The following is a 57,671-nucleotide window of genomic DNA, read 5'->3' as shown; positions in this document are numbered from 1 at the left end:
GTAGCAAGTCCGGTGCGACCCTGACCATTGCCGGGCGGCATTTCCTCAAACATGCGCAGGTTCTGGTGCGAACGTGGACCCAGGCCAAGCTGGATGCCGGTCTGCCTGCTTCGATGGCAGCCGCCTTGGAAATCGGCGCAACACCAAGCCTTTGGGACGGCTATCTGATCAACGCCCTGCCCGAGTTGATGGCGGCACTCCCTGACGTCGCCATCCGGGCGACAGCGGCCTCGTCGGAAACACTCGCGCGCGAAATCGAGGAAGGCAGCCTGGATCTTGCCATCATGTACCGGCCGCGAAACGCGCCGGGCTTGACCGCGCTCCAGCTTTTCGAGGACGAGTTTGTTCTTGTCAGCAGCGGCCCGGAAGCCCTGCCCGCTGATCTGGGCAACGCTTATGTCCTGATAGACTGGGGCCCGGAGTTTCGCGCCGATCATATGCTGAACTTTCCGGAACTTGATGCGCCGCGCCTTCAGCTGGGCATTGGCACCCTCGGCCTGCAATATCTTCGGTCGGTTCCCTCGGCCGGATATTTCCCACGGCGTGTTGTCGAACCGGAACTTCGCAAAGGCTGGCTCAAGTTGATCGAAACGGCACCCAGATTCGCTTATGCCGCCTATGTCGTGTTCGATGAAAGCGAGGAAGAAGGATATCCGGGTCAGGCCGCGCGGCAGCTTTGCCAGACATCAAGTGCACGCGGCCAGACACCGAAGCTTTGACGACACGTATTCACGCCGTTGCCGCGACCAAGCTTTATGCTGCGTCGAACGCAGCCAGCCTCCGCGCATGGTAAGTTTTGACCACCCCCAGTGGGTGACGGCAACAAAAAGGGCCGCCCCAGCGGGACGGCCCTTCGAAAGTTCAGGAGGTCGGGTCGGTTAGATCAATCGACCAGCCGGAGCGAGCGCTCCGCCAAGGGCTGCCCTAACGGGCGATCCCCCCGGTTGTTCCGACACCTCTCTCCAATCTCTTTCTCGACACTGGATCACCTCCTTTTCTATCTGTTGCGGTTGAAAAGAAGCGTGCCACAAGTTGTGCCATTCTCAAAGCGTTTTTTTACACAGGCTGCGCAGTCAGCCGCGCAACGATCACCTTGAACGGAAATAGGGCGATCAGCGCCAGCGAAAGCTTCACCAACCAGTCCGCAAAAGCCAGCGTCACCCAAAGCGGAGCCACCGGGCCGGACAGCATGAAGGGTACCGGCTCCCACGCCCAGTTGATTGCGGCGTCAGCATTGGCACCGAAGAAGGCGACCGAGGCCGAAAAGGCGAGGGTGAAGAAGATCGTGGTATCCAGTGCAGACCCCACCAGCGTCGACACCAGCGGTGCACGCCACCAGCGACCTCCGCGCAGGGAATTGAACACGGTGACATCCGTCAGTTGCGCGATCAGGAAAGCCGTTCCCGAAGCAACGGCGATGCGCAGCGGTACGGCAGCATAGGTGAACCCGTCACCCTGCAACATGATCTGGCTGCCGATCAGCGAACAGATAACACCGGTGACAAATCCAGCAAACACGACCTTACGGGCCGGACCCACGCCATAGACGCGGTTCATGATGTCTGTAACCAGAAAGGCCAGCGGATAGGTGAAAGCACCCCATGTCAGCAGCCCGTCAAGGATCAGGAACTGGACCAGAATGTTCGACGCCACAACAATGGTGGCCATGGCAATAATGCCGGGAATGAAGTTACGTTGCATGTTTTGATGCCCGTTTTGACAAGGTAGCGGCGACTTGGCCAAGGGACCGTCCCAAGGCAAGCCGTGCCTTTAGACCTTTGCCTGCGCCCTGTCAATCGGGCAGCAGGTATTCCACAAGTTCGGTCCGCTGCAACGCCAGAAAGTTGTCATCCGAAATCATTGTGGCGCGCAACCGGCCCTGCCCGTCGCGCCAGACCGACAATCCCTCGAGGTTGTCATGCGCGCCCGTTCCGGTTTCGAACAGGGTTTCCTCGGCGCCTGGTTTCTCGTTCACCACGTCCCATCGCCGCAGTCGTGATCGGAAACCGACCAAGGATACCTTGCGTTCCAAAACGTAAAACCGCCCATCGGGACCGAAATCCGCGGCAACGGGTTTAAAACCGCCGCGCTGTGGCAGAACAAACGGGGTCGACCATGTGTCGCCATTCCAACGGTAAACCGGAATGTCCCCTTTTGCGGTTCGGTTCTTTTCCGGCAAAGTGTAAAGCCAGCCGCGCCCATCAATGGCCAGAGCTTCAAACGAACCATTGTCGGCGAGGTCCCGAAACGCATTCGGGCGTGGTAACACGCGCGCGCTGGAGCCTGGGGCGGCGTAAAACGCGACACGATGCACCCCTTCGAACGAGATGAAAATGCTGCCACCCGGCGTCACCGCGATGCCTTCGGAATCGCCGACGCCGCCTTTCATGACATGCCCATTGCTGGACAGAACCGGCCATTGACCAAGTACGTGAATATCCGCGATCCGGCCTTCGCGCCGCTCAATCCGCGCAGTCACGATCCGCGCCCGGTCGCTAAGCGCAATCATCTGGCGTCCGTCATCCGAGACGTGAAGCGCAGAAAACCCGCCAAACCAACTTGCTGGATAGTGCCACGCGAAACTGTTCAAGTGGGCAGCGGATTTCACATCCAGCGCAGCAGCCACCGGGGCAAGGATCAGCGCAGCACTCAGTTGGATTGCAAAACGGCGGAGCATTGTTGCGGTAAGTCGGCCAGAACGTATTCCCGGCGTTTCTTCGGCGGCGGTGCATTCGGATCGGGTGGCGGCGGGTTCAAAATGTTTTGCACCCATTGCCGGGCCTCGGCGCAGCCATCGCCTTTGGGGGGTGGGTCTTGATTCACGCAACCCTTTGACCCTCTGGGGCAGTTCAGGCGCACGTGGAAATGATAGTGATGCCCCCACCAGGGCCTGATTTTCCGCAGATAGGCTCGATTGCCTTTTTCGTCATCGCACATCTGAACCTTGGCCCCAGGAAACACGAAAATCCGGGCGACGCGTTTGTCTTTTGCCGCTTCGCGCAACAGCGCATGATGCTGCTTGGTCCAGTTTCCGTTGACGTAAGCGCCATTGGAACGACGAAGCGAGATAGACGAGATGTTTTCGCGCGACTTGCGGCTCAGGCGCATGTTTTCGCCCGGCAACATCCAGATATCGATGTCCAGCCCCAACTGATGGCTGCGATGGCCCGAGGTCATCGGCCCGCCGCGTGGTTGGCTGATATCCCCGATATACAGACCATTCCATCCCGGTTGACTGGCTGCAAACCTGCTGAGGTCCTGCACGTAGTCAATCGCCTGCGGATGCCCCCAGTTGCGATTGCGCGACAGGCGCATAGCCTGCCATGTAGGCCCCGTTTCAGGCAGTTGAACTGCCCCCGCAGCACATCCGCGCGAATAACTGCCGAATGCGGCCGGTTTTTGCCGTGAACTTTGTTTCTGCGCCCCGAACAACTGCTTAGCCAGCGGTTCTGCCGTCGCAGTGCCTGCAATAGCAAGCGCCGACAAAATCAACAAAAAACGTTTTAAAATCATCTGCTCTGATCCCCTTCCGGTCTCACCCAGCGCATCAGGAATAGCCCCAGAATAAACAACAGAACGATGGGTGACACCCCCAGACGAGCACTTCCTGTCACCGAGGTGGCGATCCCGATCAGAAGTGGCGCAGCAAAGGCGGTGGCGCGACCCGACAGACCGTAAAGGCCAAAGCTTTCGACGGGGGTTGCCGGGTCCGTATGCCGGACCATCATCGACCGGCTACAGGATTGCAGAATACCGCCCATGCCTCCGATCAGGATACCGCAACCAAAGAAAATCATATCCGGCAAGCCTGACCCTTCGGACATGGCGATACCGAATATCTGGGACCGGTCCATTGAAACGATGGTGATGCAGACAAGGATCAACACCCAGATCGCAACGATGATCACGGGCTTGGGGCCATATTTCTTGTCCAGCTTGCCGCCCACCCAGGAAAATGCCGCTGCGGCCAGAACACTAACAATGCCGAAAACACCGATCTTGATCAGGTCCCATTCCAACACCAGCCGGGCATAGACCCCGCCAAAACTATAAAGCCCGTTCAGCGCATCCCGATAGAACATGGATGAGCCCAGGTAACTGGCCAGACTGGTGCGATGGCGCAGGTTAGACACTGATTTTGCCAACAGTCGCAGCGCCTCGGCAACGCTGCCCTTTTTGTTTGTCGTTTCGTCGTCATGGACCCAAAGGAAGTAGGGCACCATGAACAAGATGAACCACCCGGCAGTAAACGGCCCAACAAAGCGCGTGCCCTGCTGTTGCGACGCATCCAGCCCAAACAAGGGGTCCATTCCGATCAGCGTTTTACCGTTGGCCTGCTCCACAAACAGCGCAAGCATGATCGCCAGCGAGATCAGGCCGCCGAAATAGCCAAAAGCAAAGCCCGAGCCGGAGATTTCGCCCACTTCGCTGTCATCGCCCAGATCGGGCAGTTGGGAATTGATGAAAATCAGGGCATATTCCGCACCGATGAAACCCAGACCGAAGGCAGACAGCATCAACCACATGTTCGAGCCATCGGGCATCGTGTACCAAAGCGCGCCGGAACCTACGGCGTACATCACTGAAAAGGCGAATATCCAGGGGATGCGCCGACCCGACACATCAGCCATCGCCCCCATCAGCGGTGCACCGAAGGCAATAATCAAACCGACTATGGTCATGCAGTTGGCCCAGACCACCTGTGCCTGTGCGTCTGCAGACCCTGCGTCCAGGCCGGATGCCAGATAGTACTCCGCAGCGACGCCCGCGAAATAAGGGCCGAACACGAACGTGACCAAAAGGGTGTGATAGGGCTGACTGGCCCAATCGAAGAACCACCAACCCCAGATACGCCTGCGCTTGGATATTTCTGCCATTTCTGCCCCTGTTTTCTTGTTGCGGTCATAAGACGGGGCTTTGGCGCAATTCGCAAGCGCAGAGTTCAGCCTACTTGCTCTTTGCTAAAAGGGTGCTTAGGTCTCGACCAACTAGAAAACGGAGTGCCCATGCTGTCGCTGATCCAAATCCTGCTGCTGATCCTGGACATTGTCTGGTTCATCATTCTGGCCCATGTGATCATGAGCTGGCTGATCAACTTTCAGGTGCTCAACCTGCACCAACAACTGGTTGCACAAATCTGGTACGGATTAAATCGGATATTAGAGCCTATTTACGGGCCGATCCGCCGCGTTCTACCCAATATGGGTGGGTTGGACTTGACCCCGCTGGTGGTGCTGATCGGCGTCTATGCTTTGCGGATCATCCTTATCAACAACGCGCCCTATTTCTACTGACCACTTGTTCACTGAATCTTAGTATGTGATTGTCCTGTCTTAAGAGCAGATAAACCTTAAAACAGGGCACCCCCGCATATGTTCGACGCCGCACCCTTGCTGCGAGATGTCTTTGGATTCGACGCCTTCCGCCCCGGGCAGGAAGAGATTGTCGACGCCGTGACGGCAGGTGAAAACGTGCTGGCGATCATGCCCACAGGTGGCGGGAAGTCTCTTTGCTTTCAACTCCCTGCACTGCTCCGCGATGGCGTGACGGTCGTTATATCTCCGCTCATTGCCCTGATGCGTGATCAGGTGCGGGGGCTGCAAGAGGCCGGGGTCGAGGCCGGGGCGCTGACATCCGGCAACACGCCCGAGGAAACCGAGGCCGTCTGGGACGCTCTGGAGGACGGGCGGCTAAAGCTGCTTTACATGGCACCCGAACGTCTGGCTGCCGGGTCTGCGCTTGGGATGCTCCGTCGGATCAACGTCAGCCTGATCGCCGTGGACGAAGCCCATTGTGTCAGTCAATGGGGGCATGACTTTCGCCCTGATTACCTGCGGATCGGAGAGTTGCGGCGCGCCCTGAAGGTTCCGCTGGCCGCGTTTACCGCCACGGCGGACGCCGAAACGCAGGATGAGATTGTCGAAAAACTGTTCGATGGCATTGAGCCACGCAAATTTCTGCGCGGATTTGACCGGCCTAACATTCATCTGGCTTTCGCCGCAAAGGACGGACCGCGCAAGCAGATCCTTGATTTCGCAGATGCGCGCAAAGGCCAGTCCGGTATCGTTTACTGCGGCACCAGAAATAAAACCGAGGTGATTGCTCAGGCCCTGCGCGCCGAGGGGCACTCGGCTTGCCACTATCACGGCGGGATGGACCCCGAAGATCGCCGCATTGTCGAAACCCGTTTCGCGCGCGAGGACGGGTTGATCGTGGTCGCAACCGTGGCTTTTGGCATGGGCATCGACAAACCCGATATCCGTTGGGTCGCCCATGCGGACCTGCCGAAATCAATCGAAGCCTATTATCAGGAAATCGGACGCGCCGGACGCGATGGCGGCCCGGCCGAAACGCTGACCCTGTTTGGCCCCGATGACATTCGCCTGCGGCGATCACAGATTGACGAGGGTTTGGCGCCGCCCGAGCGGCGCATGGCCGATCATGCGCGCCTGAACGCCTTGCTGGGTCTGGCCGAGGCATTGGAATGCCGCCGCCAGACATTGTTGGGTTACTTTGGAGAGGCCACAGGACCCTGCGGCAAATGCGATCTGTGCGACAGCCCGCCCGAAGTTTTCGACGGCACAACTCCGGTACGCATGGCCCTGTCCGCGATCATTAGGACCGAGGAGTGGTTCGGGACAGGCCATTTGATCGACATCCTTCTGGGAAACGAGACCGACAAAATCCGCGCCCGCCGCCATGAGGATTTGTCCACATTTGGCATCGGCAAAGATTGGACGCGCCCGCAATGGCAGGCCGTTTTCCGCCAGATGATGGGCCACGATCTGGTGCGCCCCGACCCCGAACGTCACGGCGCATTGCGCATGACCGAGGCGGCCAAACCAATTTTGAAAGGCGAGGCACAAATAAACCTGCGCAAGGATACGCTGCGCAATGCGGTACGTCGGCCTGCGGTCAAGGCTTTGGTATCCGAAGAAGACGCCCCGCTGCTGTCGGCGCTCAAGGCCAAACGCCGTGCCCTGTCCGAAGCTGCACGTGTTCCAGCCTATGTCATCTTTCCGGACCGCACGCTTATCGAGATGGCGGAAAAGCGCCCTGTAACGCTGGACGATATGGCCCGGATCGGCGGTGTTGGGGCCAAAAAGCTGGAACGCTATGGCGACACGTTCCTTGAAGTGATCGCAGGGGCGGTAAAAAGCGTTCATCCGGCGCGGCGAAAGCTGGCTGGCCGCAATCAGGGTGAGATTTACGACCGCTTGATGGAAGTTCAGTCCTTGCTGTCGCGCGGACCGGACGGGATCGACAAGCCCCTGACCTGCTCGGCCTCGCAATTGGCAAAGGTCGCGCAACTGCGCCCCGACGACCCCCGTGGGGTTGCGCAGGTGCTAGGTGATCGGCGTCACGAAAGGTTTGGCGCTGCTTTTCTGGACGTGCTGCGTGAGGCGGGCTAGATACCCCAAAAGCAGGCAAGAAAGAGGGCGGATATGCTGATCGTGATTTCCCCAGCCAAACGGCTGGACTGGGCCGAGCGGAGTGTAGGGGTAACGCAGCCCGACTTTCAGGATGATGCGATCCGGCTGTCCAAAACCGCCCGCAACCTGACACTGGGTGATCTGAAAAAGCTGATGGACCTGAGCGACGATCTGGCACGCCTGAACCGCGACCGGTATCGCGCTTTTTCGGATGCACCCGACGCCAAGGCCACACGCCCGGCTGCGCTTGCTTTTGCTGGCGACACATATCAAGGACTTGAAGCTGCATCGCTGGACGAAGACGAGCTGTCATGGGCGCAAGACCACTTGCGCATCCTTTCCGGCCTTTATGGTGTGTTGCGACCACTCGATGCGATACAGCCCTACCGGCTTGAGATGGCCAGCAAACTGAAAACCCGAAGAGGGAAGAACCTTTATGAATACTGGCGCGATCAGCTGAGTAAGGCACTGAATGCACAAGGTGCCGAGATTAACAGCAACATTCTGGTGAATTGTGCCAGTCAGGAGTATTTTGGTGCGGTGGATTTGAACGCGCTGAACCTGCGCGTCATCACACCGGTCTTCATGGAAGATAAGGGCGGCACCCCAAAGATTGTGAGCTTTTTTGCCAAAAAGGCGCGCGGTGCCATGGCGCGGTATATCATCCAACACCGCCTGACCGACCCTAAGGGGCTGCTGGATTTCGACAGTGGCGGCTATGAATACCGCCCTGATCTGTCGGAAGCGGATAAGCCCGTTTTCGTCAGACCTTATGCGGCCTGAAACCCAGATCACTTGAACTTGCATCCCGATGGCAAACGCCTGAAGTGTCAGCCCGATGAGGTCGGATTCGGGTTTTCGCCCCGCTCACGCCGGATTTTGACACCGGGCATGGTGTCTGCGACCGAGCAGACGCAATCGGGTTGGTGTTGCAGGATCATCTGGTGAATTCGGTTCTTGTGTAGCGGTTTGGTCAGGTAGTGGTCCAAGCCGGCTGACAGAATACCCTGATCATCCCCCGCCATGGCATGAGCCGTCAGGGCAACGATGGGAACGTGACGACCGGTTGCAACCTCAAGCCCGCGAATTTCCGCTGTTGCCTGTTTGCCGTCCATCTTCGGCATTGAAATATCCATGAAGATCAGATCTGGCTCGAACGCCTGATAGATCTCAACCGCTTCAATCCCATTCGAGGCAAAGCGAAGATCGATATTCAGATCCTTGACCATCTTCTTCAGGATCAATTGGTTGGTGCGGTTGTCTTCTGCGGCAAGAATCCTCATGCGTCGGGGGTGCGCAGATTCAGAATCTCGCTTTTTAGAGACTGTTTTACCCACATCCAAAGGGCCCCTTTCCAACGATGAGCCGTCGAGGGCCATCAACCTGCCATACAACTCGGACCGAGGGATGGGTTTCTGCAAGACACCGTCGATCAGGTCACGGGCAGGATGCGCGTGAATCAAACCGGGGCTTGCAGACATCACGACCACCGGAATGTCACCCCACCCGCGATCCCTGAGCGCGACCGCAAGATCCAGGCCATCCATATCCGGCAGATCGTGGTCACAAAGAACCAAATCAATCTGATCATTCATCTGTGACAGCGCCTCGGTCCCCGACGTGCAAACCGTCACCTCAGCCCCCAGTCGCCCAAGCTGTTTGGCAAGAATGGCCCGGTTCACGGCAAGATCTTCGACCAGTAGGACATGTTTCAAACAATCCGCCAGGTTCGGAAGCTCGGGTTGCGGGCCTTCTGCCGTGGGCAGTGTCACGCGAAAACCGAAACAGGATCCCTGATCCGGCTCACTTTCGACCCAGACCGTACCGCCCATCAAGGTGATCAGCCGCTTGGTGATGGCAAGACCAAGCCCGGTGCCTTCAAACTGGCGGTTACGCTCGTCTTCGACCTGATTGAACTCGCCAAATATGTGGTCGATTTTCTTGGCGTCGATGCCAATTCCAGTATCTTCAATGGCAATATGGATGTCGCAGATCTGCGCATCCGGGTTGGGCACCCCGGTCACCCGGACCAGCACATACCCTTGAGAAGTGAACTTGACGGCGTTGCCGACCAGATTGGTCAGAACCTGCCGTATCCGACCAGGATCGCCCACAAAAAGGGTTGGCAAGAACAAGTCGTAATCAACCAGCAATGTCAGCCCCTTATCGCGCACGCTGGGCTGTAGCAGCATCACAACCTCAAGAATGCAGCGTTCAAGATCAAACTGTTCGGGGTGCAGAGCCAGCTTGTCCGCCTCAATCTTGGAATAATCCAGAACGTCGTTGATGATGACCAGCAGCGCCTCACCCGAATTGCGAATCGTATTGACGTATAGCCGCTGCTCTTCGTCCAACGGTGTCTCGTCCAGTAACTCGGACATGCCAACGATGCCGTTCATCGGTGTACGGATTTCATGGCTCATGTTGGCCAGAAAGGCCGACTTGGCCCGGTTTGCTGCTTCGGCCCTCTCGCGCGCCGCCTTAAGCTCGATTTCATGCCGGACCGACGTTGTGATGTTGAGAGCAAGGCTCACCATATCACCACCGCTGCCACGCTGGTCGATCAGACGGATATAGTGACCGTTCCAAAGCTGCATAACGATTGGTGGCGGGTTGGCGCGGCTCCAGCGGGCCAGCATTCTGGCCTGCCAGTCTTCCGCGGATTCATCCCCGATATCGACAATACCTTCTGACGTCAGCAAATTCAGAATACGGGGGTATGATATCCCCGGCACGACTTCGTCCAGACCTTCAAAAACGCTCAGATACGCGGTGTTTGCACCGATCAGCCGGTTGTCACCGTCAAAAAAGGCAAATCCGTCCTGTATTGTCTGAATCGAGTGCCACAAGCGGCGTTCGGCAACCTCGATCTTGGCGTTGGCCACGCAGAGGTCGGATTTGACCTTTTCGTTTTCATCCCGAACGGTTTCAACCTCAGCCTGCGTTTCGCCAATTCGTTTGGTCAATGCCATGGCATGTTGACCCAGTTTGCGATTGGCTGCCGAAAGCTCGGCCTGCTTCAGGGCCAGCATTCGTTCAGCTGCCAAGCGCGCGCGCCGTTCCTGTGCCAATTTATATGCAAGACTCATTTGATTGATTCCAGAACGTTCTGCACCCAGCATCCCGACAGAGGATGAAAAACTGTTTAAGCCGTTGCACAACAGGCGCACGCCATGCAACGCTGTGTCCAAAGAGGAGGGCACCATGCGCCGCTTTGTTTTTATTTCAATAGCTTACGTCATTTCGCTTTTGGTCCTGCCCAGCGCCACCCAGGCGCAAGATGCAGTGCCTGAATTCCGTTACATCACGACGCGGGACGCAGATTTTTATGGCTCGGATCTGGACGCCCTTTTCGATACCGATCTGAAGTCCTGCATTCAGGCCTGTTCCGCCAATACGCTTTGCACCGCGTTCACCTACAACACCCGATCCAATGCCTGTTTTCCAAAAAGCGGTGTAAACCGGCAAGAGGCCTATCAGGGGGCTGTGTCTGCGCAGAAGGTGCTTACCCCAGATCAGATCCAAACATTGGCAAAAACGCGCGCAAGTGCGTTGAATGTACTTGGTACTGCCGACCTGAAGCAGGCCGCAGATCAGGCACGCGATCTGGGCTTTTTGCATATGGCACAGGGTAACGACCTGCAGGCTGTTCTGGGCGCGGCGCGCAGCGCGAGCAGCCCGCGGCAGGCGATGAATTGGACTGGTGTGGCCGTATCGCTCAGTGACGCGCCCGATCTATGGGTGGAATATGCGCGCCTGTTGTTGCAGACAAACTCTTCGGACTGGAGTGAAAGGCGCGATCTGCGCAACCGTGCGCTGAATGCCGCAACCAATGGCTATTTGCGCGCCGATACTCCCGGCACGCAGATTGCCGCCCTGATGACATTGGCCCGCGCCCTGGAAGAGGTCGAGCGCGGGCGCGATATGATCCCTGTGCTGCGGCTGGCAGAGCAAATCCAACCGCGCGAGGATGTACTGGCCGCGCTGAATGATGCCATCGGGAAATACGGGTTTCGCGTGGTCGACAGTTCTGTCGAAAGCGACGCCGTTGCACCGCGGATCTGCGTCGAGTTTTCAGAACCGCTGGTCAAGGCGGGGGTCGACTATGACCCGTTTGTCCAGCGCAACGATGACGGGTTGGTGGTACAGGCTGAGGGTAGGCAGCTTTGCGTTGACGGTGTCGCCCATGGTCAGCGCTATCGCCTGACGCTACGCGAAGGCCTGCCCTCCGCCTCGGGCGAAGCGCTGAACCGCAATGTTGAGCTTACCCATTATGTGAGAGACCGGGCGCCTTCGGTCCGGTTTCCCGGGCGCAGCTACGTGCTGCCGAAATCCGCTGATGCTGCTTTGCCCGTTGAAACGGTCAACGTCACCGAGCTGAACCTGATCCTGCGGAGGGTCAGCGACCGGAACCTGTTGCGCGCGGTTCAGCAGGATTTCTTCGGTCGCCCGCTCAGTGAATGGCAGGAAGCAGAATTTTCCGATGAAATTGCCGAGGATATCTGGACCGGTACCGCCGAAGTGGCCAACGAACTGAACCAGACCATGACGGCGCGCCTGCCCATGGCCGAGGCGATCGCGGATCAGCCCGCCGGCATCTATGCGCTGACCGCCCGTGTTCCGGGGGCTGATCCCTATGACGACCCGGGCGCAACGCAATGGTTTGTTCTGTCCGATCTTGGGATCAGCAGCATGCTTGGCACCGACGGGTTGCACGTCACGGTGCGCGGGTTGAGCGACGCGGCACCCCGTGAAGGTGTCGAGGTTTCACTGGTCACAAGCGCAAATGCGGTCATCGCCCAAGCGCGAACGGATGAATCAGGTTATGTCCGGTTCGATCCCGGCCTGACACGGGGCAAGGGGGCCAGTGCTCCCGCGCTGGTGATGGCATCGACCGGGGACAGCGACTTCAGCTTTCTATCCCTGACCGATCCTGCCTTTGACCTGTCAGATCGTGGTGTTGAAGGGCGTGCACCGGCGGGGCCGGTTGATGTTTTTCTAGCCACGGATCGCGGCGCTTATCGAGCCGGAGAGGTGATACACCTCACCGCCCTTTCGCGCGATGGTGAGGCGCAGGCTATCGAGGGCCTGCCCCTGATTGCGATCCTGTATCGCCCTGACGGCGTGGAATACCGCCGAACCGTCTCGGATGGCGGCGTCGCCGGGGGGCATATCTTTGCCCTGCCTGTTGCGGCGGATGCACCACGCGGCGCTTGGCGGATCGAGATCAGGTCTGATCCCAAAGGCGATGCGTTGGCGAGTCAGACAGTGCTGGTAGAAGATTTCCTGCCGGAACGTATAGATTTTGAGCTGACCCTGCCGGACGCGCCCATGCGTCCCGGCGACAGCCCACCGCTTTCGATCGACGCGCGCTATCTGTTTGGTGCGCCGGGGTCCGACCTGAGCATCGACGGTCAGGTTATCGCACGCCCGGCGGACACAGTGCCGGGCTACGACGGATATCGCTTTGGCCGCTATGACGCCGAGACATCGATCAAAAGCACCTATTTTGGTGACACGCGTACAGATGCAAACGGCAAAGCATCTATTGCCGTTGAAATCCCTGTGTTAGAGACGGAGGGGAAGCCAATTGAAGCCGAGGTTATTGCGCGACTGGCTGACGGCTCAGGCCGCCCTGTTGAACGTCACCTGAGCGTTCCTGTCCTGCCGCCGCAACCTGTCATCGGTGTCAAACCCCTGTTCGAGGACGTACTCCCCGAAGGTACCGAGGCCGCGTTTCAGATCATTGGCCTTGCACCCGACCTGAGCCCCAGCCCGATGCGCCTGCGCTGGACGCTGAACAAGATCGAAACGCGGTATCAATGGTATCAGCTTTACGGAAACTGGAATTGGGAACCGACAACCAGACGCACTCGCGTTGCCACCGGAGAGATAGACGTCGCCACTGATCCTTTGACGTTGTCCCAGCCCGTGGACTGGGGCCGTTATGAACTGGTGGTCCAACGTATTGATGGCACCTTTACGGAAACCGCTGTCGATTTCCACGCAGGCTGGTATCAGGCCGCAGATGCTTCGACCACGCCTGACCGGCTTGAGATGTCTCTGGATCGCGACAGCTATCGCGCCGGGGAGACCGCACAGCTGCGCATCGTTCCGCGCATGGCAGGTATCGCTCAGGTCGAGGTGATGTCGAACCGTCTGATCCATCGCCAGATGGTTGCCGTAACGGAAGGCGAGACAGTTATCCCGATAGAGGTGACAGAAGATTGGGGGGCAGGTGCCTATGTCACGGCCACAGTGATCCGACCGATGAATGTTTCGGGTGGTCAGAACCCGGCACGCGCCATGGGCGTCGCCTATGCCGCCATTGATCCCGCGGATCGCACGCTGTCAGTTGCCATTGAGGTGCCTGAGGTTACCTCACCCCGTCAAACACAGAAGACCCTTGTTAGGGTCGAAAATTTTATAAGCGATGATCCAGTGTGGCTGACCCTTGCCGCTGTGGATGTGGGCATCCTCAACCTGACGGGGTTCGAAAGCCCAAACCCGCAAGAGTACTATTTCGGGCAACGTCGGCTGGGTGTGGACCTGCGTGATGTTTACGGGCGGCTGATCGACGGCATGAACGGAGCGATGGGTACGGTTCGCTCTGGCGGCGACAATGACAACGGGATGCGCCGCCAATCCCCGCCACCGACGCAAGATCTGATGGCGGTGTTCAGCGGCCCGGTTCAGGTCGGTGCGGATGGAAAGGTTGAGGTCGACATCCCCCTGCCCGCCTTCAATGGTACAGTCCGCCTGATGGCCATCGCGTGGTCACAAAAAGCCGTCGGTCAGGCCGAGGCTGACATGATCGTCCGCGACCCGGTGGTGGTTACGGCCAGCCTGCCGCGGTTTCTGGCCCCCGGCGATCAAAGTCGGATACGGCTTGAGATTGTCCATGCGGATGGCGCATCCGGAGACATGGCGCTTGGCCTGACCACCACCGGTGGGCTGGAACTGGGCCCGGTACCGGCACGCTTTCAGCTGGAGGATGGTGGCAAAGCGGTGTTCGACATCCCTGTAACAGCCCATGTCATTGGCGATCCAGAGATCAGCGTTTCCATCACCACACCAGACGGGCGCGATCTGTCGCAAACCCTACGGATGCCGGTGCGGGCCAACGATCCCGTAATTGCCCGGACGCGGCGCTTTGCGCTGGGTGCGGGTGACAGCTTTCTGTTTTCGCAGGATGTTTTTGATGGGTTTCAACCTGGCTCGGCCAAGGCCATTCTGTCAGCCGGAGCGTTGGCCACATTTGACACGCCCGGTCTGCTGGATCAGCTGAACCATTACCCCTATGGCTGCACCGAACAGATCACCAGCAAGGCACTGCCGCTGCTTTACCTGTCATCCGTCGCGCAGGCCTCGGGGCTGGGGAATGGCCCGGAGGTGGATCAGCGCATCACGGATTCGATCCAAAGCATTCTGACTCGTCAGGCTGCAAACGGTGCCTTTGGCCTGTGGCGCGCAGGCAGCGGTGATTTCTGGCTGGACGCCTATGTGACCGATTTCCTGTCGCGCGCCCGTGCGCAGGGGAACCCGGTGCCGGATCGGGCGTTTGCGCAGGCCATGGATAACCTGCGCAATCGGGTCAATTATGCGCCGGACTTCGACGAAGGTGGTCAGGATATTGCCTATGCCCTGATGGTTCTGGCGCGGGAAGGCGCGGCGGCGATGGGCGATCTGCGCTATTATGCGGATGTCAAAGGGGATGCTTTTGACACGCCGTTGGCCGCCGCACAGCTGGGCGCTGCGCTGGCGTCGTACGGGGACCAGACCCGCGCAGACGCGATGTTCACTCGTGCGGCACGGATGCTGCAACAGGTGCCGAACGATCGAGAAAACCACTGGCGCGCGGATTACGGCACCCGCCTGCGGGATGCGGCGGGCCTGCTGACCCTGGCCGTAGATGCAGGCAGCGAGGCGATTGACCGCAACGCATTGATCCAACGGGTAAGCACGGGCCGAACGCCCCTGTCCACACAAGAGGCCGCGTGGTCCCTGTTAGCAGCGCACGCGCTGGTGTCAGACCCTTCAGGGTCCGGCTTGACGGTCAACGGCGTGTCAGTTTCCGGCCCCTTTGTTCAGGTTCTGCAATCCGGGCAGGCGGAAGAGGTCAACATCACTGCGACCGACGGTCAGCCCACCGATATCACCCTGACGGTGACCGGAATCCCCGAAGATCCGCCTGAGGCCGGTGGCACCGGCTATGCTATCGAACGGCAGTATTATTCGATGGACGGTGATCTGATTGACGCAAGCCGCTTTGCCGTAGGGGATCGGTTCGTCACGGTTCTGACGGTCACGCCGTTTGAAAACGGTGGGGCGCGTCTGATGGTGGACGATCCTCTTGCCGCCGGGATCGAGATTGACAACCCGAACCTGCTGCGATCGGGCGATGTACGGTCGCTGGACTGGTTGAATCTGTCTGATGCCACGCATACCGAGTTCCGCTCGGACAGGTTCCTGGCTGCGGTTGACCTGTCTGGACGCCAGACCGTGACGCTGGCTTATGTCGCCCGTGCCGTCACACCGGGCGTGTTCCACCATCCGGCGGCCTCGGTCGAAGATATGTACCGCCCCCAGAACCGTGCGCGAACGGCGACGGGACGGGTCGAGGTGCGATGACCGGACATCGTTCATATCCTGTTTGGGCGGCTCTCATGCCTAGGGTGCCGCGCCTGTTATTTGCGTTGGCCGGTGCTCTCTATCTGGCGGCGTTGGCGCGGGATGGTGTTGACCGCTGGGTCGACGCCACAGTGCTGCCGCCCATTCTGACTGAAACTTCGGTCGAGATGCGGGATCGTAACGGTGACCTCCTGCGTGTGTTTCCGGTTGCAGATGGCATCTGGAGGCTGCAGCCCGGCGCGGTCGATCCCAATTTCACCGCTATGCTGATCCGGTACGAAGATAAACGTTTCTGGACCCACGCGGGCGTGGACCCTGTCGCGTTGCTGCGCGCAGCCGGGCAAAGCCTTTGGAGCGGGCGCGCTGTTTCAGGCGGGTCAACCCTGACCATGCAGGTCGCGCGGCTGATCGAAGATGGATCGACCGGACGCTGGAGTGGCAAGTTTCGCCAGATTAGGGTCGCATTGGCGCTGGAGCGACAGCTGAGCAAGACACAGATCCTGAACCTCTACCTGACCCATGCCCCCTATGGCGGCAATCTGGAAGGTATCCGTGCCGGTGCCCGCGCCTGGTTCGGCAAAGAAGCAACCCGTTTGACCGCCGCACAGGCGGCCCTGCTGGTCGCTTTGCCGCAATCCCCGGAGGCACGACGCCCGGATCGCAGACCCGAGGCAGCCCAAATTGCCCGAGACCGGATTTTGCGCAGGTTGGAGCGCCACGGCGTATTGACCAAGCCTGAAATGCACGCTGCCCTGACGGAAACCATTCCTGATCGAATGATCCCGTTTCCGCGCCTTGCACCCCATCTGACCGACCGCGTGAAAGGCCAAACCCGTGCAACCGGTGTATTTGATCTGACCCTGGATGCAGGGGTGCAAGCCCGGTTGGAAACTTTGGTCGCTCGGGCCGCGGCGCGCGTAGGGCCGCGCGTGTCCGGGGCCCTGATCGTGGCAGATCATCGCGACGGCAAGGTTTTGGCCTCGGTCGGGTCAGCCGGGTATCGGGATGCGCGACAAGGGTTCGTGGATATGACGCAAGCCGTGCGGTCGCCCGGATCGACGCTGAAACCTCTGGTTTACGGGCTGGCATTCGATCAGGGGCTGGCCCATCCGGAAACCCTGATCAGCGACAGCCCGGTGATGTTCGGGCGTTACGCCCCGCGTAACTTCGATGGTGTTTTCCGGGGCGATGTAAGGGTTCGGGACGCGCTGCAATTGTCGCTGAATATCCCTGTCGTGCGCCTGACGCACGAGCTGAGCCCTGCGCGCGTGATGGCAGCACTGCGGACAGCAGGATCAGAACCGCGCCGGAGCAGTGGTACACCCGGATTGGCAATATCCTTGGGTGGTGTCGGTCTGAGCCTGCATGATCTTGTACAGATCTACGTGACGCTGGCCGCTGGTGGGCAAGGCCCGATCCTGCGCCATGACACCCTGGCTGATGCACGGCTCACCTCTCGTGTTTTGTCCGAAACCTCAGCATGGCAGATTGCGGATATCCTATCCGGGATCACAGCACCCACGGGCAGCACTTCAGGGACGCTGGCCTTTAAGACAGGTACCTCTTATGGGCACCGCGATGCCTGGGCCATTGGCTTTGACGGGCAGCATGTCATCGGGGTCTGGCTGGGGCGTGCGGATGGCACACCTGTTCCCGGCGCATTCGGAGGGGACGTTGCCGCGCCGCTTTTGACCGAGGCTTTTGGCCTGTTGAAACCCGAACTCACGCCCTTGCGCCCACCGCCGCCATCAACACTGTTGGTTGGCGCGGCGCAATTGCCGCAACCGTTGCAACGTTTCCGGCCCCGCGCGGCGGCTTTCGAAACGGACCAAACCGCACCTGATCTGTTGTTTCCACCAGAAAACGCTGTGTTAGAGACTTTCGGGAGCCCTCTGACAGTGAAACTACGCGGTGGTGTCGGGCCGTTTTCCGTTCTGACCAACGGCGTGCCCGTTTTGACCGGGCAACGGCAGCGAGAATTCGAAATTCCCAATCCCGGACCCGGATTTACCTCAGTTGTTGTGGTGGACGCACAGGGCCAATCCGACCGAGCCTCGTTCCGGATCGACCAGAGCGCGCCCGGTTCCCGTTAAAGAACAGCAACGGGCCAGCGTTAACGCCGCCCTTCCCGTAGCCAACCGCCCAGCAGAAAGCCCCCAGCCAGCAGCAAGACAAGCCAGGGCGGCAGCAACCCGGCCTGCGTGACATCCCGCGTCTCATACGCGTTGCGTGGGGTCAAACCGATCCAGCCCCGACCGGCGGCAGGGCGTCCGGCGCGCACGGTGCGGATCGATGGCAGCCCATCTTCCAGTTGGATCACACCGCCCCGCAACCCGGCCAGCACCGGTTCAAGGACATCACCTGTCGCGATGGTGCGCTCGAACTCCTTCGGTGCAGCAGGTCCAAGGCCGATCACTGCCATGTGGTCGCCTTCCTGCAAACGATAAAGGCCGATCTCGGGGCCGTAATACTGCGCTTCAAACCTGCCCGGAGAAACCTCTTTCAAGGTAATCTCCAACGTCTCGCCATTCGGCAAGGTGACTGTTACCGGGCCGACTTCTGTCCCGAGCGTCTGACGAATGATGCGCATGGACTGACCGTTGGCCTCGGCCCACAACGCCTCTTCTTCCAGTTCCGGTTCTTTCATCATCCAATGGGCCAGCCTGCGCAACAGCTCCAGCTGCGGACCCCCTCCTTCGAAGCCACGACTCCAAAGCCAGGCATGGTCAGACGCAAGCATCGCAACGCGCCCTTCGCCGACACGGTTCAAAACAAGCAGCGGACGATCCTCGACCCCGGTCATCAGCACGTCGCCCGAGCGGTGTTTCACGTCGATCTGACGCAACCACGCCCCCCAATCCTCGGACTCTCCAAGGTTGGTCGTGACCGGGTGGCGATGCCCCAGATCACTGACCATTGGCACATATCGTTCCTCGATCACCCGTGCGGTTGGCTGAGCAGGCAGAATTGGTGCCAAAGGCGAGCGGAAGATGCTGTCGGCGCCGGCAAAATCGGGCCCGGCAGCAATCAGGACCGCGCCGCCTTCGTTGATGTAGCTTGTGACATTGTCCAGATAGATTGCTGGCAGAATCCCGCGCCGCTTGTAGCGGTCAAAGATGATCAGGTCGAAATCGTTGATCTTTTCCAGAAACAACTCACGAGTCGGGAAGGCGATCAGCGACAGCTCGTCCACCGGAACACCATCCTGTTTCTCGGGCGGGCGCAGAATGGTGAAATGCACCAGATCAACAGAACTGTCGGATTTCAACAGGTTGCGCCACGTGCGACCACCCGGATGCGGCTCGCCCGAGACCAGCAGCACGCGCAGGCGGTCCCTTACGCCGTTCATCTGGATCAGGGCCGTGTTGTTACGATCGGTCAACTCGCCCTCGGCCTGAGGGACGGAAAACTGGATCACGTTGCGCCCGCCATGGGGCAATGTGACTGGCAGTTCGACATCGCGACCGATTGGAATACTGAACTGCTCGGGCTCGCCCCCATCCACCGATATTTCCAGCGGCGCAGATGTTGCACCTGCGGGGGCAGCTCCGCTGTCTTCGACGCGCAGGGTCAAGGTCACCGATTCACCAATGATGGCGAAAGCCGGGGCGTTTCGGACAATAAGCCTGCGATCCCAGTCGCTTTCCCGCCCGGTTTGCAGCAGGTGCATCGGCGCGGGCAGATCCGGGGCCTGATCGACATCATGCACGATCCCATCTGACACCACGAGGATACCGGCGATACGCGCGCGCGGCTCTTCCGCCAGAGCTTCGTTCAGGGCTGCCATGATCTGCGTGCCCTCATCACCTTCACCATCGCCAACCCGGATACGGCGCAGTTCTGTATTGTCGCGTGCCTCGATCTCTGCGGCTAGGTCATCTGCGGCCATTGCTGTTTGTTCCGCCCGATCTGAAAGCGTCTGGCTGGCGCTTTCATCCTCGAACATCAGAACGATATCTGTCAGCGGTGCACGATCTTCAATCTGATAGACCGGGCCAGACAGCGCAGCGATGATCACCAGCGCCGCCAACCCACGCAAGGCCCATCCCGACAATCCACGCCACAAAGCCAGAACGACTCCGGCCACGGCAATCATACCCACGACAAGCAGCATCGCCCACGGGATCAGCGGATCGAAGATGACGGTTCCTGTCATTGTCCCAACCTGTCCAGAAGGGCGGGCACGTGAACCTGATCGGATTTGTAGTTCCCCGTCAGCACATGCATCACCAGATTGACACCAAAACGATTGGCCAACTCGCGTTGCCGTTCCCCGGCATAACCGCGCCCGACGGGCAACAGGGCCTGCCCGTTGCGATCCACCGCCCAGGCACCGGCCCAGTCATTGCCGCCGATGACCACCGGCGTCACATTGTCGTTCAGATTGCGGAAAGGCATCCCGTCGATCTGTTCTGCATCCAGCGGCGCGGCTTCAACCCAAACCTCGGTGCCTGAATATCGGCCCGGAAAATCCTGTAACAGGTAGAACGTGCGTGTCAGAACATGATCGCGCGGAATCGGCTCTAATGCAGGTATATTCAGCGGTCCGGCCAGTTGTTGCAGTTTGCGGCCATTTGGGCTGGAGGCACCGAAACCGGCAATATCCGCGTCACGCGTGTCAAACAGGATCATCCCCCCGGACCGCAGATAGGCGTTTAGCTTGACATAAGCCTCGGCCGAAGGTTGCGACTGGCTTGCTGAGATCGGCCAATAAAGCAGCGGAAAGAAAGCCAGTTCATCCCGTTCCAGATCAACACCAATGGGGTCTGCCGGTTCGACCGATGTGCGATAGAACAGGGTTTGACCAAGTCCCCGCAACCCGGCTTGCGCAATATCATCCACCTGAGCGTCGCCAGTCAGGACATGCGCCAATACCAGTTCGTGGGTCGCAGCCAATGCAAACTCGGTGTCCTCAGGCGTTTGCGCGTGACCTTCGGGTACTAGCAGAAAGGCAGCCAGCGCAGCGGCCGTCGTCCGGGCCAGACCCAACCTGCCCGACAAAGCAAGCGATGCAATAACATCGACTGTCAGCAAAATCAGTGCAAGGCTGAGCAACAGACCGCCCAGTGGCGTTTCCGTACTGACCTCCTGCCCTTTGATCGGCACATTCGCGGGCCAGACAACAGGGCGCAGCTGAGTTTCTTCCGAAACGACGTTCAACGCCAGCTTCTGCTTGCCACTTTCATAAAGACCCGGACGCAGTTCCGGCCCGATCTGGCCCGATATCAGTTCAACCCCGCCGACACCTGCCAGGGTTCCGGCATCTGACAAGGTGCCAAATCCGTCCATGATTTGTACCGGCTCCCATGTTGTTCCCAGTAACTGAGCCTCTTGCCGGGACTTTGCAGCCGAAGCCACGGCCAGCCGATCCAGCATTTCAACGAACAGGCCCGACAGTGGCAGGCTCGACCATTCTGCATCGGCGGTCACATGGAACAACACCACCTGCCCCAACCCCAACGCCTTACGAGTCACCAAAGGCGTGCCGTCAGACAGTGAGGCAATTACGCGATCCGCCAAGTTAGGGTCTGGTTGTGCCATGACCTGAGTGGAAACGACCACGTCATCAGGGATGTCCAGTCCATAGAAGGGCGAGGTTTCGGGGAATGGTGCCAAGGTCTTGGCCTCACCCCAGCTCATCGCGCCGCCGACAGATCGCCCACCGCTGCGCAGCCGTGCAGGTAGCAGGGTGTCTTCGGTGTCGCGCCCAAGATCGCTGGCCGCCATGCGCGGGCCGGCAAAGCGCAGCAACAGACCGCCCTGTTCGACCCATTCAATCACGTCCGCCTTTTCAGGTTCCGACATCTGGGCCACATCTGACAGAACAATGACATCCGGATTGGCGGGCAGAACTTCGGGTAGGCCACCATCGACGAAATCCGCCGTGGGGCTCAGGACCTGTGTCAGATAATGCAGGGGTGACAGCAGCTCCAGACCTTCGCGGTTCAAACTCCCGGCAATCAGCGCGACCTCGCGACGACGCAGGCTGTCATCGGTCAGGGTCACGGCCCCGGCAGACCTTTGGCCCTGGATTTCGAACCGCGTGATCCGCGCGCGGAGTTCGGATGGCAGCGCCAGATCGACCTGCGCCGAAGCGTTCCCGGCTTCCAGGGTCAGTTCCACTGAATGTAGCACACGCGCCGTTCCGGCCGGGTCGCGCCCTTGTGCCAATACAGTCACACGTTCCTCGGGTCCGGGGCCTGCGCGCTGCACTGTCAATTGGATCAACCCGTCCTGATAAGCGGCTGGCAGGATCGCCATGGGCCGGGACGCCGCCTGATAAACCACCACATCGCCACGAGCCTGCAAGCTGGAGACCAGCGCCGCATGATCCGCGTAATCCAGCCGGTCACTGAACCAATGGGTATCAAACCCGCCATCAATTGAATTTAGTGCCGCAATGGTCTGTGCGATCTGAGGTTCGGTCGGCTGCCATGGGTTGGGCATCAATCCCGGCAAATGCCCTCGCCATGCCTCGGCCGCCTGAAAAACGGGTGTTTCTGGTTCGGTCAGGCGCAGGATAGCCACCGTGCGCCCTGCGCGACCAGCCTCGGTCAGTTGCGCATCGATCTGATCCAGCGTGGCGGGCCATCGGGTCGCGCCAGCCCAACTGGCGTCCAGCACCATCAGCAGCGGCCCGGACCCGATCTCATCCCGCGACGGGTTCAGAACCGGACCGGCCAGACCTATGATCACCGCCGCAGCTGCCAGCATCCGCAGCAGCAACAGCCACCACGGCGTGCGGTCCGAAACGCTTTCGTCATCCTTCAGGCCCAACAGCAACGTCACCGCCGGGAACATCCGACGGATCGGCGCGGGCGGCACCGCGCGCAGGATCAGCCACAGGATCGGCAGGGTTAGAAGACCCAGCAGCACCCATGGAGCGGTAAAGCCGATGCCCGCCAGAACCGTCATCGCGTTCCCCCGTCCAGCGCACGATATATCCACAACAGAGCCGCTTGCGCGCTATCGCCCGTGTGATGCAGACCCATTTGCCAGCCAGTCGCCCGGCAAAGTTGCGTCAGCGCATCCTTACGGTGGGCGAGGCGTTGCAGATAGCGGTCCCGCAGCTCTGCCGCCTTGAGCGTTTCGTGCCGGACGGACCCCCCGACGCTTTCGAAAATCGTACGCCCACGATAAGGAAATGTCTCTTCGCCCGGGTCCAGCACCTGAAGGATGACGCCGCGAACACCACGGTCTGCTGCTTTGGTCAGGGCCAGTTCAACTTCGTCCATTGGACCAAGAAAATCCGAAATGAACACGGCACGGGCATGCGGGATCATGGCGCGATGTTCAGGCGGGGCGTAATCCGTTTGATCATCTTCAGACCAGGCTTGCGCCAGCCGGATGATCTGTGCATTGCCGCGCCGGGGCGGCAAGGTCGTGCCGGTCAGGCCAACGCGTTCACCGCCGCGGACGAGCAGGATTGACGTTGCCAGCCCCAAAAGCCGGGCTCGGTCCGCCTTGGTCGGCAACGATTTGTCGGACGCAAACCGCATCGACGCCCCCTGATCGACCCATAGCATCACGGATTGCGCGATCTGCCATTCGCGTTCCCGCACATATTGCTGATCTCCACGCGCCGAGCGGCGGTGGTCGATCATCCGGCGACTGTCGCCGATCTGCGCGGGGCGGTATTGCCAGAAATCATCCCCCATGCCAGAGCGTCGCCGTCCATGGTCACCCAGCAGAACGGTACCCGCCAGATGCTCGGCCCGCGCCAAAAGGGGCGGCAGCCGCGATGCCTCGGCCTCGGATCTTTCGCGAAGGGTCAGCGCGGCATTCACGCTGCCGCCTCGGTCCGAATCAACCCGACAGCAGTCGAGTCGATCAGGTCGGCCAAACTGTCGCCGCGTGCCCGTGCCGCAAAGTTGAGAGCCATCCGGTGGCTAAGCACCGGGCGCGCCATGTCCAGCACATCCTCGGCATTGGGTGCCAGACGCCCCTGCAACATCGCACGTGCCCGAACCGTCATCATCAGCGCCTGCGCAGCGCGTGGCCCAGGACCCCACGCGACGGTTTCAGCAACCCGTTCGGATACACCCGCTTCTTCTGGGCGGAAGGCCCGCACCAGATCAAGGATCAGCTCGACAACCGATTCCCCGACCGGCATCCGACGCAGCAGGACCTGTGCAGCCAGCAACTCTTCCTTGCTGAAAATCTGATGTGCTTCGTCTTCTTCAACACCGGTTGTGGCCAGCAGAATATCCCGCTCGGTCTGGCGGTCGGGGTATTCTACATCGATCTGCACAAGAAACCGGTCCAGCTGCGCTTCGGGCAGCGGATAGGTGCCTTCCTGTTCGATCGGGTTTTGCGTGGCCAGAACATGGAATGGCACACCAAGGGAACGGTCCTCACCGGCCACTGTTACCGTGCGTTCCTGCATCGCCTGCAGCAGCGCAGATTGCGTTCGCGGGCTTGCCCGGTTGATTTCATCCGCCATCAGCAGCTGACAGAAGATCGGGCCGGGAATGAAACGGAAATGGCGGCTGCCATCATCAGCCGTATCCAACACCTCAGACCCGAGAATATCGGCGGGCATCAGGTCGGGCGTAAACTGAATGCGATTGCCATGCAGGCCCATCACGGTCGACAACGTCTCGACCAACCGTGTCTTGCCCAAGCCCGGCAGACCGATCAGAAGGGCATGACCACCGCACAAAAGCGCGGTCAGGGTCAGGTCCACGACCCTTTCCTGCCCGATGAAGCGGCGGGTGATCGAGGCCTTGGCCTCTTGCAGCTTGTTTTCCAGCGCTTCGATCTCGGCTACGAGGTCGGCAGGTTCGTTCATGACTTTCCCTTCCGTGGACGAATATGATTGAAGTGTATCGCGCTGAGAGGAAATGGCAAAAGCAATGAGCGGACAAAAACCTGTGAAACCCTCGCCCGACGGTTTGACCGCATCGGTAAAAGCCGCCAAAACCCGAGGTTTACCGCCCGTTCACCTGTGGAATCCCCCGTTTTGTGGCGATCTGGACATTCGTGTCGCAAAAGATGGTACATGGAGTTATTTAGGCTCACCCATCAATCGGTTCGAGCTTGTGAAGCTTTTTTCCTCAATTCTTAAGAGAGAAGACGGGAAATATTATCTGGTTACGCCGGTTGAAAAGGTGGGAATCACTGTCGAGGACGCGCCGTTCATCGCCGTGGATTTCGAGCAAACCGGCGAAGGTCAGACGCAAGACCTGACCTTCCGCACACAAGTGGACGACATCGCTGTTGCAGGGCCCGCGCATCCGATCCGGGTTGTTATTGATCCCGAAACAGAAGAACCGTCACCCTACATATTGATCCGCGCCAACCTCGAAGCCCGCATAGACCGCAAAAGTTTTTACCGCCTCGTCGAGATTGGCAGCCACCATGAGGGCTGGTTCGGTGTTTGGTCAGGCAGACAGTTCTTTGGCCTGATACCTTCAGCCGATCTTGGCTGACCGAAGTGCGCGATCCTGGGCCAGAACTACGGCCAAAGCAACCACGCCCGCGCCCAGCGCACGGGTCCAGTTCCAGTCCTCCCCCAACATCAGCATGATCAGCATCACGTAAAACGGTGCAATATTGATGTGAAACGAAGCCAGCGCCACACCCAGCTTGCCCACGGCCGAGATGAACAACACCTGGCTGAGCCCCAGTGATATCAAGGCATAGATCCCAAGCATCCCCCATTGCTGTCCATCAATGGCGGCGGTTGGCAGCACATCCATGCCCAGCTGGGCCGCCCCAAAACTCAGCACCGCGGCCATGAGCAACCCACCGACGAAGGTAATCGTACAGCGCCCGATCTGACTAAGCTCGGGGAAGTCGCGCGCGGTGGCCATGCTACCCCAACAAAACAGGCCCGTTGCAAGGATCGCCAGAACCGCGCCCAGCCCCAGCTGTTCGGGCGCGGCGGCGCTGGTTGCAATCAGCCCACCCAGAACCGACACCAGAACACCCAACGCAAAGGTCCATTTCAGCCGTCGGGTTCCAGCCACCAACTCCAGTACCGTTGCAAGCAAGGGCGCGCAGGATGCAATGATCGCGACTGTCACCGGGTCCGTCATTTTCTGCGCCACGATCAGCAGAAACATAGCAAAGCCAAAACCAAAGCCGCCGACAACCATCGCCCGGCCCCATCTGGCGCGTAACACTCTGCTTGGACCGTCCAGCAGAATCCAGACCGGTATCAGAACGGCAACCGCCAGCATCAGGCGCGCAGTCAGCAATGCAACGGGAGGCCAGGTTTGCAGCAACACTTCTGCCGCGGGGAAACCCGCTGCCCAGGTGATCATGGAGGCAACGGCCAACCCATTCCCTGACAGCGCTGGATTTTGGCCACCAGACAAAACGGTAGTTGCCCCGCGTACGGGTTCCGGGCTCATCGCCATTGGATTCGGACCTTTTGTTAATGCGGCACCCGTAATGACGAGCCGCGCTGAGCGGACCTTTGCTGATTCGGTGCAGGCGATCTGGTCGATTTTCGACAATCTGTCGTTTTCGATCCCTTCCCCGAAAAACATCCCTTGCGTATGGTCGGATCACCACAACCACTGACCGCTCATGCCCAGATTTGCTGCCAACCTTTCGCTTCTGTTTACGGAAATGCCTTACCTGGATCGGTTTCAGGCGGCGGCAGATGCCGGGTTTACCGCGATCGAGGTTTTGTTTCCTTACGACATCGCCGCGACGGAATCCCGCCGCGCCTTGATTGCCAACGGGTTGGAGCTTGTGTTGATCAATGCGCCACCACCCAACTACACCGGGGGTGCGCCGGGTTACGCAGCGATCCCCGATGGTCAATCACGGTTCCAGTCGGACATTCGCCGTGTCCTGCGATATGCAGGGGTGCTTCGCCCCGGCCTGATCCACATCATGTCCGGATATGCCACCGGGCCAGATGCATTGAATTGTTTTGTGCAAAACCTGCAATGGGCTGCCGATTTCGCCCCACAGCAGCAGTTCACCATCGAACCGCTCAACCCGGTTTCACAGCCCGGGTATTTTTTGAACGATTATGATCTGGCAGCAGACGTGCTCAACCAGGTGGATCGCCCGAATGTCGGCCTGCAATATGACAGCTTTCACGCCCATATGATCCATGGCGACGCGCTGGCTGTCTGGGATCGCTTTCATCCGCAGGTGGTCCATGCCCAAATCGGCGCAGCCCCGGATCGCATGGAACCGGGTCGTGGCCCAACGGATTTCCAAGGCTTGTTCTCGGCCATGGACGCGGCAGGTTATGGCGGCTGGGTTAGCGCGGAATACATACCCTCAACTCAACGCACCTGCGACACACTTGACTGGATGCGGGACTTGCACTGGTAATTTTCATTCAAATACCGCACATCAGGGGCATTGCGACCACTAGGATGCCTGCCATGATACCCGCCCGCTATGCCCGTGCCATTTTCAGCCTGATCATGTCCGGCCTCATGTCCTTGATTGTAACGGGGATTGCGACGGTCAAAGCAATTGGGTTTAACCCCGGCACAGTTGGCGATTGGATGGCGTCCTGGGCTTTTTGTTGGCCCATCGCCTTCACCGTAATCCTGCTGTTTGGCCCATCTGTGCAACGAATGGTCAACCGCATGGTCGGGCCGCAGGGCTGACCCGCTGATAGGACAGACCGCCGAGAACTGAAGAACAACGCCGTTAGTGCGCCTCGGCCCAGTTCGCCCCCTTCCCGGCATCCACGACCAGCTTCACATCCAGCTTGACCGCAGGATCCGAGGCGCCCTCCATCACGTCACGGGCCACGTCAACCACCTGATCCACCGCGTCTTCGGCCACTTCGAACAGCAACTCGTCGTGAACCTGCAACAGCATCCTGGCTGGTAATCCGGCGATCGCGTCCGGCATTCGCACCATAGCGCGCCGGATCACATCCGCCGCCGTACCTTGAATTGGCGCATTGATCGCCGCGCGGCGCGAGAACCCTGCATGTGGCCCTTTGGCATTGATTTCGGGCGTGTGAATCTTGCGCCCGAACAGGGTTTGCACATAGCCGTGCTCTTTCGCGAATTCGACTGTGTCGTCCATATAGCGGCGAATGCCTGGGAACCGTTCGAAATAACGATCAATAAAGCTCTGTGCCTCGGCCCGTGGAATACGCAGGTTCCGGGCCAGACCAAAGCCCGAGATGCCGTAGATCACACCGAAATTGATTGCCTTTGCCTGACGGCGGATATCAGGTGTCATCTCATCCAACGGCACGTCGAACATCTCGGACGCGGTCATGGCGTGAATATCCAAACCGTCAGAAAACGCCTGTTTCAGAGCCGAAATATCAGCAATATGGGCCAGAATGCGCAACTCGATCTGGCTGTAGTCGAGACTTACCAAGACATTGCCCGGCTCGGCGATGAAAGCCTCACGAATACGCCGCCCTTCTTCTGTCCGCACCGGAATGTTTTGCAGGTTGGGATCGGTCGAGGCCAGACGCCCCGTGTTCGCTCCGGTGATCGAATAAGATGTGTGTACCCGGCCTGTGTCGGGGTTGATATGGGTCTGTAGCGCGTCGGTATAGGTCGATTTCAGCTTGCTCAGCTGCCGCCAGTCCAGCACACGGCGCGGCAGTTCATGCTCGGTTGCAAGGTCTTCCAGAATATCAGCCCCTGTCGAGTATTTCCCGTTCTTGCCTTTTTTCCCGCCTTCCAGACCCATCTTGTCGAACAGGATTTCGCCCAGCTGAGCGGGCGATCCGACATTAAAGCTTCCCCCGGCCAACTCGTGAATTTCAGCCTCTAAACCGGCCATTTTCTGGGCAAATGCATTGGACATCCGGCTCAGGACATCGCGGTCGACCTTGATTCCATGCATCTCCATCCCGGCCAGTACCGGGACCAGCGGCCGTTCCAGCGTCTCATAGACCGTGGTCACCTGTGCCCGGTGCAATTGCGGTTTGAACAGCTGCCACAAACGCAAGGTGATGTCCGCATCTTCGGCGGCATAGGCCGTGGCCTCGTCAATCGCGACCTTGTCGAAGGTGATTGCCGATTTTCCCGACCCCAGCAGTGGTTTGATCGGGATAGGTGTGTGGCTCAGATAACGCTCGGACAGGGTGTCCATCCCATGCCCATGTTCACCGCCATGCATGGCGTAGGACATCAGCATCGTATCGTCGATGGGTGAAACGTCGATGCCATACCGCCTGAAGATCTTGGCATCATATTTCATGTTCTGCCCGATCTTGAGGACCGACGGATCCTCGAGCATCGGTTTCAAAAGCATCAGGGCTTCATCCAATTGCATCTGCCCATCGGCCAAAGCATCCGATCCAAACAGATCGTCCGCTGATCCATCGCGGTGGGTCAACGGGATGTAACAGGCTTCTCCGGCCTCGACGCACAGCGAAATACCCACCAGACCGGCAATCATCTCGTTCAGGCCCGTGGTCTCTGTGTCTACAGCCACCCAACCACGCTCATAGGCCTGGTCAATCCACTTTTGCAGGGCCGCTGAATCACGTACGCATTCGTATTTCGAACTGTCAAACGGGATCACCTCGGCCTCGACCTCTGCCGCCGCTGGCGCAGGCGCGTCGGCAATCACCGGAGCCTCAACCCCCAGCTTGTCAGCGATGCGCTTGGTGAGGGTACGGAACTCCATCTCCGCTAGAAACGCCAACAGCGTGTCTGCATCGGGGTCCCTCACCTCAAGGTCGTCCAAGGTGAAATCCAGCGGAGTATTCTCATCCAGTTGAACCAATTTCTTCGAAAGCTCGATCTGGTCTCGCATTTCGATCAGGGTCTGGCGGCGTTTGGGCTGCTTGATCTCATCCGCCCGGTCCAGCAGGGTCTCCAGGTCGCCGAATTCGTTGATCAGCAAAGCCGCCGTCTTGACCCCGATCCCCGGCGCGCCAGGAACATTGTCGACGCTATCACCTGCCAACGCCTGAACATCGACCACACGTTCCGGTCCAACCCCGAACTTCTCGACCACGCCATCCCGGTCAATGCGTTTGTTCTTCATCGCATCCAGCATTTCGACGCCGTCCCCGACCAACTGCATCAAGTCCTTGTCGGAACTCACGATGGTCACACGGCCACCCGCATCTCGCGCCTGAACAGCGAGGGTCGCGATAATGTCGTCAGCCTCATAGCCCTCCATCTCCTTGCAGGCGATGTTGAACGCTTTTGTCGCCTCGCGGGTCAGCGGCATCTGTGGGCGCAGATCCTCGGGCATCGCCTCGCGGTTGGCCTTGTAGAGGTCGTAAAGGTCATTGCGGAAGGTATGCGAGCCTTTGTCAAAGATCACCGCCACATGGGTCGGCGCATCTGGCCCGGTGTTTCCCTCGACATATTTCTGCAGCATGTTGCAAAAGCCCGAAACAGCCCCAATTGGCAGACCATCCGACTTGCGAGTCAGCGGTGGCAACGCGTGATAGGCCCTGAAAATAAAGGCCGATCCGTCGATCAGATGCAGGTGACACCCTTTTCCGAAATTGCTCATGCGCGCGCTCCCTATCGGTCAGGAATGGTTCTGCCACAGGGTCGCGCGGGTGACCAGTCTTGAACTTGGACTAACCGCCGAAGAGGCCGCTGAAAACGTCCGAGAAACTGTTCAGCAGCGCCATAATGATCAACACACCGAGGAAGGCAAAAAACGCGAAGGCAAAGAACTGGAACAAAATTGCGCCGATGCCAACAGCAATCCCAGCAATGGCAGGGCGCCGCCTTTCGTGACGCAGGATGCCAACAACCGACAGAATAACCGCCAGCCCACCTAGCATGGCAACGCCGATCTGCAGGAAATCATCCAGATCGCGCGCGCGCGCAACGGGCTCGGGCTGCTCCATCCCTGCGGCCGCGCGCAGAGTAGATTTGCCGATTTCAGCTGCCAGTTCACCCAGCGACACGCCCGAGGACTGGTTTGGGGCAAATGGACCAGCCCAGAAGACAAACAAGGCAGCAAACAATGCCAAAGACGCTATGCAAAAGCCAACCCAACCAAAAATCGGGTTGGCGGAATCGTTGGATGTAATATCGCTCATCACGCTCGCCTACGTTGCTTGCCACGTGCATTACCATAAAAAACACGGCGAGATTTGGGCGAAACCCAACTAGGTCAGCAATCAGCTTTGCTCTGTGCCTTTCAGAACATATTTGCAGTCGCAATAGGGGCATTCGACCCAGCCTGCGTCTTCTGGAATTTGCAGCCACACGCGCGGATGACCTAACGCACCTTCGCCACCGTCACAGGCAACACGGGCGGTTTCGACGATCTTGGTTTCCGGCGCTTCGATGGTCACGGCTGGCGATCCTTCTTCGGTTGTCGGCCACGCGGGCATGTATTAGGTGCGTTTATGGGCGATGATCAAACCGGGGGCAAGTGCCACATGTGCGACGCGGCAATCAGGATCGAAGGGCTGCGCAAAACCTATCGCGGTGGCAAGGGTCAGCCCGAAAAGCATGCGCTGAAAGGCATTGACCTGACCGTCCCGCGCGGCTCGGTTTTTGGTCTGCTGGGTCCAAACGGTGCCGGAAAATCGACCCTGATCAATATCCTGGCTGGTCTGGTGGTGAAATCGGCGGGTCGCGTGGCGATCTGGGGCTTCGATCAGGATCAGAGTCCACGCCAGTCGCGATCGGCCATCGGTGTAATGCCACAAGAACTCAACCTCGACCCGTTTTTCACCCCGCGCGGCGCGCTTGAGGTTCAGGCCGGTCTCTATGGCGTTCCGAAGTCCGAACGGCGCAGTGATCAGATTCTTGAACTGGTCGGTCTCAGTGACAAGGCCGAGGCCTATGCCCGCACTCTTTCGGGCGGGATGCGGCGGCGGTTGCTGCTGGCCAAGGCACTGGTGCATCACCCGAAAATCCTTGTGCTTGATGAGCCCACAGCAGGTGTGGATATCGAACTGCGCCAGATGCTCTGGGCCAATGTGCGCAAGCTGAACGAACGGGGCATGACCATCATCCTGACCACCCACTACTTGGAAGAAGCGCAGGAGATGTGCGACGAGATCGCCATTATCAACCACGGTGAAAAGGTCGCGCAGGACAGCACGGCCAACTTGCTGGGCCGCATGGACAGCCGCACCATGGTGATTGTGCCCGACAGCCCGATCATTGATCTGCCTGTGTCAGAAGGCGTCGAGGCAGCTCTCCGCGATGATGGCAGCCTTGTCTTGCAATACCGAAACATTCAGACCAGTGCCGAGCAGGTTCTGGAATCGGTGCGCGCCGCGAATATCTGCATCCGTGACGTTCGCACCGAAGAGGCCGATCTTGAGGATGTATTCCTTGCCCTGACCTCGTCCCGCACCGAGGATCACCCGGCGGATGATCAGGATCAGCCACGCCGGGGCATCCACCGGGTCAAGCTTTAGGCGCGGTCTATTCGCGCCTGATAGCAGTTATTCCGCGCAGACCGCACGTGAATATAGGCGACGTCGGATTGGGAAAAGATTTCCCTGACTTTTGCGTCGATTCTGTCCGTCGGCGTGACCGCCCCGGTGCCATAGACGATCCTGTCATCCGCACCGTAGCCCTTGATCAGATAGTCAGGCGAGGTGGTCAGAATTTCGGGCAGCGCGTCTTCCTCGTACCGCTCGCATGGTGTTGCACACAGAAAGATCGGGCCGGTTTCCGCATAGGGATGTGTCTTTGAAAAAGGCCGATGTGCCAATATCAGCATCTCATCGCCCTCGGGGATATGTCGCAGGCAGTGGCGGCACGGATTACCTGCACCCGTCGACACAGCGCGTTCCGGCGTTGAACCATATGCATCCGGGCCACCCGCCTGTAGGGCGCGTACATCGTTGGTGGGCAAAGCGGTGATTTTGAACATCTCGGATCTCCTTTTTTGCTGACCATGCCCACCTGACCTGGTCCAATCGACCCGTTTCCTGCGCAAAGGACTCGAAAAAGAACAAAACATGAATATAATGTGGAATCGCCATGTATGCCGAGCTGTCGATCACGTCGAATTTTACCTTCCTCACCGGGGCGTCACACCCCGAGGAGTATATGGAGCGTGCCGTCACCCTGGGCCTGCCCGCCATTGCGATTGCTGATGACAACTCGGTCGCCGGGATCGTCCGCGCCCACACTCAGGCGTGCGAGATCGCCCGCAAGGTCCGCGAACGGCTGGCGTGGGAGGAGCAGAATACCTCAATCGGGCCACCCTGCCCCGATCATATCCCCAAGCCGCCCTCCTATCCCATCCACGCGGTTCCCCGCCTGATCCCGGCGGCGCGGCTGATCTTCACCGATGCGCCCATGGTCACCGCCCTGCCCCTGAACCGGCAGGGTTGGGCCAACCTGTGCCGCATCCTCTCCAAAGGCCGTCTGCGCGCCGAGAAGGGCGACTGCATCCTGCACCTGTCTGACCTGCTCGAATTTTCCGATGGCCTCCACCTGCTGCTGTGGCCACAGGCGGCGGGCTCTCCGGGCGGCGCGGGCGCGTGGCGGACACAGGCGCAGCAGCTGACGCGCCGCTTTGCCGGGCGGATGCATCTGTTGATGCACCCCCGGTATGATGGCGCCGATGGTTCGTATTTCTCTTTATTAGAGACCGAAGCAAAGCAGCTTGGCATCCTCACGCTCGCCAGCGCAACACCGATGATGCACCACGGCACCCGCCGCAAACTGGGCGATGTGCTGACCGCCATCCGCCTGCGCCGCAAGGTGGACGCATTGGGCCGGGACGCTTTGGCCAATGGTGAACAGCGCCAGCGCTCCGGGGCCGAGATGCTACGCATCTTCAAAGGTCATGAGGGGGCCGTTGCCCGCGCCCATGAACTCAGTGAACAACTCACGTTCTCGCTGGACGAGCTGCGCTATGAATACCCCAGCGAGGGCAGCGCGCAAGAAGCCCCGACCCAGCGCCTGCATCGTCTGGCACATGAGGGGTTGAAATGGCGTTATCCCGCCGGGGCGTCCGAAAAGGCGAAAAAAATGCTGGCGCATGAGCTGACGCTGATCAGCAAGCTGAAATACGAACCCTACTTCCTGACTGTCCGCGATATCGTCCATTTCGCCCGTTCGCGCAGCATCCTCTGCCAGGGGCGCGGATCGGCTGCCAACTCGGTCGTTTGCTTTTGCCTCGGCATCACCGAGGTCAGCCCCGAGATGGGCACCATGGTGTTTGAACGCTTCGTCTCCGAGGCGCGCGATGAACCGCCAGACATAGACGTCGATTTCGAACATGAACGCCGCGAGGAGGTGATCCAGCACATCTATGACCGCTATGGCCGCGAACGCGCGGGCCTCTGCGCCACGGTGGTCCATTACCGCGGCAAACGCGCCATCCGCGAGGTTGGACGCGCCATGGGTCTGACCGAAGATACGATCTCGGCGCTTTCCTCACAGCTTTGGGGCTTTTTCTCGGCCTCGGGGCTTGAGGCGCAACGGATGCGCGAAATTGGCCTCGACCCCGAAGATCGGCGCCTGAAACAGACTCTAATGCTGGTTTATGAGATCGACGGCTTTCCCCGCCACCTCTCGCAGCATGTGGGAGGATTTATCATCACCGAGGGTCGGCTGGATGAGCTTGTCCCCATTGAAAACGCCACGATGGAGGGCCGCACGGTCATCTGCTGGGACAAGGACGATATCGACAGCCTTGGCATCCTCAAGGTCGATGTCCTCAGCCTCGGGATGCTCACCTGCATCCGCAAGGCGTTTGACCTGATCGGCCAGCATCATCAGACCAGCTACACCCTTGCCACCCTGCCGCCCGAGGATCCGGTGGTCTATGACATGCTCTGCAAGGCGGACAGCATCGGCGTGTTTCAGGTGGAATCACGTGCACAGATGAACTTCCTGCCCCGGATGCGGCCGCGTAATTTCTATGATCTGGTGATCGAGGTTGCCATCATCCGCCCCGGCCCCATTCAGGGCGACATGGTCCACCCCTATATCCGCCGCCGGAACGGAGAGGAGGAGGTCAGCTTCCCCTCGGACGCGCTGGGCGAGGTATTGGGCAAAACGCTGGGCGTGCCGTTGTTTCAGGAACAGGCGATGCAAATCGCCATTGTCGGTGCGGGGTTCACCCCGGAACAGGCCGATCGGCTGCGCCGCTCGCTGGCAACCTTCAAGAAACATGGCAACGTCAGCGAATTCCGCGCGCTCTTTTTGCGCGGGATGAAACGCAACGGGTATGAGGATGACTTCGCCGAGCGCTGTTTTTCGCAGATCGAAGGCTTCGGGTCTTATGGCTTCCCCGAAAGCCACGCGGCCAGTTTTGCGCTGCTGGTCTATGCCTCGGCCTGGATCAAATGCCACCATCCGGGCATCTTCGCCTGCGCCCTGCTGAACTCGCAGCCGATGGGGTTCTACGCGCCGGCGCAAATCGTGCGGGATGCGCGCGAACATGGCGTTCAGGTGCGCCCGGTCTGCATCAATGCCAGCTTCTGGGACAACGTGATGGAGCCCGACGGCCATGGCGGGCTGGCGCTGCGGCTGGGCTTTCGCCAGATCAAGGGGCTTAGCGAGGAGGATGCCAGCTGGCTGACCGCCGCACGCGGCAACGGCTACACCCAGGTCGATGATGTCTGGCGCCGCGCAGGCCTTGGGCCATCGGTGATCGAACGGCTGGCCGAGGCTGATGCCTTCGCCGCTTGCGATCTGACCCGGCGCGAGGCGCTGTGGCAGGCCAAGGCAATTGCCACCGCCAAACCTCTGCCACTGTTCTCGCAGGACTTGGAGGGCGAGGCGCTGGATGAACCCAAGGCTTACCTGCCACAGATGACGCTGGGCGAGCAGGTGGTCGAAGATTACGTCGCCACCCGCCTCAGCCTGCGGGCGCACCCGGTGGCCCTGCTGCGGCATCTGCTGACACCGGATGGGCGCGACAATACCACCTCTGTTCCGTAACGCCGGAACACCCTATCTGCCAAAAACAGAGTCGAAATTCAGGCCGTCATGACCAGACCCATCCTTCCCCCGCGCTTTCCCGCGACGCCCGAGCAGATCAACGCGCAAGTTCGCGCCTTTTATGCCCGTGTCCGGCAAGACGCGGTTCTTGGGCCCGTATTTGCCAATCACGTCACCGACTGGCCCATGCATGAGGACAAGATCGCCGCCTTCTGGCGCAATGCCATCCTGTATGAGCGCTGCTATGACGGCAATCCGCAACGGGTCCATGTCGAACGGCGCGATGTGAAACCGGAATTTTTTGCCCATTGGCTGGATCTGTTCGAAGAGGTTGCCACCCGAACGCTGCCCGCTGAAACGGCCACCCCGTGGGTCGCCTTGGCCCGCCGCATCGGTGTCGGCATGAAAGCAGGTGTCCAATCCGCACGACAGCCCAAAGACGCGCCGCCGATCCTGCGATGATCCCAGATCATGGCGGCCATGCGATGTTAGCGGTAAAATAAGGACTATTCGCGCCCTCAGAATAGGGTTAAGCAGCACTACGGACAGCCAGGAACCCTGCCTGCGCTGCTATGAAGTATCGTCACCATACCAACATAGGCCGAGGCCGGATCGATGAGCGCACAAAACAACACCCTGCGGGGGCTTGGCTATGCATTTCTGGGCTTTGCCGTCTTTGCCAGCCACGACGCGCTGATCAAGGTGCTGGGCGGCACCTATTCAGTGATGCAGATCATCTTTTTCGCCACGCTGTTCTCGTTCGTTCCAATGGCCGTCACGATCCTGACCGACCGCACGACGGGAAACTTTCTGCCGCATCATCCTTGGCTCGTTCTGCTGCGCTCGGGCCTGATGGTAACGGCTATGTCCTGCGCGTTTTACGCGTTTTCGGTTCTGCCACTGGCCGAGGTCTATTCCCTGCTGTTCTCATTCCCGCTGATCGTCACGGTGCTGTCGATCCCGATACTGGGTGAAGTGGTCCGCGTTCAGCGCTGGGCTGCGGTTGGCGTCGGCTTAATCGGCGTCCTGATCGTTCTGCGCCCCGGTGCAACGGATATCACACTGGGCCATATGGCCGCCCTGATGGCCGCCTTCTGCAGCGCCTTTGCCTCGGTCCTGGTGCGCAAGATCGGGAATGAGGAGCGCTCGGCCGTGCTGATCCTCTATCCGATGTTGCTGGCTATCGTTGTGATGAGCCTTGCCCAACCGGCTGTATATCAGCCGCCGTCCCTACTGCATCTGGCGATGATGGCGCTGGTTGGGGTGTTTTCGGTCATCGCCCAACACCTGATCATTCTGGCCTACCGCGCCGCACCCGCCGGTGTCGTCGCCCCCAGCCAGTACAGCCAGATCATCTGGGCAACGCTGTTTGGCATGATCTTCTTCGACGAGCGCCCTGACATCTGGGTCGCCGTCGGTGCCAGCATCATCATCGCGTCCGGCGTCTATGTTGTTTGGCGAGAAAGCCGGGCCAACACCACCTCGGCCAATACCCCGGTTCTGCGGGTTCGGTCGCCCCGGGCGGACACAGGGGCAACACGGCCTGGAAAGTAGGTCTAAAAAACGGCGCGCCGATCAGCGCGTCGTGGTTGGAAAACTGTGGATTTTACTCTTAGTAGATAACCACCGAACGGATACTTTCGCCCTTATGCATCAGGTCAAAGCCGTGGTTGATGTCGTCCAGACCCATGGTGTGGGTGATCATCGGGTCGATCTCGATTTTGCCTTCCATGTACCAGTCGACGATCTTGGGCACATCCGTGCGCCCACGCGCGCCGCCGAACGCGGTACCGCGCCATGAACGACCGGTAACCAGCTGGAATGGCCGGGTCGAGATTTCGGCCCCTGCAGGTGCCACGCCGATGATGATGGATTCGCCCCAGCCCTTATGCGCTGATTCAAGTGCTGCGCGCATCACGCCGACATTGCCTGTGGCGTCAAACGTATAATCCGCACCGCCCCTGGTCAGGTTGACGAGATACGGCACCAGATCGCCTTCAACCTCGGACGGGTTCACGAAGTCGGTCATGCCGAACCTGGTGGCCATTTCCACCTTGGAGGGGTTCAGGTCGACGCCGACGATCTGGTCTGCTCCAGCCAGACGCAGGCCCTGAATGACGTTCAGGCCGATACCGCCCAGACCAAACACGATGGCGCGGCTGCCGATTTCCACCTTGGCGGTGTTGATGACCGCGCCGATACCGGTCGTGACGCCACAGCCGATATAGCAGATCTTGTCGAATGGCGCGTCCTCGCGCACCTTGGCCAGCGCGATTTCAGGCAGAACCGTGTGGTTCGAGAAGGTCGAGCAGCCCATGTAATGCAGGATCGGATCGCCATCCAAGGTCGAGAAACGAGAGGTGCCATCGGGCATCAGACCCTTGCCCTGGGTTTCCCGGATCGCCTGACACAGGTTGGTCTTGGGGTGCAGACAGTATTCACACTCGCGGCATTCGGGGGTGTAAAGTGGGATCACATGATCGCCCGGTTTCAGGCTGGTTACACCCGGACCCACTTCGACCACGACGCCTGCGCCTTCATGGCCCAGAATGGCCGGGAACAGGCCTTCGGGGTCGGCACCCGACAGGGTGAATTCGTCGGTATGACAGATACCGGTGGCCTTGATCTCGACCAGAACCTCGCCCGCCTTGGGGCCTTCGAGGTTCACATCCATCACTTCCAAAGGTTTGCCCGCCTGAACGGCGACGGCGGCACGGGTACGCATGCTACTTATCTCCCTGTCACTTTTGCCCCGACCCTGCGTCAATTACAGGGTGTTTTCAACCGTGCTTTCATGGCAGGTTGGCTAATTAATTGATATTGCAGAAACGACATTGCCAGAATGAGGAACGCCAATGCACCGATTTTTCCCGATCCTGATCTTTCTGGCGGCCTGCGCTGAGACTCCACCCGCGCCCGAAGACGCTTTGCTGCCGCCGGAACCTGCCCCGGTCGATCTGGCCTTTTGTCAGGGCGAAGATTTTTCCGATACCGTTGGCCAGCCGGTTTCAGCCATTCAGGCAAACCTGCCGGCGCGGTCGCGCGTGCTGGGCCCGGATGGCATCGCCACACAGGATTACCGCATCGACCGGCTGAACGTGTATGTGAATGGCGACGGGATCATCCAGCGGCTGACCTGCGGATAAGGGCGGACTCGACTCAGGCATCGATTCTCACTTAAGAACAAAATAAGAACATTGTGATGCCTGCAAATGCCCAAACGCCGAATACTTTCGCTATGGTTCCCCCGTCTGGGGGCTGAACGGCTGATCCGCGCTGCGCGGGGGCTGCATACCGGGCCTTTGGCCATCGTGGCCGAGCAGTCGAACATGCAGGTTATTACCTCAGTGAATGTCGATGCGCAGGCTGCCGGGCTGCGTGTAGGCCAGCCGGTGCGGGATGCTCATGCCATGTGTGCCAACCTGATCACACGCCACCGTAACGCCCCGGCCGAAGCCGCGTTCCTGGCCGCGCTGCGTCGCTGGGCGGGGAAGTTCAGCCCATGGGTGGCCGAAGAGGCCCCGGACGGGCTGATCGTCGATCTGTCAGGTTGCGCCCATCTGTTTGGCGGAGAGGAGGCGTTGCTGAACGTTCTTGAAACCGATTGCGCGGATATGGGCCTCAGCGTACAGATTGGCATCGCCGACACGCTGGGCGCAGCCTGGGCTTTGGCGCGCTATGCGGGGCAGGCGGCCACATCCGACCGCAATGGCGACGCCATCAGTCAGGAGGCCCGTGCCACCCGCGCCCGGGCGGGTAAACGGCGGCACTGGACCAAAGGCGGCACCGCGCCGCAAGTGAGGGCCCTGGGCGGAGGCGCGCGGATCGCGCCGCCGGGGCAATCTTATGGCGCACTCAGCCCCCTGCCTATCGCCGCGCTGCGGTTGGAAGATCAGGTTGTCGTGCAGCTGAACCGTCTGGGCCTGCGTCGCATCGGCGATCTGCTGGGTCAACCCCGCGCCAGCCTTGCGCGGAGGTTTGGGCGCGGGCTGGTTCTGCGGTTGGATCAGGCCATGGGCAGCGCGCCCGAGCCTGTCTCGCCCGCCCGACCGCCGCACCATTTCGCAGTGCGGATGACCCTGCCCAACCCGATTGGTCTGGTTGAGGATGTCATGGCTGCGGTTGATCGGGTTCTGCCAACGCTTTGCACCAAGCTGGAAGAAAAGGGGCGCGGTGCCCGCACCCTGCGACTGGAGGCGCACCGCGCCGATCAGGCAGCTGAGGTTATCGAGGTCGGCCTGGCCCGCCCAACTTACGATAAATACCACATTCGCCCTTTGTTAGAGATGAAAGTTGACAAGATCGACGCAGGCTACGGCATCGACATGCTGCGGCTTGAGGCGGTTCAGACAGAACCCATCCACGCCCGTACCGTGGCCGGCCATGCCGAAGCCCGCCGTGTGGCCCGCAACCGGCTGGCGGGCAATACCGCCGTGGATGACCTGATCGGCAAGCTGGGCGCGCGGGTGGGGCTTGAGGCGATCACCCGGCGCCATCCCGCGGCCTCGCACATCCCTGAGAAAACGGCGCAAACGCTGGCGGCGGCATGGTCGGAACCTGCCCGCGACTGGCCTGCGCCGCCACGCCCCCGCCCCCTGCTGATGTGGCAGCCTGAGCCGGTAATGGCACCGGAAACCCCTGACGTGCCCAGCGCCTTTCGCTGGCGCGGGCGTAACTGGCAGCTGGCGCAGGCCACCGGCCCGGAACGGATCGCACCGGAATGGTGGCTGGATGACCCGAACTGGCGCAGCGGCGTGCGGGACTACTGGGTTGTAGTGACACAGCAGGGCGAACGGTTGTGGCTGTTTTATGGCCATGGCGGAACCATGTCTGCAGGCTGGTTCTGTCACGGGCAGTTTGGTTAGGGTCTATTTCCCTCGGTACACCAACAGATCCGGCAGATAGTCAATCAGACGGATAAACCACGAGAATGGTGCAGGAAAATCCGTACGAAAACGGCGCCGCGACATCGCCTTGAGCACACGACCCGCCGCATCCTCGGGGCTCATCAGCATGGGCATCCTGAAGCTGTTTTTCTCAGTCAGTCGGGTCTTGATGAAGCCGGGATTAATGATCCGCACGGTCACGCCGGTGCCTGCCAGATCATGGCGCATCGTTTCCGCCAGGGAAATCAGCGCCGCCTTGCTGGCCCCATATCCGATGGCCGCTGGCAACCCGTGATAGCCCGCGAGCGACCCGATCAGCGTAATATCCCCCCGACCTGCCTTAACAAGGTCTGGAACGGTTTCACCCAACACACGCAAAGCACCCAGATAGTTCACATCACCCATCCTGAGCGACGCCTCTGTATCCCAATCCGCCGAGCGCACGGGGTCATACGCGCCGGCATTGTAAACCAGCCCATCGACCAGACCCGCCTCGGCCACAGCCCCGCGAACAGAGTCTAAATCAGCGACATCGCACCGGATCGCGCGGGCATTGGGAAGCTCGGAGCAGATGTCAGCCAAACGTTCAGAACTACGCGCCGACAAGATCAAATGCGCGCCCCTGTCGCTTAGCGCCTTAGCCAAAGCACGACCCAAACCTTCACTTGCGCCGATGATCCAATAGGTTTTTCCGTCAAAGCTGCTCATGCGCGGGCCGATTCAGTCATGTTTCATATTCTACGGGCCCGTGACGTAGTTGGATCAAATGCGATCGCGCTTCTGACAAAACTTCCAACCGGATTGATCCAGCTGCACCTACCCCGCGTATTCCATTCTAAGAACCACATAACGAGGCTGGAATGTTCGACGAAACCCAGGGCGTACGGAAGAAAATCGCAGTTGTTGGTGCAGGTATTTCAGGCCTTTCAGCCGCCTACTACCTTTCAGAAAACAATGACGTGACCCTCTATGAGGCGGAACCGCGTTTAGGTGGCCATGCCCGCACAGTCATGGCCGGGAAGAACGGCGATCAACCGGTGGATACTGGTTTCATCGTCTTCAACTACGCTACCTATCCTTTTCTGACCCGACTTTTTGATGAGCTCAATGTTCCCGTGATCGAAAGCGAAATGAGTTTTGGCGCGACAATCGACAATGGTCGTATCGAATATGGTTTGAACAATCTGCGCACCCTGACCGCGCAGAGGCGCAATCTTGCGCGCCCCGCCTATTACAAGATGATTGCCGACATTCTGCGCTTTGGCAAAAAGGCTCCGGAGGCTGCAAGAGATGACGACACCACGATTGGTGAGTTGGTGGATCAGCTTCGGCTGGGACACTGGTTCCGCCACAACTATCTGATGCCAATGTGTGGGGCGATCTGGTCAACTCCGGTTGAACTGGTGGATCAGTTCCCTGCACGCTCATTGGTGCAGTTCTTCCGAAATCACGCCCTTCTGGCCAGTGGCCGCGCAAATCAACACCAGTGGTACACAGTTAAAGGTGGCAGTATCGAATATGTCCGCAGGATCGATGCCGCCCTACGGGCACGCGGGGCAGCAATCCGTTTGGCCAGTCCGGTTCAGAACATTTCCCGGAGTGATACAGGTGTTACGGTCTACAGTCAGGGTGCGGTGGATCAGTTTGATGAGATCATCCTGGCTACCCACTCTGACCAGTCGATTGCCATTTTGGGCGGGAATGCCACCCCGGCGGAAACCGCTGCACTGGGCGCAATTCGGTACCAACCCAACACCGCCACCCTGCATTGTGATCCTGGCCAGATGCCAAAGCGGCGTGCGTGCTGGTCCAGCTGGACCTATCGATCACAGGCCGGGGACGTAGGCGTTACATATTGGATGAACCGACTGCAGAACATACCGGATAACGACCCGCTTTTTGTGACGCTGAACGCCCCAACAGAGATTCCAGCGGATAAAATCTTTGACCAGGTCGAATTTGCCCACCCGGTATTCGACAAAGCCGCCCTGAAAGCACAGGGGCATATTCGCGAGATACAAGGACAGAACCGAACCTGGTTCGCCGGTGCGTATAACCGGCACGGATTTCACGAAGACGGGATCGCCAGCGCGATGCATGTTGTTGAGCGGATAAATGGCACCCCGCAAACGATCGGAGCTGATTATGCCATTCTTGCACAAGATCCGGCCATCTCTGTTGCCGCCGAATAGCGGGATGTTGCGCGCGAGCCTTCTGAGCCTTTCCTTGCTGGCCCCCACTGGGTTGATTGCGTCGCCTGTGACGGAAGAGTTGGATGGTGCACAACTTCGCGGAACTGCAACCTTCCGCTATCTCGGGTTTCCGATCTACGACGCCAAGCTTTACACACCCAAAGGTGCTTCGTTCAGTTGGAGTGAAGATTTCGGGCTTCAGCTGACATACCGTAAAAGCATCAAGAAGAATGCGCTGGTCAACTCGACGCTCGACGAGATGAAACGCGTCGGCCACCCTGCCCCGGTCGGCGACCAACTGGACGTGTGTTTTAGGGGTGTCACCAAGGGTGACAGCTATCTGGCGGTGTCCGACGGGCCAGACAAGGTCAGTTTCTGGCTGAACGGTCGAAAGACCTGCACAATGGCATATCCGGGCATCAAACGCAGTTTCATGTCGGTTTTCCTTGGCGAAAACACGCGGTCGGCGTCCTTCACCCGAATGCTTCAGGGAAAGTGATGCTTTACCCTCGGGTCAGCTTGTATGCGCTGATGCTCGCAGCGGCGGGCATCCCGCTATACATTCATCTGCCGCGTTTTGCGGCGGTGAATCTGGGCATTGGACTGGGGGTGATTGGCACCGTCTTGCTGATGATCCGATTGGTCGATCTGGTACAGGACCCACTGATCGGTTGGGCGATTGACAGATGGCCCAGTGGCCAGCTTGTCTTTGCGTCCATGGCAGCTCTCGGCCTTGCCATTGGATTTCCGGCGCTGTTCAGCCTGCAACAAGGCGCAGATGTACTGACATTGATTGTTCTTCTGATACTGTTGTTTTCGGCTTACAGCCTGGGGACTATCCTGCTCTACGGGCGTAGTGCGACGCTAGCAAAACGCGCAGACGCGAAGGAGTTGATGACCCTCGCCGCTTATCGGGAAGGCGGACAACTGACGGGCGTTATCATCGCGGCAAGTGCCCCTGCCTTTTTTGTTGCCGCCGGAGCCCACGCGCAAGGCTATCCCGCATTTGGTCTGTTTCTGGGTCTGCTATCGGTCGCAACCCTTTTGTTGACTGTTCCGATCTGGCGGCGGCCCCCAATCACCGGATCCGGTCTGTCTTTCGCAAGCCTGGGCAAGGCCGGGGGTTTGCGCCTTCTGGTGCTGGCTTTGATCAACAGCCTGCCTGTGGCCATCACATCGACCCTGTTTCTCTTTTTCGTAGAGGACCGTTTGCAACTGCCCGGCAAAGCCGGACCGTTGCTGATCCTGTTTTTCCTCAGCGCGGGCGCAAGCGTGCCGCTTTGGGCAAAGCTCAGCAACAAAATTGGTTCGAAACAGACACTGATGATTGCGATGCCGCTTTCCATCGCGGGGTTTATCGGTGCCGCCACACTGAGCGCTGGGAACCTCACCGGTTTTGCGTTGATTTGCCTCGCCTCGGGTGCCGCTCTGGGCGCGGATATGGTCGTGCTGCCCGCCATGTTTTCGGTCACTTTGACCCGAGCCGGTCTTAACGCGTCCACAGCGTTTGGTATCTGGTCCTTTGCTGGCAAGCTGGGCCTGGCCCTGGCAGCCTTTATTACCCTGCCATTGCTGGAGCGCAATGGCTTCACCCCCGGTCAAACCAATTCCGCCCAAGCGCTTGATGCACTCAATCTCGCCTACGCGATGCTGCCCTGCATCCTGAAACTTGGGGCCTTTGGAATGGTCCTGACCCTGCCAACCGAGGTTACAAGCAAATGAATGCTGTCGCCATCATCCTGCTGGCTCTGCTGATTGCAATGTTTGTCCGCGCCCGACTGCTGAGCTTTCGTGCGCAGACCCCGTCAGACTATGCCGGTACCGGGCCCAATTTTTCGCTGAAAAGGCATCTGAACGGTGAAATCCTGTCCGAGGGTCTGATCTATGGCCCCAATGGCAGGATGTCGAACAGCTTTGTGGCCCGCATGGTCGGTGAGTGGAATGGGAACACCGGCACACTTTCCGAGTTCTTCACGTACTCAAATGGCAAAAAGATGAACCGTAAATGGTATCTAACGCTTGGCACCAGAAATACGTTCACGGCAACAGCAGAGGATATCGTTGGCGAAGGTCACGGCACGATATCCGGCGCAACGATCAAGCTGAACTACAGGATCATTCTGCCCAAAGACGCAGGAGGACACACGCTGGATGTTACAGACTGGATGTATCTGACAGAACATGGCGTCATCATGAATCGTTCCGAGATGCGTAAGTTCGGCATCAAGGTTGCTGAACTCGTTGCAACAATGCGCCCGAACCCCAAATCACATCCGATCCACGTAAGTGGCGCAAATGAGTACAGCATCACTTCAGAAAGGCAGCTGGTGCAATGATCACAGGTCGCTCTCTGATTACATGTGTTGCCGTCGCAAGCCTTGCTCTTCTGGCTGCCTGCTCCGGCAAACCGAAAGTTCCGACAACCTTTCTGTCTGAACGGCAACTGAACCTCGAGGAATTCTTCGACGGAAAGACCATGGCTTACGGGCAGTTTCAGGATGTGTTGGGGAATGTTTCACGCAGGTTTGAAGTCGATATCGACGGCACATGGGACGGGAAAACCCTGACACTGGTCGAGGATTTTATCTACGACGACGGCGCAACTGAACAGCGCATCTGGACGTTGACAAAGACTAGTGATGACACGTGGGCTGGTACTGCACCCGGTGTGCTGGGAACCGCCAGCGGGACCGAAAGGGGCGACACCTTCAACTGGAAATACAAAATTGACCTGCCTGTCAAAGATGGCACGATGCGCGTCGGTTTTGACGACTGGATGTGGCTGCTGACCGAGGACCGTCTGTTAAACCGCGCTTACGTCTCACGCTTTGGCGTACGCCTCGGCGAAGTTATCCTGATCTTTGAAAAAGAATAGATCCCGCTATTCCCATCCAGACGTTGCCCATCAATAAAATATGAACTCGTCCACCGGCACCTGTACCAGTCGCCTTGCTGCGCCAGCCATGTTTGCACTTGGCCCATCCGGCGTTGCAGCATCCTGGCGGGCTCCGACTTCAGTTTTCAAACGGGCACGCTCAATCTCGCCCCACAAGAAAAAAAGACCGTCCCGTTTGCCGACAAGACCGGCAGGTATCGTGGTCCGCAAAACACGAGTTTTTGCCTGTGACATCTGCTCTCTTACTGCCTCCGGTGTTTTCCACCTTTTGCAGAAAACCTACCGGTTATTTCGGGAAAAGCCAATTTTTTATGGGCAGAACCCGATTTTCAACCCCCCGTTGACAGGGGTGTTCGCAGCTCTCGCTGAAGAGTGTTGTCTTGACTGAGTATTTGCAGGCACCGCCGATTGCCACACATTCTGTTTATGGCGGGTTTCTCCGGTGTGTCGACAGTGGTTCCTTCTTTGACAACCTTTCGGCTATGGATGCCCCGGATCATGCCGCCGACTGCTCTGACACAATCTCTCCGAACCGCGTAAAGAACTTTGCCGACAACTTCTTGGCGGTTCCTGCAATCAACCGACTGCCGAGTTGCGCGATCTTGCCGCCAACATCAACTTTCGCCGTGTATTTCAGTACGGTTTCGTCCCCTTCTTCGGTCAACGACACGTCTGCGCCGCCCTTGGCAAATCCAGCCGCCCCGCCCTTGCCTTCACCCATCAGAGAGAACCCATTTGGTGCATTGGCTGTGTCCAACGTGACTTCACCTGCAAAGCGCGCTTTAACCGGGCCTATTTTCAGAACAACTTTCGCCTCAAGCTCGTTTGGTGATTTCTGCGTCAGTTCCTCACATCCCGGGATGCATTCCATCAAAATGTCGGGATCGTTAAGCGCACGGTAAACGACGTCCCGTGGCGCTGCGATACGGATTTCATCAGTCAGTTCCATTCAGGTCTTTCCTTTGTTCAACAACATCTTGGAAATAGGCACGTTGCAGCCGTTTCTATCCTTTGAGCCAGCCACGCAGGCCACATGTGGCAAAGGTGTTCAAGCAAGCTTTTCATCATGCGACCCCTTTGCCGCCTTTTCACCGTTCCGCCACATCACGATTTCGGCCAAAATCGACAGGGCGATTTCATGCGGATCTATGGCATGTATGTCCAAGCCAGCGGGGGATTTCAGGCGCGCGACCTTCAAAGGGTCCAATCCCTGGGCGATAAGCTTTGCAGTCAGCGTAGCTGCCTTGCGGCGACTGGCCACCATCGACACGCGTGCCGCATCGGTTTCCAATGCCGCCTTCAAGGCGGACGCATCGCTGCGCCCCTGCGCAGCCACCACGACATAGTCCCGCGGCTCCACGCCCAGCGCATCGACCTGAGCCAAGGCGAACCGCACATGGTTTCCAGCAATATCAAGCCCATCCTCGACAACCGTGCGAAATCCGGCCAGCGATCCATGTGCCGCCAGAGCTTTGGCAATCAACCCCTCGCCGAAAATCACCAGCCGGGGCGCGTGTTGATAGGGTTCGACCAAAAGATCAACTGTACCGCCGGACGGGCATCCACTTTTGAACGTTTGCACACCATCGGGATCCGTCATGTTCACCACCTTTTCCGAAGGTTTGACACGGATAATCTGCGGCGCCCCGGACGCCCAAGCCTGTTGCGCCGCGGCCCGGACCGCGCGTTGCACACAAACCCCGCCTAAATGCCCCAGGATTTCACCCGCCTGGGTAATCGCCGCCTTCCCCCCAGCTTTGGCCGAGGTCGCATCCGCCGTGCGCAAAACCGTCGCCACACAAAAGGCCTCTCCGGTTCCGCGCAGCTGATCGATGGTGTCAAAAATGTCGAAATTCGCCACGGTCAGACTCCTTTCACAGCTTTTGGAACTGCGGCTCAAGCGCCGCCAATGCATCCAGCGTATTGGCCGGTAGATGCGCGTCCAGATAGGGTTCAGCTGCCTGCATCGCTGCCGCAATTGGTTGATAGTCCTTCCAGCCCTTTAAGGGGTTCAGCCAGACGATTCGGCGTGCCTTGCGCCTGATACGCGCCAGCACATCCCCCAGATCCTGCGGATCAGAACTGCAATATCCGTCCGACAGGATCAGGACGACAGTACGCCCGTTCAGTGCTCGCGCGCCGTATCCCGACAGAAATCGCTCCAGACTGCCGGAAATATCCGTACCGCCGCCAAAGCCTTCGGCCATCAGCGACAACCGACCCGCAGCCCGGAGGGTGTCATGGTCGCGCAACGCATCTGTGACCCGCATCAATCGCGTGTGAAACAAATACGCATCTGCCTCGATCCCGCTGCCGATCAATCCTTTCAGAAAAGCCAGAAACACACGTGAGTACACGGTCATCGAACCACTCACGTCGCACAATGCCACAATCCGCATCGGGCGCGGCGGCCGCGCTCGGCGATACAGGTCCAGCGGCTCACCGCCTCGCGCCAGACTGGCGCGCTGTATTCGGCGCATGTCCAGAGCAGCCCCGCGCAACGCCTGTTTCCGGCGGCGCGATCGCCTGTCCCGAAATGCCCGCGCCAAGGCCAGCGCGGCTGTTTCAGCCTGTTTTAGGGTCTCTTCATCCATCAACTCTCGCAAATCCCGGCGTGACAGGTTGGGCGTTCGCGTGGCGATCAACTTACCGTCCACTCCTTCACCTTCTCCTTCACCGCAGTCAGGCGTAGTGGTCACTTGCTCCGACCCGGATCGTGGTTTGTCCTCAGCCAGAGTGCTGCTCTGCCAGATCATTGGCTTGGCGGACTGCACCCGCGCATGCTTGTTTTTCGCTGTTCCCGAACGCTGCGCACCAGCGTTGAACCAATAAGCATCGAACAGTTCATCAAACCGGCGCCAATCTTCCGCATCTCCGGTCAAGACCGCGCACATGGCTTGTCGGGCCTGATTGGCATCCGTTGCATCCACTTCGGACAGGGCGGCAAGCGCGCCCCCCGCATCCAGCGCGCCCATTTTCATGCCATTCAAGCGCAGATGCGCTATGAAGCCCGACATGCGGTCGGCAAGGCCTAAAGCCCGGGCGGGAAAGCGCGTAACCTGCATCACGCGACCTTTCCGATCAGGCGATCCATCACCTCGGGCGGTGCCGCATTGTAGTCTGCGGCAGTTTTCAGCAAACACACCAGCGTCGCCTGCACGTCTTCGCGGGATTTGACCAGATCATTGACACCCAACCCGGATAGGGCCGCTGCCCAATCCAGCATTTCTGCGATGCCCGGTTTCTTCTCAAGATCTTCCTGACGCAGCGCCTGTACAACCCTGATGATCTGACGCGCCAGAATCCCCTCGATTTCAGGCAGTCGCGCCCGCAGGATTGCCTGTTCGGTCTCTCTCGAAGGATAGTCAAGAAAGCTGTACAAACACCTTCTGCGCAGCGCATCCGACAAATCCCGCGTCCCGTTGGCCGTCAGAATGACGACAGGCCGCACATGTGCCTGCACAGTTCCCAACTCAGGTATGGTGATCTGAAAGTCGGACAGGATTTCCAGAAGATAGGCTTCGAATTCCTCATCCGCCCGATCTATCTCGTCAATCAACAGAACCGGTGGTTTCGTTTCCAAAATCGCCTCTAACAAAGGCCTTTTTAGCAAATACTCATCCGAAAACAGCTGCGCCTCCGCGACGCCGCCTTGCGCTTCGCTCGCCCTTATCGCCAATAGCTGTCTTTGATAATTCCATTCATAGATGGCATGACTGGCGTCCAGACCTTCGTAGCATTGCAGACGTATCAATCGTGTATCGCGCCACGCAGCCACCGCTTTGGCCACTTCGGTTTTCCCCACGCCCGCTGGCCCCTCCAGCAACAAAGGGCGCCCAAGTTGCTGCGCCAAATGCAGCGCCATGGCCAACCGATCATCGGCAACATAGCCCTGCGCGGCCAACCCTTTCTGCACGTCTTTCAAGGTCAAAACCAGGATCCTATCTTCATCTGGCCCCAAATATCCCGGGGGAGGTTCGGAGGGGGCAGAGCCCCCTCCGTCCGGTCGGACCGGCAACAGCCGGTCCGACCCCATTCACCCATGCATCCCCAGACCATTTGCAATCTGCCAGATCCGCCAGTGGTCGTGCGGCATATGGCTCTGCACCAAGCCAAATTGCCGGAACGCGTCATGCACTGCGTTCGAGAACGCAGGCACACCGCCGACATTCGGGCTTTCCCCCACACCCTTTGCCCCAATCGGATGGTGCGGGGACGGGGTCACCGTGTGGTCGGTGGTATAGTTCGGCGTCTCCCACGCGGTTGGCAGGAAGAAGTCCATCAGCGTACCGGTCTTCACATTGCCCATATCATCATAGGCAATCTCTTGCCCCATCGCGATAGCCAGTGCCTCGGTCACACCGCCATGGACCTGACCCTCGATGATCATCGGGTTGATCCGGGTGCCGCAGTCATCCAGAGCATAAAACTGCCGGACCTCCCATTCACCGGTATCCACGTCAATCTCCATGACACAAATATAGGCTCCGAACGGATAGGTCATATTCGGCGGGTCGTAATAGCTGACGGCCTCCAGACCCGGTTCCAGCCCCGGAATAGCCTGATTATAGGCGGCGAATGCGATTTCCTTCATGGTCTTGAACCGCTCAGGTGCGCCTTTGACAGCAAAGCGATCCACGTCCCATTCGACATCGTTGTCGTGCACCTCCAGCAGATAGGCCGCGATCATCTGGGCTTTTGCCCGAATTTTGCGGGCCGCCATCGCCGTGGCCGCACCAGCGACCGGAGTAGACCGGGACCCATAAGTCCCAAGCCCGTAAGGTGCGGTATCCGTGTCACCCTCTTCCAGCGTGATGTCATCGGCGGGCAGGCCGATTTCACTGGCGATGATCTGGGCGAAGGTTGTGGCATGGCCCTGCCCTTGACTGATCGTCCCCAGCCGCGCAATCGCTGATCCGGTCGGATGAATGCGAATCTCGCAGCTGTCGAACATCCCCAGTCCAAGGATATCGCAGTTCTTCACTGGCCCGGCCCCGACGATTTCCGTGAAATGCGTCAGGCCAATGCCCAACAGCTTGCGCGTTTTTCCAGCCTTGAAATCCGCGATCCGCTGCGCCTGTTCCGCCCGCAGACCCTCATAGTTCACGGCCTTCAGCGCCTTGTCCCAGGCGGTGTGATAATCGCCCGAGTCATATTCCCAGCCCAGCGCCGACTGATACGGGAACTGATCTTTGCGGATGAAGTTGATCCGGCGCAGCTCGGCCGCGTCCATGTTCAGCTTGATGGCCAGAACCTCGATCATGCGTTCGATGAAATAGGCAGCTTCGGTTACGCGGAAGGAACAGCGATAGGCCACACCGCCCGGCGCCTTGTTGGTATAGACACCATCCACCGCCAGATAGGCAGTCGGGATGTCATAAGACCCGGTGCAGATATTCATGAACCCGGCAGGGAATTTGGTCGGGTCGGCACAAGCGTCGAAACCACCATGATCCGCCGTGGTGTGACACCACAATCCGGTGATCTTGCCATCCTTGGTGGCGGCAATCTTCCCCTGCATCCAGTAGTCGCGGGCAAAGGCAGTGGACATCAGGTTTTCCATCCGGTCCTCGACCCACTTCACCGGCTTGCCGGTAACGATCGAGGCCACCACCGAACACACATAGCCTGCGTAAGCCCCCACCTTGTTGCCAAACCCACCACCGATATCGGGGCTGATCACGCGGATATTATGCTCGGCCAGCCCCGAAATCAGAGACACAACTGTCCGGATTGCATGAGGGGCCTGGAACGTCCCGTAGAGCGTCAGCTTGCCGGTCACCTTGTCCATCGATGCCACGCAACCGCAGGTCTCAAGCGGGCACGGGTGGGTGCGGTGGTAATAGATCATCTCTTCGGCGACCACGTCCGCCTCTGCCAGCACAGATTCGGTCGCGTCCTTGTCGCCCTGTTCCCACGTAAAGATGTGGTTGTGATGTTTGCGCGGACCATGCGCGCCTTCGGTCTGACCTTCCAGATCTTCGCGGAGCACCACGTCCGACTTCAACGATTCGAACGGGTCCGTGATGACTGGAAGCTCTTCGTATTCGACCTCGACCAGTTCAACGGCATCTGCCGCGACATAGCGGTCTTCGGCCACGACATAGGCAACTTCCTGGCCCTGAAACAACACCTTGCCATCGGCCAGCACCATCTGCTTGTCACCGGCCAGTGTCGGCATCCAGTGCAATCCCAAAGGCGACAGGTCTTCGGCGGTCAAAACGGCGATCACGCCGGGCAGTGCCAAGGCCGCCTCTTTGTTCACGCTGACGACGCGGGCATGTGCGTAGGGGGAGCGCACAAAATCGCCAAACAGCATCCCGTCCAGCTTGATGTCATCAACGTAATTACCCTTGCCTTGAGTGAAACGCACGTCCTCGACGCGCTTTCGGGCGCAGCCCATACCTTTAAGGTTGGCAGCGCGTTCTTCGGGGGTCAGGGTCTGGTCGGTCATTCCGCGGCCTCCTTCTGTGCATTGAGCAAATCAGCCGAGGCCGAGATCGCTTTGACGATATTCTGGTATCCCGTGCAGCGGCACAGGTTTCCGGCCATGCCGAAACGGATTTCCTCCTCGGTCGGGTTCGGGTTTTCCTGCAGCAGGCGATGCGCCCGGGTGATCATGCCCGGCGTGCAGAACCCACATTGCAGCCCGTGATGTTCGCGGAACATTTCCTGCAACACTCCAAGGCTGCCATCATCATTGGTCAGCCCCTCAACGGTTGTGATCTCAGAACCGTTTACCTGCGCTACAAAGGCGGTGCAGGATTTGACCGACTTGCCGTCGATATCCACCGTGCAGGCACCGCAATGGCTGGTTTCACACCCGATATGCGGGCCGGTGATTTTCAGGTCTTCCCGCAGGAAGTGGATCAGCAGCGTGCGCGGCTCGGCCAGACCGTCAACCTGCTTGCCGTTTACGGTCAGTTTGACATGCATTTTCGACATTGGTTCCCTCCCCCTCAGCCCGCGCGGCTTTGCGCACGGTCGATGGCGCGGCGCAGCACCACGGCTGCCACGTGTTTCTTGAATTCGACGGGGCCGCGGTTATCAGCGACCGGATCGATTGCGTCTAGCATTGCGGCAACGCACCCTTCGACATCACCCCCGGCCAGCGCGGTGCTGGCCTCATCCGACCAGATGGGCGTGTCGGCCAGATTGGTCATCGCAACCGAGGCCTGACCGTTGCCAACCATCACAGCCGCGGCGGCGGTCGCATAATCCCCTATCTTGCGCTTTTGCTTTTGATAGGCCTGCCCCACGCCTGCACCCGGCACAGGGATCGAAATCCGGATCAGGATTTCTTCGTCTTCGCGGGCGGTGAAATACGCGGCCTCATAAAAATCACGCGCGGCAACTGTCCGGTTCCCGTCCGGGCCGGACAATTCAAACGAGGCGTTCAAGCATTGCATCAGACCCGGCATGTCATTGCCCGGGTCACCATTGGCTACATTGCCACCGACAGTGCCCATGTACCGCACTTGCGGATCCGCAATCTGAAGTGCCGCCTCGCGGATCAGCGGAATGGCTTCGGCCAGACCGCTGTGGGTGATCAGTTCGTGCTGCGTGACCATCGCGCCCAAAGTAACGGTGTCAGGCCCGACCTCTATCCCCTTTAGTTCTTCAATGGCCTGAAGATCGACCAGATGACCCATCTCGGCCATCCGAAGCTTCATCATCGGGATCAGGCTGTGCCCACCCGCGATCACGCGCGCCTCGTCGCCATATTCCTGTAGAATGCCGATGGCCGAGGCAATGTCGCCTGGCCGGTGATACTCAAAGCCGGCTGGTATCATGTTTTTCCTCCCTGGGTCCGGGCGATATGCCTTGGGGGACCTGAGGTAAGGAAAGAACGGTGGATTTAACTGATCCAGTTAAGGAAAACGGAGCGCGCGGCTTGTTTCACGAAATGCGAAAGAACTGCACGAGTTGCGCCTACACCCCCAGTGCTTCGCGAATATCTGTCAGGCGGGATCGGCTGACCGGCACCTTGCTCAGCGCGTCAACACCATCGAAATAACAAGTGCCGTTGTCCTTGTGACGTTCAAAGCGCGAGACGTGTTTCGGGTTCACCAGATAACTGCGATGCGCCCGCAGGAACCCTTCGGGCAAAAGCCGCGTTTCCGCATCGGTGATCGACCAGGGGCAGAAAAGTTTCTCTGCGTCCATATAGAGTACCGTGTAATGCCCTTCGGCCCGAATTGCGGCGATCCGCGCGGGATGAGCAAATAAGGTCTGGCCTTCGCGCTCATACGGAACACCAGCGCGAATTGGGGCGGGTTCCAACACAGGTCCCGAGGCAGGTGCAGTCACGGGCTTTGGCTCTATGAACGTGATACCGGTCAACAGGAAAGCACCACAGATCAGAAAGACGGATACCGTCACCCCCATTGCCAAAACCTGATTATCCAGCGCAGGACCCGCACCACCGAGGCTGTCGCTCGCGACGAAATCCGTAAGGCCCGTGGCAACAAAATGCATGGTGAACACCGCCAGCCCGAAACAAACCGTGCCGAGCAGGATGTTTCGTTGAGTCCGGTTGCCATAAGCCACCCAAATTGCAGACACCGACAAGATTACCGATGCCAGCGCTGACAGAGCAACGTCGAAAACATCATAGACGGGGCGGCAAAGCTGCATACCAGCCATCCCGACATAGTGCATCGCGACGATGCCCAGCCCGACAATCACACCAGATCCGATCATCGTCTGAACCGAACGAGGCCGGAAATGCAGCAGCAGCAACGCCAGCCCGACCATCAGGATCGCGACCAGTGCCGACATCAGGGTGATCAGGGCATCATAGTAGAACAGGATTGGCAGTTGCAGCCCCAGCATCGCCACGAAATGCATCGACCAGATGCCGCCGCCCAGAATGACGGCGGCCAATGCCACCACGAACTTGCGCCGCTGGCTATCCAGCCTGGACGCGCCATGCGTCAGGTACAGACCCGTGAACCCGGCCATGAGCGCCACGGCAAGCGAAGCTACCACCAACCAAGTGTTGTGAGAGTAGTCCAGCATTTGGATTTGAACGCCCTCCCCGACGCGAGGATGACGTTAGCAAACCGAATTGATTGCGACAATTCACAGTTAGCAACAGCAGGGCTCAGACCTGTTTCTGAGCCTCTGCATCGTCCGCGACCTCTACGGCATCCACTGTGACTTCAACCACATCGTCGTCTTCCGCAGGCTCGACTGTTTCGGGTTCTTCAGTCTGGCTCTCAAGTGCACCGACGATCAAAGGCAACATGTGAACCCCGGTTGCAGTTGCAATCTCTGGAGTCTGTGGCGTCTGCCAGCTGAGCGTATCGAAGCTGTGGCAGTTCTGACAGACAGGTCCCCATTCGGGTTGAATGTCATGACAGTTGTCGCACACCCATTGCGGGCCGCGCGGCGCGTTCAGTGCCTTGGCAAGCCAACCTTGCACAACAGCGTCCGTGGCACCCTCGCCGCGCTCAACGGCAGCCATCAATGTATAGGCCCGCGCATCACCCCGTTTTTCGACAACATCACCCAAGGCACGGCGGGCTTCGGGAAAGTCTTCGGCCACAATGTTCAGCTCGGCTAGGATCAAACGGGTTTCCATGTTTTCAGGATGAATGCGCGTCAGTGCCGTGAAACGCCTGACCCTTTGTTCCGGGGTTTCATCCGGCTCGATCTCGGCAAAGGCATGGGCCAGATCCGGATGCGGACGAACCTCCCACGCTTTTTTCAGGATCTTGGTCGCTGCCCGGGACTTCCCCTTGGCGATATACGCGCGGGCCGCCATTGCGGCGGCAGGCACCAGATCGGGCGACAGGCGATTGGCTTCGATCGCGCGCTCCTGTTGCTCGACAGTTGCGCCTTCATCCAGGATTCCTTTGGCTTCAGACAGCGCCAGAACCGCATCGCGGCGTTTGAATACGTCGCGCGGCAGATACCCAGCTTTCAACTTGGACGTCAGCGTCGACCGGGCACCGGCCCAATCCTGCGCCTTGGTCTGTAAATTCAGCAGAACATCCTGTGTCTCTTCGTGGCGGGGTTTTATGGCCAGTGCCTTTTCGGCCAGCTTGCGGGCGGTTTCATCATCCCCTTCGGCAAGCTTCTGTTTCATGATACCACGCACCCCGACAAACCGGGTCGCACTGTTTGTCACCAGTTTCTTGTAGGTGTCCGAAGCTTTCTTGGTGTCACCCGTCATCTCGGCAGCCTGGGCCACCAGAAGATCCGTCAGTTCCGGCTTGTTCAACAGCTTTTCGGCCTTACTGGCCTTGGTCATGGCTATGCGCCCTTCGCCCGAGGCCAACGCCATCAACCCATCGGCCAGCGCCTGATAGCCGCGCTGTTCCCGGCTGCGGTCGAAATAACGCGACAGGGCGGTTTCGTCGCCGTTGAGGAATTTGAGCGTCGCAACCAAAAGGCTGAGCAGTTTGAAGAACAGCCAGACCGCAAATACCAGAATACCCAGCGCAATCACCGACTGAAGCGGCCCAAGGGTGAATTCCGTGCCCGCGACCGTGATCTGCACCCCACCACTGGTTTGCATCAGGAAGTGACCGCCCAGCGCCAGCAGGCCGATAATCGCAACAAAAACGAGGATCTTAAACAATGACCACAGCATGGCAGGTCCTTCAGTTCGAGTTCAGGCTGGAAGCCAGCGTATTCACGGCGTCAACGGCGGCGGCTCGTGTCCCGGCCGCCTGCTCCCAATCGGCCATCGCAGCCTGCGCCACTTCGGGAAGTGATTTCAGTTCATTCAAAGCTTTGGTCAGGTCGCCATCTGCCAGCGCAGCCTGCGCACGCGACAGAACAGCGTCTGGACCATCACCTTCCTGAGGCGTGACGGAACGGGCGCCCGTTTGACGTTGCAGGAAGGCGACCAAACCCGTTCCTTTTTCAGCCTCGCGCGCCTCGGCCAATGCATTTCGCGCCGCAGGCTCGAACGACGCCCGAAGCGCGGTCAGAGTTTCCACGCCTTTTTCCGACGGGCCGGACAGAGCGTCCGGCACATTCACGCCGCCCGCCTTCAATTCAGCAACCAATTCCGAAAAAGGCTGGCCTGTGTCCAGCTGCCCACGCAGACGCGCCAGAATGGCAGCATTCGTTGCGGCTTGTGCTTCTGCCGAGGCTTTCGCTTCAAGAGCCTGAGCGTCCGAAACCATTTTTTCGACTTCAGCCCGTTGAGCGGCCAGCGAGTCCTGAAGTTTCTTCAGTTCCGCCTCAAACGCGGCGGTTGCCTCGGGCGAGGCCGTGGAGACGATCGGGGCTTTTTCCAGCGCGGCGATCCGCTCCGTCAATGGCGCGACCTCACCGGACAGCGCATCAACCGAGGATTTTACCGTGCTCAGGTCGCCTTCAACCGGTGTCAGCTTGTCCGACAGTGCTTTGACCTGATCTACCAGTCCAGACACATCAGGGCCGTTTGCAAGCGCCTGTGACAGCTTGGCGATCTGGTCCGATTGTTCTGTCAGCTTTGCTTCCAGCGCCGCCAGCGCCCCCGAGTTGTCCGGGCCGGTTGGCAACAGCCCTCCATTGCCCAGCGCGAAACCTGCAACGGCAGCCAGCGCCCCACCCAACAGGGCCGGAACGAAACCGCCGCGTTTTTCGACTGCGCGTTCGACGGTCTTTTCATCGACCGGGGCTTCGGCTTCGGCTTCGGCTTCGGCTTCGGCTTCGGCTTCGGCTTCGGCTTCGGCTTCGGCTTCGGCTTCGGCTTCGGCTTCGGCTTCGGCTTCGGCTTCGGCTTCGGCTTCGGCTTCGGCTTCGGCTTCGGCTTCGGCTTCGGCTTCGGCTTCGGCTTCGGCTTCGGCTTCGGCTTCGGCTTCGGCTTCGGCTTCGGCTTCGGCTTCGGCTTCGGC

The 57,671-nt window shown here is 59.3% G+C and carries 47 protein-coding genes (1 of these 47 running past the window's edge); 20 read left to right on the top strand and 27 right to left on the bottom strand.

The window, feature by feature from the left end; all coding sequences use genetic code 11:
* Window positions 1–719: the 3' portion of a LysR family transcriptional regulator gene (locus AC2FND_RS05510; protein WP_496768401.1), read on the top strand. Its footprint begins 148 nt before the window's first position; the window shows 719 of its 867 coding nt (coding positions 149–867); its start codon lies off the left edge, out of view; its stop codon occupies window positions 717–719.
* Between the two features lie 337 nt (window positions 720–1,056).
* Here AC2FND_RS05510 and AC2FND_RS05505 read toward each other — a convergent pair whose 3' ends face one another.
* The 4 genes from AC2FND_RS05505 to AC2FND_RS05490 all read right to left on the bottom strand — a co-directional run bounded on the left by AC2FND_RS05505 (window position 1,057) and on the right by AC2FND_RS05490 (window position 4,877).
* Window positions 1,057–1,701, bottom strand: coding sequence for a queuosine precursor transporter (locus tag AC2FND_RS05505; protein ID WP_496768400.1), 645 nt, complete (start codon window positions 1,699–1,701; stop codon window positions 1,057–1,059).
* Between the two features lie 91 nt (window positions 1,702–1,792).
* The gene (locus AC2FND_RS05500) at window positions 1,793–2,677 is read right to left on the bottom strand and encodes an esterase-like activity of phytase family protein (protein WP_496768398.1); all 885 of its coding nucleotides are present in this window, start codon (window positions 2,675–2,677) and stop codon (window positions 1,793–1,795) included.
* The gene (gene mepA, locus AC2FND_RS05495; RefSeq protein WP_496768397.1) at window positions 2,650–3,513 is read right to left on the bottom strand and encodes a penicillin-insensitive murein endopeptidase; all 864 of its coding nucleotides are present in this window, start codon (window positions 3,511–3,513) and stop codon (window positions 2,650–2,652) included. Before mepA ends, AC2FND_RS05500 begins: the two co-directional genes overlap by 28 nt.
* Entirely contained in the window at window positions 3,510–4,877 is a 1,368-nt protein-coding gene (locus tag AC2FND_RS05490) for an MFS transporter (protein ID WP_267365406.1), read from the bottom strand. The genes mepA and AC2FND_RS05490 overlap by 4 nt, the downstream gene beginning before the upstream one ends.
* Before the next feature lie 129 nt (window positions 4,878–5,006).
* Between AC2FND_RS05490 and AC2FND_RS05485 the strand changes: the two genes are divergently transcribed.
* The 3 genes from AC2FND_RS05485 (at window position 5,007) to yaaA (ending at window position 8,216) form a co-directional block, all read left to right on the top strand.
* Complete coding sequence (locus AC2FND_RS05485; RefSeq protein WP_170382138.1) at window positions 5,007–5,294, top strand: YggT family protein; 288 nt, start codon at window positions 5,007–5,009, stop codon at window positions 5,292–5,294.
* Window positions 5,295–5,372: 78 nt separating this feature from the next.
* Window positions 5,373–7,412 carry a DNA helicase RecQ gene (gene recQ / locus AC2FND_RS05480; RefSeq protein WP_496768396.1) on the top strand — a complete coding sequence of 680 codons (2,040 nt, stop codon included), beginning with the start codon at window positions 5,373–5,375 and terminating at the stop codon, window positions 7,410–7,412.
* Between the two features lie 33 nt (window positions 7,413–7,445).
* Window positions 7,446–8,216 (top strand): peroxide stress protein YaaA, encoded by a 771-nt coding sequence (gene yaaA / locus AC2FND_RS05475; RefSeq protein WP_496768395.1) that lies wholly within the window; start codon window positions 7,446–7,448, stop codon window positions 8,214–8,216.
* A 47-nt stretch (window positions 8,217–8,263) separates the two neighbouring features.
* Here the strand turns inward: yaaA and AC2FND_RS05470 are convergent, their stop codons facing one another.
* Window positions 8,264–10,522 carry a response regulator gene (locus AC2FND_RS05470; RefSeq protein ID WP_496768394.1) on the bottom strand — a complete coding sequence of 753 codons (2,259 nt, stop codon included), beginning with the start codon at window positions 10,520–10,522 and terminating at the stop codon, window positions 8,264–8,266.
* Between the two features lie 115 nt (window positions 10,523–10,637).
* On the opposite strand from AC2FND_RS05470, the gene AC2FND_RS05465 reads away from it, so the two are divergent.
* Together AC2FND_RS05465 and pbpC are read left to right on the top strand one after the other, a co-directional pair.
* Entirely contained in the window at window positions 10,638–16,064 is a 5,427-nt protein-coding gene (locus AC2FND_RS05465; protein ID WP_496768393.1) for an alpha-2-macroglobulin family protein, read from the top strand.
* A gap of 35 nt (window positions 16,065–16,099) precedes the next feature.
* Window positions 16,100–18,157, top strand: a complete 2,058-nt coding sequence (pbpC, locus tag AC2FND_RS05460) for a penicillin-binding protein 1C (protein ID WP_496768392.1) — start codon at window positions 16,100–16,102, stop codon at window positions 18,155–18,157.
* Between the two features lie 20 nt (window positions 18,158–18,177).
* Here pbpC and AC2FND_RS05455 read toward each other — a convergent pair whose 3' ends face one another.
* From AC2FND_RS05455 to AC2FND_RS05440, 4 genes are read right to left on the bottom strand one after another with little or no spacing between them, the layout of a single operon-like run.
* Complete coding sequence (locus AC2FND_RS05455) at window positions 18,178–20,220, bottom strand: hypothetical protein (protein WP_496768391.1); 2,043 nt, start codon at window positions 20,218–20,220, stop codon at window positions 18,178–18,180.
* Entirely contained in the window at window positions 20,217–22,979 is a 2,763-nt protein-coding gene (locus AC2FND_RS05450; RefSeq protein WP_496768390.1) for a DUF4159 domain-containing protein, read from the bottom strand. Before AC2FND_RS05450 ends, AC2FND_RS05455 begins: the two co-directional genes overlap by 4 nt.
* Window positions 22,976–23,851 (bottom strand): DUF58 domain-containing protein, encoded by an 876-nt coding sequence (locus AC2FND_RS05445; RefSeq protein WP_267365920.1) that lies wholly within the window; start codon window positions 23,849–23,851, stop codon window positions 22,976–22,978. The genes AC2FND_RS05450 and AC2FND_RS05445 overlap by 4 nt, the downstream gene beginning before the upstream one ends.
* A complete protein-coding gene (locus AC2FND_RS05440; RefSeq protein ID WP_496768389.1) occupies window positions 23,848–24,855 on the bottom strand; it encodes an AAA family ATPase in 1,008 nt (335 codons plus the stop codon). The genes AC2FND_RS05445 and AC2FND_RS05440 overlap by 4 nt, the downstream gene beginning before the upstream one ends.
* A 64-nt stretch (window positions 24,856–24,919) precedes the next feature.
* Between AC2FND_RS05440 and AC2FND_RS05435 the strand changes: the two genes are divergently transcribed.
* Window positions 24,920–25,495, top strand: a complete 576-nt coding sequence (locus tag AC2FND_RS05435) for a DUF1285 domain-containing protein (RefSeq protein WP_496768388.1) — start codon at window positions 24,920–24,922, stop codon at window positions 25,493–25,495.
* Here AC2FND_RS05435 and AC2FND_RS05430 read toward each other — a convergent pair.
* Complete coding sequence (locus AC2FND_RS05430) at window positions 25,478–26,560, bottom strand: DMT family transporter (RefSeq protein ID WP_496768387.1); 1,083 nt, start codon at window positions 26,558–26,560, stop codon at window positions 25,478–25,480. The genes AC2FND_RS05435 and AC2FND_RS05430 overlap by 18 nt on opposite strands.
* Before the next feature lie 40 nt (window positions 26,561–26,600).
* Between AC2FND_RS05430 and AC2FND_RS05425 the strand changes: the two genes are divergently transcribed.
* Together AC2FND_RS05425 and AC2FND_RS05420 are read left to right on the top strand one after the other, a co-directional pair.
* Window positions 26,601–27,365, top strand: coding sequence for a hydroxypyruvate isomerase family protein (locus tag AC2FND_RS05425; protein WP_496768386.1), 765 nt, complete (start codon window positions 26,601–26,603; stop codon window positions 27,363–27,365).
* A 53-nt stretch (window positions 27,366–27,418) separates the two neighbouring features.
* The gene (locus tag AC2FND_RS05420) at window positions 27,419–27,649 is read left to right on the top strand and encodes a DUF2798 domain-containing protein (protein ID WP_496768384.1); all 231 of its coding nucleotides are present in this window, start codon (window positions 27,419–27,421) and stop codon (window positions 27,647–27,649) included.
* Window positions 27,650–27,692: 43 nt separating this feature from the next.
* Here the strand turns inward: AC2FND_RS05420 and polA are convergent, their stop codons facing one another.
* The 3 genes from polA to AC2FND_RS05405 form a co-directional block, all read right to left on the bottom strand.
* Complete coding sequence (gene polA, locus AC2FND_RS05415) at window positions 27,693–30,491, bottom strand: DNA polymerase I (RefSeq protein WP_496768383.1); 2,799 nt, start codon at window positions 30,489–30,491, stop codon at window positions 27,693–27,695.
* Between the two features lie 70 nt (window positions 30,492–30,561).
* The gene (locus AC2FND_RS05410; protein ID WP_209505199.1) at window positions 30,562–31,032 is read right to left on the bottom strand and encodes a hypothetical protein; all 471 of its coding nucleotides are present in this window, start codon (window positions 31,030–31,032) and stop codon (window positions 30,562–30,564) included.
* An 81-nt stretch (window positions 31,033–31,113) separates the two neighbouring features.
* A complete protein-coding gene (locus AC2FND_RS05405; RefSeq protein WP_209598538.1) occupies window positions 31,114–31,290 on the bottom strand; it encodes a zinc-finger domain-containing protein in 177 nt (58 codons plus the stop codon).
* 87 nt (window positions 31,291–31,377) lie between these two features.
* Here AC2FND_RS05405 and AC2FND_RS05400 point away from each other — a divergent pair, with 87 nt between their 5' ends.
* On the top strand, window positions 31,378–32,370 hold the full coding sequence (locus tag AC2FND_RS05400) for an ABC transporter ATP-binding protein (RefSeq protein ID WP_496768406.1): 993 nt from the start codon (window positions 31,378–31,380) through the stop codon (window positions 32,368–32,370).
* Here AC2FND_RS05400 and AC2FND_RS05395 read toward each other — a convergent pair.
* On the bottom strand, window positions 32,367–32,831 hold the full coding sequence (locus AC2FND_RS05395) for a DUF1203 domain-containing protein (RefSeq protein WP_496768380.1): 465 nt from the start codon (window positions 32,829–32,831) through the stop codon (window positions 32,367–32,369). The genes AC2FND_RS05400 and AC2FND_RS05395 overlap by 4 nt on opposite strands.
* A 110-nt stretch (window positions 32,832–32,941) precedes the next feature.
* On the opposite strand from AC2FND_RS05395, the gene AC2FND_RS05390 reads away from it, so the two are divergent.
* The 3 genes from AC2FND_RS05390 (at window position 32,942) to AC2FND_RS05380 (ending at window position 37,414) form a co-directional block, all read left to right on the top strand.
* On the top strand, window positions 32,942–35,860 hold the full coding sequence (locus AC2FND_RS05390; RefSeq protein ID WP_496768379.1) for an error-prone DNA polymerase: 2,919 nt from the start codon (window positions 32,942–32,944) through the stop codon (window positions 35,858–35,860).
* Window positions 35,861–35,908: 48 nt separating this feature from the next.
* Entirely contained in the window at window positions 35,909–36,322 is a 414-nt protein-coding gene (locus AC2FND_RS05385) for a group III truncated hemoglobin (protein ID WP_496768378.1), read from the top strand.
* A gap of 153 nt (window positions 36,323–36,475) precedes the next feature.
* The gene (locus AC2FND_RS05380) at window positions 36,476–37,414 is read left to right on the top strand and encodes a DMT family transporter (RefSeq protein WP_480474471.1); all 939 of its coding nucleotides are present in this window, start codon (window positions 36,476–36,478) and stop codon (window positions 37,412–37,414) included.
* Window positions 37,415–37,472: 58 nt separating this feature from the next.
* Here the strand turns inward: AC2FND_RS05380 and AC2FND_RS05375 are convergent, their stop codons facing one another.
* The gene (locus AC2FND_RS05375; RefSeq protein WP_496768376.1) at window positions 37,473–38,585 is read right to left on the bottom strand and encodes an S-(hydroxymethyl)glutathione dehydrogenase/class III alcohol dehydrogenase; all 1,113 of its coding nucleotides are present in this window, start codon (window positions 38,583–38,585) and stop codon (window positions 37,473–37,475) included.
* Window positions 38,586–38,715: 130 nt separating this feature from the next.
* On the opposite strand from AC2FND_RS05375, the gene AC2FND_RS05370 reads away from it, so the two are divergent.
* A complete protein-coding gene (locus tag AC2FND_RS05370; RefSeq protein WP_496768374.1) occupies window positions 38,716–39,006 on the top strand; it encodes an I78 family peptidase inhibitor in 291 nt (96 codons plus the stop codon).
* Window positions 39,007–39,072: 66 nt separating this feature from the next.
* Window positions 39,073–40,725 carry a DUF6504 family protein gene (locus tag AC2FND_RS05365; protein ID WP_496768372.1) on the top strand — a complete coding sequence of 551 codons (1,653 nt, stop codon included), beginning with the start codon at window positions 39,073–39,075 and terminating at the stop codon, window positions 40,723–40,725.
* Between the two features lie 3 nt (window positions 40,726–40,728).
* Here AC2FND_RS05365 and AC2FND_RS05360 read toward each other — a convergent pair whose 3' ends face one another.
* Entirely contained in the window at window positions 40,729–41,454 is a 726-nt protein-coding gene (locus AC2FND_RS05360) for an SDR family NAD(P)-dependent oxidoreductase (RefSeq protein WP_496768370.1), read from the bottom strand.
* 152 nt (window positions 41,455–41,606) lie between these two features.
* Between AC2FND_RS05360 and AC2FND_RS05355 the strand changes: the two genes are divergently transcribed.
* Genes AC2FND_RS05355 through AC2FND_RS05335 form a run of 5 tightly spaced genes read left to right on the top strand, consistent with a single transcriptional unit; the run spans window position 41,607 to window position 45,813 of the window.
* Complete coding sequence (locus AC2FND_RS05355) at window positions 41,607–42,938, top strand: NAD(P)/FAD-dependent oxidoreductase (protein WP_496768368.1); 1,332 nt, start codon at window positions 41,607–41,609, stop codon at window positions 42,936–42,938.
* A 4-nt stretch (window positions 42,939–42,942) separates the two neighbouring features.
* The gene (locus AC2FND_RS05350) at window positions 42,943–43,437 is read left to right on the top strand and encodes a hypothetical protein (RefSeq protein ID WP_496768366.1); all 495 of its coding nucleotides are present in this window, start codon (window positions 42,943–42,945) and stop codon (window positions 43,435–43,437) included.
* Entirely contained in the window at window positions 43,437–44,660 is a 1,224-nt protein-coding gene (locus AC2FND_RS05345; protein WP_496768364.1) for an MFS transporter, read from the top strand. The genes AC2FND_RS05350 and AC2FND_RS05345 overlap by 1 nt, the downstream gene beginning before the upstream one ends.
* Complete coding sequence (locus tag AC2FND_RS05340) at window positions 44,657–45,274, top strand: DUF3833 domain-containing protein (RefSeq protein WP_496768362.1); 618 nt, start codon at window positions 44,657–44,659, stop codon at window positions 45,272–45,274. Before AC2FND_RS05345 ends, AC2FND_RS05340 begins: the two co-directional genes overlap by 4 nt.
* Window positions 45,271–45,813 (top strand): DUF3833 domain-containing protein, encoded by a 543-nt coding sequence (locus tag AC2FND_RS05335; protein WP_496768360.1) that lies wholly within the window; start codon window positions 45,271–45,273, stop codon window positions 45,811–45,813. Before AC2FND_RS05340 ends, AC2FND_RS05335 begins: the two co-directional genes overlap by 4 nt.
* Window positions 45,814–45,843: 30 nt before the next feature.
* Here the strand turns inward: AC2FND_RS05335 and AC2FND_RS05330 are convergent, their stop codons facing one another.
* The 11 genes from AC2FND_RS05330 to AC2FND_RS05280 form a co-directional block, all read right to left on the bottom strand.
* Window positions 45,844–46,068 (bottom strand): hypothetical protein, encoded by a 225-nt coding sequence (locus AC2FND_RS05330; RefSeq protein ID WP_209505213.1) that lies wholly within the window; start codon window positions 46,066–46,068, stop codon window positions 45,844–45,846.
* A gap of 262 nt (window positions 46,069–46,330) precedes the next feature.
* The gene (locus AC2FND_RS05325; RefSeq protein WP_480482639.1) at window positions 46,331–46,783 is read right to left on the bottom strand and encodes an SRPBCC family protein; all 453 of its coding nucleotides are present in this window, start codon (window positions 46,781–46,783) and stop codon (window positions 46,331–46,333) included.
* A 99-nt stretch (window positions 46,784–46,882) separates the two neighbouring features.
* Entirely contained in the window at window positions 46,883–47,695 is an 813-nt protein-coding gene (locus AC2FND_RS05320; protein WP_496768358.1) for an XdhC family protein, read from the bottom strand.
* A gap of 13 nt (window positions 47,696–47,708) precedes the next feature.
* Window positions 47,709–48,899 (bottom strand): vWA domain-containing protein, encoded by a 1,191-nt coding sequence (locus AC2FND_RS05315; protein WP_496768404.1) that lies wholly within the window; start codon window positions 48,897–48,899, stop codon window positions 47,709–47,711.
* Complete coding sequence (locus AC2FND_RS05310; RefSeq protein ID WP_496768356.1) at window positions 48,899–49,765, bottom strand: AAA family ATPase; 867 nt, start codon at window positions 49,763–49,765, stop codon at window positions 48,899–48,901. The genes AC2FND_RS05315 and AC2FND_RS05310 overlap by 1 nt, the downstream gene beginning before the upstream one ends.
* A gap of 105 nt (window positions 49,766–49,870) precedes the next feature.
* On the bottom strand, window positions 49,871–52,288 hold the full coding sequence (locus AC2FND_RS05305; protein WP_496768354.1) for an aerobic carbon-monoxide dehydrogenase large subunit: 2,418 nt from the start codon (window positions 52,286–52,288) through the stop codon (window positions 49,871–49,873).
* Window positions 52,285–52,779 carry a (2Fe-2S)-binding protein gene (locus AC2FND_RS05300; protein WP_209598506.1) on the bottom strand — a complete coding sequence of 165 codons (495 nt, stop codon included), beginning with the start codon at window positions 52,777–52,779 and terminating at the stop codon, window positions 52,285–52,287. Before AC2FND_RS05300 ends, AC2FND_RS05305 begins: the two co-directional genes overlap by 4 nt.
* Window positions 52,780–52,793: 14 nt before the next feature.
* Window positions 52,794–53,627, bottom strand: coding sequence for an FAD binding domain-containing protein (locus AC2FND_RS05295; protein WP_209505219.1), 834 nt, complete (start codon window positions 53,625–53,627; stop codon window positions 52,794–52,796).
* Between the two features lie 139 nt (window positions 53,628–53,766).
* Complete coding sequence (locus tag AC2FND_RS05290; RefSeq protein ID WP_496768352.1) at window positions 53,767–54,855, bottom strand: MHYT domain-containing protein; 1,089 nt, start codon at window positions 54,853–54,855, stop codon at window positions 53,767–53,769.
* Window positions 54,856–54,940: 85 nt separating this feature from the next.
* Window positions 54,941–56,434, bottom strand: coding sequence for a heme biosynthesis protein HemY (locus AC2FND_RS05285; protein WP_496768350.1), 1,494 nt, complete (start codon window positions 56,432–56,434; stop codon window positions 54,941–54,943).
* A gap of 10 nt (window positions 56,435–56,444) precedes the next feature.
* Window positions 56,445–57,671: COG4223 family protein (locus tag AC2FND_RS05280; RefSeq protein ID WP_496768348.1), on the bottom strand; the 1,227-nt coding region annotated here is incomplete at its 5' end.

This window comes from Ruegeria sp. BHSB056 (assembly GCF_059613305.1).
The sequence above is the reverse complement of the archived record's forward strand: the minus strand, read 5'-3'. Positions and strand labels throughout refer to the sequence as shown.

What these genes read in the sequence shown, in the direction of transcription:
- AC2FND_RS05505 (WP_496768400.1), bottom strand. Translation starts at nt 1,701, where the DNA reads ATGCAACGTAACTTCATTCCCGGCATTATTGCCATGGCCACCATTGTT.
- AC2FND_RS05500 (WP_496768398.1), bottom strand. Translation starts at nt 2,677, where the DNA reads ATGCTCCGCCGTTTTGCAATCCAACTGAGTGCTGCGCTGATCCTTGCC.
- mepA (WP_496768397.1), bottom strand. Translation starts at nt 3,513, where the DNA reads ATGATTTTAAAACGTTTTTTGTTGATTTTGTCGGCGCTTGCTATTGCA.
- AC2FND_RS05490 (WP_267365406.1), bottom strand. Translation starts at nt 4,877, where the DNA reads ATGGCAGAAATATCCAAGCGCAGGCGTATCTGGGGTTGGTGGTTCTTC.
- AC2FND_RS05485 (WP_170382138.1), top strand. Translation starts at nt 5,007, where the DNA reads ATGCTGTCGCTGATCCAAATCCTGCTGCTGATCCTGGACATTGTCTGG.
- recQ (WP_496768396.1), top strand. Translation starts at nt 5,373, where the DNA reads ATGTTCGACGCCGCACCCTTGCTGCGAGATGTCTTTGGATTCGACGCC.
- yaaA (WP_496768395.1), top strand. Translation starts at nt 7,446, where the DNA reads ATGCTGATCGTGATTTCCCCAGCCAAACGGCTGGACTGGGCCGAGCGG.
- AC2FND_RS05470 (WP_496768394.1), bottom strand. Translation starts at nt 10,522, where the DNA reads ATGAGTCTTGCATATAAATTGGCACAGGAACGGCGCGCGCGCTTGGCA.
- AC2FND_RS05465 (WP_496768393.1), top strand. Translation starts at nt 10,638, where the DNA reads ATGCGCCGCTTTGTTTTTATTTCAATAGCTTACGTCATTTCGCTTTTG.
- pbpC (WP_496768392.1), top strand. Translation starts at nt 16,100, where the DNA reads ATGCCTAGGGTGCCGCGCCTGTTATTTGCGTTGGCCGGTGCTCTCTAT.
- AC2FND_RS05455 (WP_496768391.1), bottom strand. Translation starts at nt 20,220, where the DNA reads ATGACAGGAACCGTCATCTTCGATCCGCTGATCCCGTGGGCGATGCTG.
- AC2FND_RS05450 (WP_496768390.1), bottom strand. Translation starts at nt 22,979, where the DNA reads ATGACGGTTCTGGCGGGCATCGGCTTTACCGCTCCATGGGTGCTGCTG.
- AC2FND_RS05440 (WP_496768389.1), bottom strand. Translation starts at nt 24,855, where the DNA reads ATGAACGAACCTGCCGACCTCGTAGCCGAGATCGAAGCGCTGGAAAAC.
- AC2FND_RS05435 (WP_496768388.1), top strand. Translation starts at nt 24,920, where the DNA reads ATGAGCGGACAAAAACCTGTGAAACCCTCGCCCGACGGTTTGACCGCA.
- AC2FND_RS05430 (WP_496768387.1), bottom strand. Translation starts at nt 26,560, where the DNA reads ATGTTTTTCGGGGAAGGGATCGAAAACGACAGATTGTCGAAAATCGAC.
- AC2FND_RS05425 (WP_496768386.1), top strand. Translation starts at nt 26,601, where the DNA reads ATGCCCAGATTTGCTGCCAACCTTTCGCTTCTGTTTACGGAAATGCCT.
- AC2FND_RS05420 (WP_496768384.1), top strand. Translation starts at nt 27,419, where the DNA reads ATGATACCCGCCCGCTATGCCCGTGCCATTTTCAGCCTGATCATGTCC.
- polA (WP_496768383.1), bottom strand. Translation starts at nt 30,491, where the DNA reads ATGAGCAATTTCGGAAAAGGGTGTCACCTGCATCTGATCGACGGATCG.
- AC2FND_RS05410 (WP_209505199.1), bottom strand. Translation starts at nt 31,032, where the DNA reads ATGAGCGATATTACATCCAACGATTCCGCCAACCCGATTTTTGGTTGG.
- AC2FND_RS05400 (WP_496768406.1), top strand. Translation starts at nt 31,378, where the DNA reads ATGTGCGACGCGGCAATCAGGATCGAAGGGCTGCGCAAAACCTATCGC.
- AC2FND_RS05395 (WP_496768380.1), bottom strand. Translation starts at nt 32,831, where the DNA reads ATGTTCAAAATCACCGCTTTGCCCACCAACGATGTACGCGCCCTACAG.
- AC2FND_RS05390 (WP_496768379.1), top strand. Translation starts at nt 32,942, where the DNA reads ATGTATGCCGAGCTGTCGATCACGTCGAATTTTACCTTCCTCACCGGG.
- AC2FND_RS05385 (WP_496768378.1), top strand. Translation starts at nt 35,909, where the DNA reads ATGACCAGACCCATCCTTCCCCCGCGCTTTCCCGCGACGCCCGAGCAG.
- AC2FND_RS05380 (WP_480474471.1), top strand. Translation starts at nt 36,476, where the DNA reads ATGAGCGCACAAAACAACACCCTGCGGGGGCTTGGCTATGCATTTCTG.
- AC2FND_RS05375 (WP_496768376.1), bottom strand. Translation starts at nt 38,585, where the DNA reads ATGCGTACCCGTGCCGCCGTCGCCGTTCAGGCGGGCAAACCTTTGGAA.
- AC2FND_RS05370 (WP_496768374.1), top strand. Translation starts at nt 38,716, where the DNA reads ATGCACCGATTTTTCCCGATCCTGATCTTTCTGGCGGCCTGCGCTGAG.
- AC2FND_RS05365 (WP_496768372.1), top strand. Translation starts at nt 39,073, where the DNA reads ATGCCCAAACGCCGAATACTTTCGCTATGGTTCCCCCGTCTGGGGGCT.
- AC2FND_RS05360 (WP_496768370.1), bottom strand. Translation starts at nt 41,454, where the DNA reads ATGAGCAGCTTTGACGGAAAAACCTATTGGATCATCGGCGCAAGTGAA.
- AC2FND_RS05355 (WP_496768368.1), top strand. Translation starts at nt 41,607, where the DNA reads ATGTTCGACGAAACCCAGGGCGTACGGAAGAAAATCGCAGTTGTTGGT.
- AC2FND_RS05350 (WP_496768366.1), top strand. Translation starts at nt 42,943, where the DNA reads ATGTTGCGCGCGAGCCTTCTGAGCCTTTCCTTGCTGGCCCCCACTGGG.
- AC2FND_RS05345 (WP_496768364.1), top strand. Translation starts at nt 43,437, where the DNA reads ATGCTTTACCCTCGGGTCAGCTTGTATGCGCTGATGCTCGCAGCGGCG.
- AC2FND_RS05340 (WP_496768362.1), top strand. Translation starts at nt 44,657, where the DNA reads ATGAATGCTGTCGCCATCATCCTGCTGGCTCTGCTGATTGCAATGTTT.
- AC2FND_RS05335 (WP_496768360.1), top strand. Translation starts at nt 45,271, where the DNA reads ATGATCACAGGTCGCTCTCTGATTACATGTGTTGCCGTCGCAAGCCTT.
- AC2FND_RS05330 (WP_209505213.1), bottom strand. Translation starts at nt 46,068, where the DNA reads ATGTCACAGGCAAAAACTCGTGTTTTGCGGACCACGATACCTGCCGGT.
- AC2FND_RS05325 (WP_480482639.1), bottom strand. Translation starts at nt 46,783, where the DNA reads ATGGAACTGACTGATGAAATCCGTATCGCAGCGCCACGGGACGTCGTT.
- AC2FND_RS05315 (WP_496768404.1), bottom strand. Translation starts at nt 48,899, where the DNA reads ATGCAGGTTACGCGCTTTCCCGCCCGGGCTTTAGGCCTTGCCGACCGC.
- AC2FND_RS05305 (WP_496768354.1), bottom strand. Translation starts at nt 52,288, where the DNA reads ATGACCGACCAGACCCTGACCCCCGAAGAACGCGCTGCCAACCTTAAA.
- AC2FND_RS05300 (WP_209598506.1), bottom strand. Translation starts at nt 52,779, where the DNA reads ATGTCGAAAATGCATGTCAAACTGACCGTAAACGGCAAGCAGGTTGAC.
- AC2FND_RS05295 (WP_209505219.1), bottom strand. Translation starts at nt 53,627, where the DNA reads ATGATACCAGCCGGCTTTGAGTATCACCGGCCAGGCGACATTGCCTCG.
- AC2FND_RS05290 (WP_496768352.1), bottom strand. Translation starts at nt 54,855, where the DNA reads ATGCTGGACTACTCTCACAACACTTGGTTGGTGGTAGCTTCGCTTGCC.
- AC2FND_RS05285 (WP_496768350.1), bottom strand. Translation starts at nt 56,434, where the DNA reads ATGCTGTGGTCATTGTTTAAGATCCTCGTTTTTGTTGCGATTATCGGC.